58 protein-coding genes, 1 pseudogene and 1 other annotated feature (2 of these 60 only partly in view) are annotated in these 57671 nt (G+C 43.6%); of the genes and pseudogenes, 3 read left to right on the forward strand and 56 right to left on the reverse strand.

From position 1 onward, the window contains the following. The 10 genes from smc to H7J92_RS06715 form a co-directional block, all read right to left on the reverse strand. A protein-coding gene (gene smc, locus H7J92_RS06670) for a chromosome segregation protein SMC (protein WP_221836132.1) crosses the window boundary here: on the reverse strand, positions 1-224 show its 5' portion. 3337 nt of this gene lie to the left of the window's left edge; the window shows 224 of its 3561 coding nt (coding positions 1-224); the start codon lies at positions 222-224; its stop codon lies off the left edge, out of view. 2 nt (positions 225-226) lie between these two features. Further along, positions 227-994 carry a ribonuclease III gene (gene rnc / locus H7J92_RS06675; protein WP_009765541.1) on the reverse strand — a complete coding sequence of 256 codons (768 nt, stop codon included), beginning with the start codon at positions 992-994 and terminating at the stop codon, positions 227-229. A gap of 329 nt (positions 995-1323) precedes the next feature. Further along, positions 1324-1563 carry an acyl carrier protein gene (locus H7J92_RS06680; RefSeq protein ID WP_040758847.1) on the reverse strand — a complete coding sequence of 80 codons (240 nt, stop codon included), beginning with the start codon at positions 1561-1563 and terminating at the stop codon, positions 1324-1326. A 114-nt stretch (positions 1564-1677) separates the two neighbouring features. Continuing rightward, a complete protein-coding gene (gene fabG, locus H7J92_RS06685) occupies positions 1678-2424 on the reverse strand; it encodes a 3-oxoacyl-[acyl-carrier-protein] reductase (RefSeq protein ID WP_078817771.1) in 747 nt (248 codons plus the stop codon). Continuing rightward, the gene (fabD, locus tag H7J92_RS06690; RefSeq protein ID WP_221836136.1) at positions 2424-3368 is read right to left on the reverse strand and encodes an ACP S-malonyltransferase; all 945 of its coding nucleotides are present in this window, start codon (positions 3366-3368) and stop codon (positions 2424-2426) included. The genes fabG and fabD overlap by 1 nt, the downstream gene beginning before the upstream one ends. Then, entirely contained in the window at positions 3365-4357 is a 993-nt protein-coding gene (gene plsX, locus H7J92_RS06695) for a phosphate acyltransferase PlsX (protein ID WP_009765545.1), read from the reverse strand. The genes fabD and plsX overlap by 4 nt, the downstream gene beginning before the upstream one ends. Before the next feature lies 1 nt (position 4358). Then, entirely contained in the window at positions 4359-4934 is a 576-nt protein-coding gene (fapR, locus tag H7J92_RS06700; protein ID WP_009765546.1) for a transcription factor FapR, read from the reverse strand. 632 nt (positions 4935-5566) lie between these two features. Then, complete coding sequence (gene recG / locus H7J92_RS06705; protein WP_221836215.1) at positions 5567-7630, reverse strand: ATP-dependent DNA helicase RecG; 2064 nt, start codon at positions 7628-7630, stop codon at positions 5567-5569. A gap of 91 nt (positions 7631-7721) precedes the next feature. Further along, positions 7722-9380, reverse strand: a complete 1659-nt coding sequence (locus H7J92_RS06710) for a DAK2 domain-containing protein (RefSeq protein ID WP_078817775.1) — start codon at positions 9378-9380, stop codon at positions 7722-7724. Between the two features lie 18 nt (positions 9381-9398). After that, the gene (locus H7J92_RS06715; RefSeq protein ID WP_078817776.1) at positions 9399-9761 is read right to left on the reverse strand and encodes an Asp23/Gls24 family envelope stress response protein; all 363 of its coding nucleotides are present in this window, start codon (positions 9759-9761) and stop codon (positions 9399-9401) included. 213 nt (positions 9762-9974) lie between these two features. Here H7J92_RS06715 and rpmB point away from each other — a divergent pair, with 213 nt between their 5' ends. Continuing rightward, a complete protein-coding gene (rpmB, locus tag H7J92_RS06720; protein ID WP_078817777.1) occupies positions 9975-10163 on the forward strand; it encodes a 50S ribosomal protein L28 in 189 nt (62 codons plus the stop codon). Positions 10164-10263: 100 nt separating this feature from the next. On the opposite strand, the gene spoVM is transcribed toward rpmB, so the two are convergent. From spoVM to gmk, 13 genes are all read right to left on the reverse strand, one after another. Then, positions 10264-10422, reverse strand: coding sequence for a stage V sporulation protein SpoVM (spoVM, locus tag H7J92_RS06725; protein ID WP_221836137.1), 159 nt, complete (start codon positions 10420-10422; stop codon positions 10264-10266). Between the two features lie 13 nt (positions 10423-10435). Then, positions 10436-11089: a thiamine diphosphokinase gene (locus tag H7J92_RS06730; protein WP_221836138.1), complete on the reverse strand. Its 654-nt coding sequence runs from the start codon at positions 11087-11089 to the stop codon at positions 10436-10438. Then, the gene (gene rpe / locus H7J92_RS06735) at positions 11086-11754 is read right to left on the reverse strand and encodes a ribulose-phosphate 3-epimerase (RefSeq protein WP_078817779.1); all 669 of its coding nucleotides are present in this window, start codon (positions 11752-11754) and stop codon (positions 11086-11088) included. Before rpe ends, H7J92_RS06730 begins: the two co-directional genes overlap by 4 nt. Before the next feature lie 2 nt (positions 11755-11756). Next, positions 11757-12638, reverse strand: a complete 882-nt coding sequence (gene rsgA, locus H7J92_RS06740) for a ribosome small subunit-dependent GTPase A (protein WP_078817780.1) — start codon at positions 12636-12638, stop codon at positions 11757-11759. A gap of 12 nt (positions 12639-12650) precedes the next feature. After that, positions 12651-14621 carry a Stk1 family PASTA domain-containing Ser/Thr kinase gene (gene pknB, locus H7J92_RS06745; RefSeq protein ID WP_221836152.1) on the reverse strand — a complete coding sequence of 657 codons (1971 nt, stop codon included), beginning with the start codon at positions 14619-14621 and terminating at the stop codon, positions 12651-12653. After that, the gene (locus H7J92_RS06750) at positions 14618-15376 is read right to left on the reverse strand and encodes a Stp1/IreP family PP2C-type Ser/Thr phosphatase (protein ID WP_078817782.1); all 759 of its coding nucleotides are present in this window, start codon (positions 15374-15376) and stop codon (positions 14618-14620) included. The genes pknB and H7J92_RS06750 overlap by 4 nt, the downstream gene beginning before the upstream one ends. A gap of 29 nt (positions 15377-15405) precedes the next feature. After that, a complete protein-coding gene (gene rsmB / locus H7J92_RS06755) occupies positions 15406-16746 on the reverse strand; it encodes a 16S rRNA (cytosine(967)-C(5))-methyltransferase RsmB (protein WP_078817783.1) in 1341 nt (446 codons plus the stop codon). Beyond that, positions 16743-17681, reverse strand: coding sequence for a methionyl-tRNA formyltransferase (gene fmt / locus H7J92_RS06760; RefSeq protein WP_221836154.1), 939 nt, complete (start codon positions 17679-17681; stop codon positions 16743-16745). Before fmt ends, rsmB begins: the two co-directional genes overlap by 4 nt. Next, positions 17678-18169, reverse strand: coding sequence for a peptide deformylase (gene def, locus H7J92_RS06765; protein WP_078817785.1), 492 nt, complete (start codon positions 18167-18169; stop codon positions 17678-17680). Before def ends, fmt begins: the two co-directional genes overlap by 4 nt. A gap of 192 nt (positions 18170-18361) precedes the next feature. Next, positions 18362-20770 (reverse strand): primosomal protein N', encoded by a 2409-nt coding sequence (priA, locus tag H7J92_RS06770; protein WP_221836157.1) that lies wholly within the window; start codon positions 20768-20770, stop codon positions 18362-18364. After that, positions 20760-21977, reverse strand: a complete 1218-nt coding sequence (gene coaBC / locus H7J92_RS06775; protein ID WP_078817787.1) for a bifunctional phosphopantothenoylcysteine decarboxylase/phosphopantothenate--cysteine ligase CoaBC — start codon at positions 21975-21977, stop codon at positions 20760-20762. The genes priA and coaBC overlap by 11 nt, the downstream gene beginning before the upstream one ends. 332 nt (positions 21978-22309) lie before the next feature. After that, complete coding sequence (gene rpoZ / locus H7J92_RS06780) at positions 22310-22534, reverse strand: DNA-directed RNA polymerase subunit omega (protein WP_078817788.1); 225 nt, start codon at positions 22532-22534, stop codon at positions 22310-22312. Positions 22535-22537: 3 nt separating this feature from the next. Further along, complete coding sequence (gene gmk / locus H7J92_RS06785; protein ID WP_009765562.1) at positions 22538-23155, reverse strand: guanylate kinase; 618 nt, start codon at positions 23153-23155, stop codon at positions 22538-22540. Between the two features lie 404 nt (positions 23156-23559). Between gmk and H7J92_RS06790 the strand changes: the two genes are divergently transcribed. Next, the gene (locus H7J92_RS06790) at positions 23560-25248 is read left to right on the forward strand and encodes an Rqc2 family fibronectin-binding protein (protein ID WP_221836161.1); all 1689 of its coding nucleotides are present in this window, start codon (positions 23560-23562) and stop codon (positions 25246-25248) included. Positions 25249-25364: 116 nt separating this feature from the next. Beyond that, a complete protein-coding gene (locus H7J92_RS17840; protein WP_281250661.1) occupies positions 25365-25496 on the forward strand; it encodes a hypothetical protein in 132 nt (43 codons plus the stop codon). A gap of 90 nt (positions 25497-25586) precedes the next feature. Here the strand turns inward: H7J92_RS17840 and H7J92_RS06795 are convergent, their stop codons facing one another. From H7J92_RS06795 to ftsW, 33 genes and pseudogenes are all read right to left on the reverse strand, one after another. Beyond that, on the reverse strand, positions 25587-26246 hold the full coding sequence (locus H7J92_RS06795) for a DNA-3-methyladenine glycosylase family protein (protein ID WP_221836165.1): 660 nt from the start codon (positions 26244-26246) through the stop codon (positions 25587-25589). Positions 26247-26605: 359 nt separating this feature from the next. Further along, on the reverse strand, positions 26606-27115 hold the full coding sequence (locus H7J92_RS06800; protein ID WP_078817791.1) for a MepB family protein: 510 nt from the start codon (positions 27113-27115) through the stop codon (positions 26606-26608). Between the two features lie 329 nt (positions 27116-27444). Continuing rightward, positions 27445-27528: pseudogene (locus H7J92_RS17845) on the reverse strand (PspC domain-containing protein); the annotation flags it as partial. Between the two features lie 114 nt (positions 27529-27642). Further along, a complete protein-coding gene (locus tag H7J92_RS06810) occupies positions 27643-27843 on the reverse strand; it encodes a hypothetical protein (protein WP_078817793.1) in 201 nt (66 codons plus the stop codon). A 303-nt stretch (positions 27844-28146) separates the two neighbouring features. Next, entirely contained in the window at positions 28147-28776 is a 630-nt protein-coding gene (gene pyrE / locus H7J92_RS06815) for an orotate phosphoribosyltransferase (protein WP_078817794.1), read from the reverse strand. Then, positions 28773-29486 carry an orotidine-5'-phosphate decarboxylase gene (pyrF, locus tag H7J92_RS06820; RefSeq protein WP_078817795.1) on the reverse strand — a complete coding sequence of 238 codons (714 nt, stop codon included), beginning with the start codon at positions 29484-29486 and terminating at the stop codon, positions 28773-28775. The genes pyrE and pyrF overlap by 4 nt, the downstream gene beginning before the upstream one ends. Beyond that, positions 29483-30397: a dihydroorotate dehydrogenase gene (locus tag H7J92_RS06825; protein WP_009765567.1), complete on the reverse strand. Its 915-nt coding sequence runs from the start codon at positions 30395-30397 to the stop codon at positions 29483-29485. Before H7J92_RS06825 ends, pyrF begins: the two co-directional genes overlap by 4 nt. Continuing rightward, positions 30394-31173, reverse strand: coding sequence for a dihydroorotate dehydrogenase electron transfer subunit (locus H7J92_RS06830; RefSeq protein WP_009765568.1), 780 nt, complete (start codon positions 31171-31173; stop codon positions 30394-30396). Before H7J92_RS06830 ends, H7J92_RS06825 begins: the two co-directional genes overlap by 4 nt. Further along, positions 31170-34364: a carbamoyl-phosphate synthase large subunit gene (carB, locus tag H7J92_RS06835; RefSeq protein WP_078817796.1), complete on the reverse strand. Its 3195-nt coding sequence runs from the start codon at positions 34362-34364 to the stop codon at positions 31170-31172. Before carB ends, H7J92_RS06830 begins: the two co-directional genes overlap by 4 nt. Further along, a complete protein-coding gene (locus tag H7J92_RS06840) occupies positions 34357-35457 on the reverse strand; it encodes a carbamoyl phosphate synthase small subunit (protein WP_040758848.1) in 1101 nt (366 codons plus the stop codon). Before H7J92_RS06840 ends, carB begins: the two co-directional genes overlap by 8 nt. Continuing rightward, positions 35457-36734 (reverse strand): dihydroorotase, encoded by a 1278-nt coding sequence (locus tag H7J92_RS06845; protein WP_078817797.1) that lies wholly within the window; start codon positions 36732-36734, stop codon positions 35457-35459. The genes H7J92_RS06840 and H7J92_RS06845 overlap by 1 nt, the downstream gene beginning before the upstream one ends. A gap of 1 nt (position 36735) precedes the next feature. Then, on the reverse strand, positions 36736-37614 hold the full coding sequence (locus H7J92_RS06850) for an aspartate carbamoyltransferase catalytic subunit (protein WP_040758257.1): 879 nt from the start codon (positions 37612-37614) through the stop codon (positions 36736-36738). Between the two features lie 60 nt (positions 37615-37674). Beyond that, complete coding sequence (locus tag H7J92_RS06855; RefSeq protein WP_221836167.1) at positions 37675-38955, reverse strand: uracil-xanthine permease family protein; 1281 nt, start codon at positions 38953-38955, stop codon at positions 37675-37677. A gap of 20 nt (positions 38956-38975) precedes the next feature. Beyond that, complete coding sequence (gene pyrR / locus H7J92_RS06860; protein ID WP_009765574.1) at positions 38976-39524, reverse strand: bifunctional pyr operon transcriptional regulator/uracil phosphoribosyltransferase PyrR; 549 nt, start codon at positions 39522-39524, stop codon at positions 38976-38978. Between the two features lie 224 nt (positions 39525-39748). Next, on the reverse strand, positions 39749-40657 hold the full coding sequence (locus tag H7J92_RS06865; protein ID WP_078817800.1) for an RluA family pseudouridine synthase: 909 nt from the start codon (positions 40655-40657) through the stop codon (positions 39749-39751). Further along, on the reverse strand, positions 40657-41136 hold the full coding sequence (gene lspA, locus H7J92_RS06870; RefSeq protein ID WP_009765576.1) for a signal peptidase II: 480 nt from the start codon (positions 41134-41136) through the stop codon (positions 40657-40659). The genes H7J92_RS06865 and lspA overlap by 1 nt, the downstream gene beginning before the upstream one ends. Positions 41137-41277: 141 nt before the next feature. Continuing rightward, a complete protein-coding gene (ileS, locus tag H7J92_RS06875) occupies positions 41278-44037 on the reverse strand; it encodes an isoleucine--tRNA ligase (RefSeq protein ID WP_221836170.1) in 2760 nt (919 codons plus the stop codon). Positions 44038-44112: 75 nt separating this feature from the next. Next, positions 44113-44329: a binding site (T-box leader), on the reverse strand. A gap of 54 nt (positions 44330-44383) precedes the next feature. Then, positions 44384-44890 carry a DivIVA domain-containing protein gene (locus tag H7J92_RS06880; RefSeq protein ID WP_040758260.1) on the reverse strand — a complete coding sequence of 169 codons (507 nt, stop codon included), beginning with the start codon at positions 44888-44890 and terminating at the stop codon, positions 44384-44386. A gap of 103 nt (positions 44891-44993) precedes the next feature. Beyond that, positions 44994-45770, reverse strand: a complete 777-nt coding sequence (locus tag H7J92_RS06885) for a YlmH family RNA-binding protein (RefSeq protein ID WP_221836172.1) — start codon at positions 45768-45770, stop codon at positions 44994-44996. Positions 45771-45843: 73 nt separating this feature from the next. Next, positions 45844-46131, reverse strand: coding sequence for a YggT family protein (locus H7J92_RS06890; protein WP_009765580.1), 288 nt, complete (start codon positions 46129-46131; stop codon positions 45844-45846). Between the two features lie 81 nt (positions 46132-46212). Next, complete coding sequence (locus H7J92_RS06895; RefSeq protein ID WP_221836174.1) at positions 46213-46662, reverse strand: cell division protein SepF; 450 nt, start codon at positions 46660-46662, stop codon at positions 46213-46215. After that, positions 46659-47351, reverse strand: coding sequence for a YggS family pyridoxal phosphate-dependent enzyme (locus H7J92_RS06900; RefSeq protein WP_009765583.1), 693 nt, complete (start codon positions 47349-47351; stop codon positions 46659-46661). The genes H7J92_RS06895 and H7J92_RS06900 overlap by 4 nt, the downstream gene beginning before the upstream one ends. Positions 47352-47420: 69 nt before the next feature. After that, a complete protein-coding gene (locus H7J92_RS06905) occupies positions 47421-47663 on the reverse strand; it encodes a PRC-barrel domain-containing protein (RefSeq protein ID WP_009765584.1) in 243 nt (80 codons plus the stop codon). 156 nt (positions 47664-47819) lie between these two features. Then, positions 47820-48608, reverse strand: a complete 789-nt coding sequence (gene sigG, locus H7J92_RS06910; protein WP_009765585.1) for an RNA polymerase sporulation sigma factor SigG — start codon at positions 48606-48608, stop codon at positions 47820-47822. 104 nt (positions 48609-48712) lie between these two features. Continuing rightward, the gene (gene sigE, locus H7J92_RS06915) at positions 48713-49423 is read right to left on the reverse strand and encodes an RNA polymerase sporulation sigma factor SigE (RefSeq protein WP_009765586.1); all 711 of its coding nucleotides are present in this window, start codon (positions 49421-49423) and stop codon (positions 48713-48715) included. Beyond that, positions 49417-50265: a sigma-E processing peptidase SpoIIGA gene (locus tag H7J92_RS06920; RefSeq protein ID WP_009765587.1), complete on the reverse strand. Its 849-nt coding sequence runs from the start codon at positions 50263-50265 to the stop codon at positions 49417-49419. The genes sigE and H7J92_RS06920 overlap by 7 nt, the downstream gene beginning before the upstream one ends. 1129 nt (positions 50266-51394) lie before the next feature. Beyond that, positions 51395-52561, reverse strand: coding sequence for a cell division protein FtsZ (gene ftsZ / locus H7J92_RS06925; protein ID WP_009765590.1), 1167 nt, complete (start codon positions 52559-52561; stop codon positions 51395-51397). A 47-nt stretch (positions 52562-52608) separates the two neighbouring features. Continuing rightward, a complete protein-coding gene (gene ftsA, locus H7J92_RS06930; protein WP_078817809.1) occupies positions 52609-53895 on the reverse strand; it encodes a cell division protein FtsA in 1287 nt (428 codons plus the stop codon). Positions 53896-53995: 100 nt separating this feature from the next. Further along, a complete protein-coding gene (locus H7J92_RS06935) occupies positions 53996-54361 on the reverse strand; it encodes a small basic family protein (RefSeq protein ID WP_078817810.1) in 366 nt (121 codons plus the stop codon). A gap of 4 nt (positions 54362-54365) precedes the next feature. Next, complete coding sequence (locus H7J92_RS17660; protein ID WP_078817811.1) at positions 54366-55085, reverse strand: DUF881 domain-containing protein; 720 nt, start codon at positions 55083-55085, stop codon at positions 54366-54368. 121 nt (positions 55086-55206) lie between these two features. Beyond that, positions 55207-55932, reverse strand: a complete 726-nt coding sequence (locus H7J92_RS06945) for a DUF881 domain-containing protein (RefSeq protein ID WP_009765594.1) — start codon at positions 55930-55932, stop codon at positions 55207-55209. Further along, complete coding sequence (locus H7J92_RS06950) at positions 55904-56689, reverse strand: cell division protein FtsQ/DivIB (RefSeq protein ID WP_078817812.1); 786 nt, start codon at positions 56687-56689, stop codon at positions 55904-55906. Before H7J92_RS06950 ends, H7J92_RS06945 begins: the two co-directional genes overlap by 29 nt. 14 nt (positions 56690-56703) lie before the next feature. Further along, positions 56704-57671, reverse strand: the 3' portion of a protein-coding gene (gene ftsW, locus H7J92_RS06955; RefSeq protein ID WP_009765596.1) for a putative lipid II flippase FtsW. The gene runs 121 nt beyond the window's last position; 968 of the gene's 1089 nt are visible here — the last part of the coding sequence; its start codon lies off the right edge, out of view; its stop codon occupies positions 56704-56706.

Genomic DNA, 57671 nt, shown 5'->3' on the forward strand with positions numbered 1-57671 from the left:
ACGCCTCTTCTAGAATCGCTTCCTGCAAAAATGACGTCCTCCATTTTACTGCCACGCAAAGATTTCACTGACTGTTCGCCAAGCACCCATCGAATGGCATCAATAATATTACTTTTCCCACTGCCGTTTGGGCCGACAATGGCTGTGACTCCAGGAACAAAGTCAATATGGATCTTCTCTGCAAAAGACTTGAATCCTGTAATCTCTAATTTCTTCAAAAACACGATCAGTTCTCTCCTTCGTCTATCTGCGACTGTAATTGTTCGATCGCTCGACGGGCAGCTTCCTGTTCGGCTTCTTTTTTAGACTTTCCAATTCCTTTACCAAGTTGTTGGTCATCAAGATTGACTACGGTAACAAACTTTTTCGCATGTGCAGGACCTTTTTCCTCAACCACTTCATATTGAAGAGGTCCATGATTCTTTTGCTGCACCAATTCTTGCAAACGACTCTTATAATCTGTCACATGCGAAAAAGCTCCGACACTGATTTTCGGAAAAACGATTCGTTTTAGAAATTCTTCAACCACTTCCATGCCCTGATCCAAGTACAACGCGCCAATATATGCTTCAAATACGTCTGCCAGCAACGCGGGACGCATTCTTCCCCCTGTCAGCTCTTCACCTTTGCCAAGCAAAATATAGTCACCAAAATGGAGCTCATTGGAAAACTTAACGAGTGATGGCTCACATACAATAGCGGCTCGCAGCTTCGTCAGCTCACCTTCACTTTTTGTCGGTTCTGTACGAAACAGAAATTTAGAGACGCCCAGTTCCAATACGGCATCACCTAAAAACTCCAATCTCTCGTTGTCGGAAAACTTTTTGCGGCGGTGTTCATTAACGTAAGAAGAGTGCGTAAACGCGTTAAACAGTAAATTTTCATCCTTGAATTGTACACCTAATTGCTGTTGAAGCGCTTTGAATTTCTCTCGAACAGCTTGCGGCAATGAAGGATGGGATGATGCTTCTTTATAATGTCTTTTATTTTTCATAAGCTACTCTGCCTCTCATCTGTAATCTGTGTTGACTTTTTGTGTTCCTTTTGTAATAAAAATCAGCAACTGCTAGCCGTCTCCGCTTTTGTATCATCTAGCTGCAACGGCTAGCCCCTCGGGTCGTTTCAGACTGGCAGTAAAGGCAAAAGGCGCCTTTATTGCCAGTCTTCCAACGCCTGTCGGGGCTAAACAGCCGTCTCCGCTTTTGCATCATCTAGTTTCAGACGCCAGCCTCTCGGGGCTAAACGGCGTCTTACGCTTTTGCATGAGAAAAGAGACGCTTTCGACCTCCCAGATGAAAGGTCGAAAGTGTCTCACCGAAAAGGTCATTCGCCAACTTTTTCTTTAATGTACGATACTGCATCTCCGACAGTTGCAATTTTCTCTGCATCGTCATCAGAAATTTCTGTTTCAAACTCATCTTCAAATTCCATAACAAGCTCTACTACATCTAGTGAATCAGCCCCTAAGTCCTCCCGGAAAGAAGCTTCAGGTTTTACTTCGCTTTCATCGACGCCTAGACGGTCGACAACTACTTTTGTTACTCGCTCAAGTACTGTTGACAACATAGTCACCTCCTCTCAAAGGCCAAGTGTCCGCCTCATAACTTCTATTGAATTATAGAGGTTTCTCTCCTCAAAGTGCAACCATAGATTGAAGCATCCGAAGAACTAATTCGTTTACATCACCATGCCGCCATCGACATTGATCGTTTGGCCCGTAATATACTTCGCTTCATCGGAAAGCAAAAACGCCACTGTGCCTGCAACATCCTCAGCACTGCCCAGCTTACCTAAAGGAATAGTCGACAGTAACTGTTCTTTCATCTCTTCGCCCAGTTCGTCTGTCATATCCGTTGTAATAAATCCAGGCGCTACCGCATTTACTAGAATATTGCGGGCTGCCAATTCTTTCGCCGTTGTTTTCGTCAGGCCAATAACACCAGCTTTTGCAGCAACATAGTTTGCTTGTCCAGCGTTTCCAACGACACCAACGACTGAAGCTAAATTGACGATTCTTCCTGCACGCTGACGCATCATTTGCCGAGTGACAGCTTTCGTACAAAGGAAGACACCTTTCAAATTAATAGCCAGTACATCATCCCACTCATCCTCTTTCATGCGCATCAATAAATTATCACGCGTAATGCCTGCATTATTGACGAGGAAATCGATGGAACCAAATTGCTTGATAGCTTCATCCATCATTTCTTTCACTTGATCGGCATCGGAGACATTCGCCTGGAATGCAAATGCTTCTCCTCCTGCTGAACGTATCTCTTCCACAACAGCTTCTGCTTTTTCTTGACTGCCGCTATAATTCACGACAACTTTAGCGCCTTCTGATGCCAAACGTAACGCAACAGTGCGTCCGATCCCTCTGGAAGCACCTGTGACGACCGCTGTTTTCTCATCGAATCTTCCCATTACGCCCACCCTTTCGCTTCTTCTAGTACTTTTTGCAATGACGCTTCATCATACACCGGATACACTGTTGCTGTCCGGTCGATCTTTCGGATCAATCCACTGAGTACTTTTCCTGGTCCGCATTCAATGAAACGAGTTACGCCAAGTTCAAGAAGTCTTTCTACTGATTCTTCCCAGCGAACTGGTGAATACAATTGCTCAACCAATAAGCGCTTAATTTCTGCCTGCTCGGTCACAACATCTGCTGTAACATTGGCAACTACAGGAATTTCTGCATCTTTCATCACGATACCAGCTAATGTTTTTTGCAACTCATCCGCAGCCGGCTGCATCAACACCGAATGGAACGGTCCGCTGACATTCAAAGGCAATGCACGTTTTGCACCAGCTTCTTTGAGTGCTACACATGCTTTGTCTACACCTTTTTTTGCACCGGATATAACAATTTGACCTTGGCAATTAAGATTAGCGGGCTGAACAGGATCCCCTGATTCTGTAATATTGCGGGTGATTGACTCCAACACATCCCGGTCCATGCCTAGAATCGCCGCCATTGTTCCTTCTCCAGCCGGAACTGCTTCATTCATGAATTTTCCTCGTTTATGCACTGCTACTACCGCATCTTCAAATGAAAGTACTTTTGATTCGACAAGTGCCGTGTATTCTCCAAGGCTATGGCCTGCTGAATAATCAGGTGTGATGCCAGCTCTCTCTAATTTCGCTGCAATCATCGCACCGACTGTCAAAAGTGCAGGCTGTGCATTATAGGTCAGCGTCAGATCATCTGCTGGTCCTTCGAGGATCAGTTTACTCAACTCAAAGCCCAGTGCAGCATCAGCCTGTTGCAAGAACTGTTTACACGCCTCATCCTTCTCCGCAAATTCCTTACCCATCCCCACGGCTTGAGAGCCTTGTCCCGGGAAAACAAATGCCAGTTTACTCAAGATTCCTCTTCCTCCCCAAGTGTTTCTCTAATTGTTTCACATACACGATATTGTACCATCGTGCGTGCTTGGCGTACTGCATTGAATAATGCATTGGCGTTTGAAGATCCATGTGCTTTGATCACAGGATGATTCAAGCCGAATAGACCCGCCCCGCCATACTCGGAATAATCCATTTTTTGTTTAAGACTTTTCATGTCATCTTTTACTAATCCTGCAGCAAGCTTTGTCTTGAAAGAGGACAAGAATACTTCCTTCAACATAGAGAACACGTTAGATGCCGTGCCTTCAATCGTCTTCAGAACCATATTCCCCGTAAACCCATCCGTCACGACAACATCTGCTGCCCCATTCAGCAAATCCCGAGATTCTACGTTGCCGATAAAATGAATCGGTGCATTTTGCAGTTCTTCAAATGCATGTTTCGTCAAGTCATTTCCTTTACCTGGTTCTGTTCCGATATTTAATAACCCAACACGCGGCTTTTCAATGCCACGTACTCTTTCGGCATACACACTGCCCATAACTGCAAATTGAACCAAATGTGCAGGTTTACTATCAGAATTCGCTCCTACATCCAACAGTACGAAACCTTTGCCGTCAAGGGTCGGCAATGTTGGCGCAAGTGCCGGCCTTTGGATTCCTTCCAATCGACCGACAATGAATAACCCTGCCGACATGAGCGCCCCTGTGTTTCCGGCAGAGACACATGCCTGCGCTTCTCCATCTTTCACCGCTTGAGCCATGCGAACCATCGAAGCGTCCTTCTTCTTCCGAATCGCACGCACCGGTTCATCGTCAGGTTCAATCACTTCTGAACAATGAACTACTTGTAAGCGGGGATGCTCCTCTAAGAAGGGTGCCATTTTCTCTTCATCACCGAATATATGTATTGAAATATCATCAAATGCATGCAGGCTTTGTAATACTCCTTTAATAATCTCTCCAGGAGCATGATCTCCGCCCATTGCGTCCACTGCTATAATCATGTCACTTACCTGCCTTTTTTGTAGTACGGTACATCAAAAACTCTCCAGAAAAAACAGGTTCACTTTCCACTGTAGAAATGACATCAACAACCGTACTCTTATTTTTTAATGTCTCTTGGCGCACAACTGCCCGAGCTACGACTCGGTCTCCTGCCTTTACGGGTTTCGCAAAATGTAAAGAAGAACGAACAGTCAAAGCCAAATCGTCATCCAAAACAGCTACTGCGAGCGAATTGGCCTGGGCGAATAAATGATGTCCTCTAGCAATCCCGTTGCGTTTAAAGACATGGTCGTCCGTGACATCAAAGATTGAGAGCGCTTTATCATCCAATTCCACGTCTATGATTTCTCCGAATATTTCTTCGGTCTGCAAAGACTTCACTGTTTCCTTCATATGCTGCGAAGCAACGGACTTCAGACGTTCTCTTAGTTCAGGAATGCCGCACTCAAGACGATCCAGCCGAACTGTTTGAACACTCACCGAAAAATGCCCGGCGATATCTTCATCCGTTAAAAAAGGATCTTCGTCAAGCAAGCTCCTTAATAAGTGTTGCCTCTCCTTCTTAGGAACTTTCAATTGCTACACCCCTTCAGATTAGCACTTGGTATTAATACTAAGTATATAAAGAGGTTTAACAGATTGCAAGAGGTTAACGAATTTGTTTGCTGTTTTGGAAAAAGAACGAAATAGTGTGGGAAAAGGTGTATTCCTCGGGATTTGCCCTCCAGTCGGGGACGCGTTCTGGAGGGCGCGCGGTGATCCTCCCAGAGTCGCCCCGCCTTCCAGGCAAATCCTCGACTTCTTGTTGGATAGCGTAAGGGTTTTTGTCTTGTAAGTAGCGAGTTAAATAGTGGTCGCTCTTAAGGAGAAGACCAAAATAAAAGCAATATTATTTAGTTTTTCCTAATTTCAAATGAAAGTCGAATTGCCTAGTCTACACAAAGTAGGGATTGAAGTGTAAGACGGTCGATTCCTGGGGGATCAGCGTGCGCATTGAGACCCCACAGGAAGCGCAGCGGACAGGGAGGCTCAAGGCCACGCCCCCGGAAAGCATACCGTCTGGAACGGAAATCCCCATGCATACACCCGTGCCACACTCACTTGGCCAAAAGAACTCGCCGACTGCATTCTTTTAATTTTTGTTGCATTTATAATGCAATTTGCAGGAAAATGTTAAAAATCAGTCAATCAACACGCCTGACATTCCCTTAATCAATTCTTTTTTCCGTTAACGCCCCGGACTGTTCAAGCTGGTTTCGCAATGCTGCAAACTCATCGTCACACCAAAACTCCGGCGAATTCAATAACCGTTCTGCATCTTGCCTAGCAGTCGACAGCGCTTTAAAATCATGGACCAAATCGGCTACTTTGAATTCCGGCATACCGCTTTGCTTTTTCCCAAAAATGTCACCAGCGCCACGCAGTTCTAAATCCTTTTCCGCCAAAACGAATCCATCATTTGTCTCTGTCATAGACTGCATACGCATTTTTCCTTCTTCCGATGTAGGATTGGCAAGCAAGACACAATACGACTGATCAGACCCACGGCCAACACGTCCTCTTAACTGATGCAGTTGCGCTAATCCAAATCTGGTCGCATCATAGATCAGCATAAACGTCGCGTTCGGTACATTTACTCCGACTTCTACAACAGTGGTAGAGACTAAAATATTGAGTTCTCCTTCACTAAAAGAGCGCATTACTTGATCTTTTTCAACAGAAGGTAAGCGGCCATGCATTAAGCCGACATTGTAACGGCCAGCAAAATAATTGCTTAGTTCAGCATGGACTTCCACCGCGTTTTGGACATCCAGTTTATCGGATTCCTCAATAAGCGGGCAAATAACATATGCCTGGCGACCCGCCCGCAGTTCCTTCTCCATCTTCTGCAAGACCGGAAGCAAAGACTCCTCTTTCAGCCAATGTGTCTCAATTTCTTTTCGTCCTGCCGGCAATTCATCGAGTATGGAGACGTCCATTTCACCAAAGACTGTAATCGCAAGTGTCCGGGGTATCGGAGTCGCTGTCATGAACAAGACATCAGGATTCAATCCTTTATCCCGCAATACACGCCGTTGCTCTACACCAAAACGGTGCTGTTCATCCGTCACGACAAATCCCAGCCGACAAAATTGAACCTCAGGCTGTATAAGAGCATGTGTGCCGATCAGCAAATCAATATCTCCTGCTTCTAACTTCTCAAGCAATTCCCGTCGAGCTTTCGCTTTTGTAGAACCGGCCAAAAACGCCACGGTGACGCCAAACGGTTCAAACCAATCCGCCAGCAACTCCGCATGCTGCTCAGCCAAAATCTCTGTCGGGGCCATGAGCGCCCCTTGAAAACCTGCTGTAATCGTTGCATATAAAGCGATAGCCGCTACTGCTGTCTTCCCTGAACCAACATCCCCTTGCAACAAACGATTCATACGGAGCGGTGCCTTTAATTCGGCACACAACTCATTGACGACTCTTTTTTGTGCGTTGGTTAACTCAAAAGGGAGTGATTTGATGAATTTCTTCAGTAAATCTAAGTCATATTGGATAATAAGCCCTTGTTCCTGCTCTTTTCGCAGTTTCTTCATTCCTTCAATTTTCAACTGAAAAAGCAATAATTCCTCATAAACAAATCTTCTGCGTGCTTGCTTGACGTCTTCCAGCTTTGTCGGGAAATGAATCATTTCGAGCGCCTCCGCCAATGTAGGAAGACGGTATTCTTCTATGATAGAAGCAGGCAACGTCTCGATAAGGTCCCCTGCAGCAACATCCAGAGTATTTCGCATATATCGCCTGAATGTTTTTTGATGCATGACGCCTTTCAAGCTATAAACCGGCTCAAAGTCGATTTGCTCTCCTGTATGCAAACGGTTAACTGTGATAGATTGGCGACCTCTGTCCCAAGTACCTGTCACATTGATTTTCATCCCAGTCGAAAGACGTTCCTTTAAATAATGTTGATTAAAAAAAATGGCCTTCACTAAATGATGACCAACCAATAGACGGATTTGAAGGCGTGAACGATTCTTTCCAGAATAAAAAACGGTGGGTTCTGACTCCACTCTTCCTTCAACGGTTACCCGCTCGTTATGCGGAGTTTCCGTCAAGTCGGTCATTCTGAAATCTTCATGCCTGTAAGGAAATGTGTACAGTAAATCTACAATCGTCACAATACCCAGCTTTTGAAATTGTTCAGTAGTGGTCTTTCCGATACCTTTCACTGTGCCGACACTATTTTGCAGTATATTTTCCACCCGAAACTCCTCCTTTCTACGCAGGTTAGAAAACGGATGTTCTTCTTTTTTAGTTTACCACGAAAAAGCTGGAAAATAAAAACGTTGCCCTTGTAAAAAAGGGCAACGCATCATTTTATTCAACTGATAAAATATACGGATAGAGCGGTTGTTTTCCTGCATACAATTCCACATCTACGAAATCAAATTGCTCTTCGATATATGCAGCAATCTTTTCCGCTTCGTCTGATGCAACGTCTTCTCCATAAATAATCGTGACGATTTCATCGTCCTCATCAATCAATGAGGCTGCCAGGCTTTTTGTCACGTCATCCAATGAAGGAGCTGAACTTGTGATTTTACCTTGAGCAATTCCTATGAAATCATCTTTTTGAATCGTCACTCCGTCAATAGAAGTATCCCGTACCGCATATGTGACCTGTCCTGTCTTAACAGAAGAAGCAGCTTCCTTCATAGTCTGCGCATTCTTTTCAACTGTCGCTTCCGGATTGAATGCTAAAATTGCCGCCAATCCTTCAGGTACAGATTTAGTAGGCACGACCGCTGCTTCAATAGACAAAACGTCCGCTGCCTGCTCAGCTGCCATAATAATATTTTTATTATTCGGCAGGATCAATACCTTTTCTGCACCAATCTCTTCTATTGCTTTAATAATATCTTCAGTAGAAGGATTCATCGTCTGTCCGCCTTCAATGACAGCGGATGCACCGATGCTCTTTAGAAGCTCAGCGATGCCTGAACCCATCGAAACTGTGACGATAGCATACTTGTGTTGCTGTTTAGGAGTAGCTGTCGGAATGCTGTCACGCTCCATAATATCACTGTGCTGTTCGCGCATATTCTCTATTTTCATCTTTGTCAATGATCCGTATTTCTGCCCATAAGACAAAGCATCTCCCGGCTCTTCTGTATGAATATGTACTTTCACCACTTCATCGTCGGATATAACAAGCAATGAATCACCCAACTCACTCAGATCTTGGCGGAAAGTATCTTCATCAAATGGTTTCTCATGCAGCTTGTCCGCATCCAATTTCACCATAAACTCCGTACAATAACCAAACTCAATATCTTCGGTGTTCATGAAACTTTGCACACTGCGATGATGTTCTGTCTTGACTAAGTCTTCCATGGAATGGACAACGGTCTTTGCAGGCAAGTCTTCACCTTTTAAACAAGCCAAAAAGCCTTCATACACATACACAAGGCCTTGTCCACCACTGTCCACTACCCCTACTTCCTTCAATACTGGCAATAGATCAGGCGTTCTTTTTAAAGAAGCCTTCGCTTCTTCGACAATGATTTCCATTAATTCGGTTAGATCTGCCGCTTGTTCTTTATGAGAAACTGCTGCATTCGCGGCATCTTTTGCTACTGTCAAAATTGTTCCTTCTACCGGCTTCATGACTGCTTTATAGGCAGTTTCAACACCGTATTGAAGGGCTTCTGCAAATTGCTCTACATTAACTTCCGATTCGCTTTCAATCTGTTTGCTGAATCCGCGGAATAGTTGAGATAAAATCACACCTGAGTTTCCGCGAGCACCCATCAACAGACCTTTAGAGAAAGCTTGGGCAGTCATGCCGATATGTTCCTGTGCGTTCAAGCCTGTTTCTTTCGCACCTGAAGTCATGGATAAATTCATATTCGTCCCTGTATCACCGTCTGGTACAGGGAATACGTTTAAAGAATCCACATAATCCGCATTCTGGTGAAGGTGATGTGCACCCATTTCCACCATCTTCGCAAATTGCAATCCATTTATTGAACTCATTAACTCAAAGGCCTCCTTCTACAGGTTCGTTACCCGAACTCCTTGAACAAAAATATTTACTGAACTTACTGTGAGACCTAACACTTTCTTAACTGTATATTGTACTTTCGATTGTACTTGATAGGCCACTTCAGTAATTTTCGTACCATAGCTCATGATGACATACATATCGATATGAAAAGCATTCCCTTCGTTACGTACAATCACCCCGCGAGCAAAGTTTTCTTTTCGGAGAATTTCTGTAAGTCCGTCACGAATTTGGTGTTGTGAAGCCATTCCCACAATTCCGTAACACTCGATCGCAGCCTCACCGACGACTTGGGCAATTACGTCATTCGTAATATCGATAGTTCCATGTTCATTTTTCAGTTCGATTGACATCCTCTTCTCCTCCCAACTCTTTTCACGCATATACGTACATTATACGGTAATTTATCAAGAAAGAAAGCATTGTTGTCGCTGAATTATAGTGTAAAGGAAAAAAGCTTGAAGGTCTCCTAAAAAAATGTTGCATCGATCTCCCGCTTATGATAAAGTACTATGGTATGCGAATTGTAACGTGAATCGCTAAATAATTCACGAGGAGGTACTAAAATGGCTAAACAATGTGTTATCACTGGACGTAAAGCACGTTCTGGAAACTCTCGTTCACACGCTCTGAACTCAAGCAAACGCACTTGGGGAGCAAACCTTCAAAAAGTTAGAATCTTAGTAGACGGCAAACCTAAACGTGTTTGGGTATCTGCAAGAGCTCTAAAATCAGGCAAAGTACAACGAGTATAATAATCAAATGCTGAAAGCGCCGGGTAGCCTCGACAGACGTTGGAGGGATTACCTGGCGCTTTTTGCTTTCGGCAAAAAGAAAAAACACAAGGCACCTAAATTAGGCGCCTTGTGTTTTTTCTTTTTTACGTCTCTTTTTGCTGACTTTACTATTCGTTGCAACTGTTGATTTCGCACGGCCGTCCTTCTGGAACGCGACTGCGCACTTTCTGACAATATTGCTAACGAATTTCGGTAGCGTAAATGTATATACTCGCAAATCCCCACTCCTTTCAGGAATCTGAACTCCTTACCATTAAGCATATGCCGTCTCGGAAAGAGATAGTACAAACATCCGCCACCGTTTCATTACTTGTGAATCGAGTCGTGCCGATTTCCAACCGTTCATTCACTGTTTCGTATTTAAACCCAGTCAACGTCAACCCTGTCACCACAGGCCCGAACGAGAAAAAAGAAGTGTATGGGTAACGCTCATCTTTTTTTACACGTCGTACACCCGGTAACATAACACGGATATCATTGGTTGTGTTGTGAATTTTAAATTTCACTCTGAAATGCTCTGATTGCACCCTATATAATAAATGTAAGGCAGATTGCAGGTGATCCAATCTGCCGCCCGTCACGCCAGTCAATACGATATAATCCGGATCATACGTCAGGGCTCGCTGTACAGCCAATTCCGTATCCGTCTCATCTTTTTCTTCGTTGACACGATGCACGATTTCCACCGCTGAAGTGATTTTTTCAAATTGCTCTTTTGACACGGAGTCAAAGTCTCCCACTGCTTCATGCGGTTGAATTCCTTTTTCCAATAAATAAAGAGCACCACGGTCCACACCAATATAGACCGTGTCCTGCTGATCATATTCTGCCAAATCTACGACTTCCTCAATGGGACCTGCCGCACAAATAATGGCATATTTCATTTTTGCATCACACTCTCACCAGCAGATTTTATTGCTTGCAATGCCTTTGCACGATCTTTTTGATTGTAGATTGCAGAGCCTGCAACGAAAATGGTTGCTCCAGCTTCCACACATGGCTTGATAGTCTCTTCATTGATACCGCCATCGATCTCAATTTCAATAGAAAGACCGCGTGCTGAAATAATTTCTGACAGTTGCTTTACTTTTGGCACGACAGATTCAATAAATGACTGTCCGCCAAACCCTGGATTGACTGTCATGAACAATACCATATCCACATCTTCCAAAACATGCATGATCTGATCAACAGGCGTATGCGGATTCAACACAACGCCAGGTTTAGCGCCTGTTGATTTAATCAATTGCAATGTTCTGTGCAAGTGACGGCAAGCCTCTACATGAACCGTAATATAATCTGCACCTGCTTTAGCAAAACTTTCGATATACGCATCTGGATTCTCGATCATCAAATGAACATCCAATGGTAATTTTGTTAAAGGGCGCAACGCTTCGACAACTATAGGACCCATTGTAATATTTGGTACAAAGTGACCGTCCATCACATCGATATGAATGAGCTCCGCACCCGCTTTTTCTACTTCCTTTACTTCTTCTCCCAGCTTTGAAAAATCAGCTGCTAAAATAGATGGCGCAATTTTTACCATGATCAATACCTCGGCTTTCGATCTATAATTTCTTGTAAGAACAGTAAGTAATTCTTGTAACGCGCTTCAGAGATCGTTCCTTCTTCCACTTGTGCTTTCACAGCGCAACCAGGCTCCTTGACATGAAGGCAGCCCCGAAATTTACATCCTTCACCGGCTTCCGATATCTCTACAAAACAATCTCGTAATTCTTCTTTCTTAATATGTTCGAAGCCCAATGAACTAAAGCCAGGTGTATCCGCAACTAATCCATCCGCAATTTCGAGCAGTTCTACGTGGCGCGTCGTATGCTTACCACGCCCGAGTGCGTCTGAGATGACTCCTGTCTTCAACTCCAACTCGGGGAGAATCGTATTGAGCAACGTCGATTTTCCAACCCCTGACTGACCTGCAAGCACGGTTGTTTTGCCATTTAAATAGGGGCGCAGTACTTCAATCAACTGCTCTTCGTTGCCCACATTACGCAATACGGTATAACCAATACGCCGATAATAGGCTAAATTCCCTTCATTTTCCGCTATTGTCTGCTGGTTCGCTAAATCTTCCTTGGAAACATAAATAATTGGTTCTAGACGGTGCGATTCAATAACAGAGAGAAAACGATCCAACAAACGAAGGCTCATATCTGGCTCTACAACGGAAAATACTAGTAGTACCTGGTCCACATTCGCTATGGGTGGTCTAACAAGTTCACTTTTCCTTGGATGAACATCTGTGATGGTCGCGTCATTCTCACCATCTGGTGTATAGGTGACCATATCGCCAACAAGTGGGTTAATTCCTTTTAACCGAAAAACTCCCCGACTCTTACACTGAATTAATTCACCATTATGTTCAACATAATAGAAGCCGCTGATCGCTTTTCGAATTTGGCCTTCCGCCATCGAACTCCTCCTTTAATTCAACTCTTTATAGTCAAATTTATCTTCTTCTATCACGGTCTGGTTGCGCAACACTTTATAACCGCCCCGTTCACCTTCCTCAAGCTCGATGGTGATCTTACGGGAAGTATCTTCAGTAATTTCAAATTCTTCTACAGGATCGTTCATTGTATGTTTGCGATCTTGTATATAAATTTGAATTTTCTGAGGCTCTCGTTCGTCTCCCTCTTCCCATTCATCCTCATCTTCAGGATTTTCATATGGAATCGTAATAGTTTTCACTAACAGTTTGACGGGTTTCGATGGAGCCCCTTTTGACATGACGACATCGACACGTTCATGTTTATCCATCTTCGTTCCTTTGGGAGGTTTTTGAGAGATCACACGACCTTTTTCAACCGTCTCCGAATATTCCCCGCTGACAATATGAATAGTAAGCACTGCACTTTTTGCGTAGCTCTCTAATTGTTTTTCTGTCATACCGCTTAAATCATTCAACGAATGCAGCTCTTTTCCTTTACTGACCGTAAAAATGATTTCCGTATCTTCAGGAACGACTTCTTGATCGGCTTCTGGCTGCTGTCCAATAATGGTCCCTATGGGCTCGTCAGAATACTCTTCAACTGGAGTAATCTTCTCGAACCCATAATTTTCTAGAAATTGCACGGTCGCTTCGTAACTGCGGCCGACATAGTTGAGCAGTTTCATTTTATCTTTACCTATACTGACAAACAGTTTAACGCCGTCTCCCTCTTTTCGCTTCTTGCCGGCTTCCGGTATCGTTTTGATGACCTGACCTGCGTTGAATTCATCAGACGTTTCTTCCAATCGTTCATCTATGACAAAACCTTCTTTTTCTAGCAGCTCCGTTGCGGCTAGTTCTTCCTCACCTATTACTTCAGGAACGATAATTTCTTTAGGTTTCAGCCACATCGTCAGCACCACTGCAAGTAAGGCAATGACCAGAAGGCTTGCTCCCACAATAAGTGGCCATTTCTTCTTTTTCTTTTTCTTTTTCTTCTCATCCGGCGGAACCGGTTCCACTGCTGGCGGTGTGTGTTTTACGGTATTTTCCACATTATCGAATTTCGCAGTGTCTTTCACGATTGGAATCGCTACTGTTCGATCATCATCAAAAGGCAATGTGAATTTCTTGTCATTCGCACGTTCCGGTGAAAAGACCGTTAATAGGTCATCGTACATTTCATCGGCTGTGGCGTATCGATAGTTGGCATCCTTCGCGGTCGCTTTCAAAATGACATTCTCCACAGTTTGCGGAATTTCAGGAAGCTGCTCCCGTACAGAAGGCGTCTCTTCCTGCAAATGCTTCAGCGCAATAGCAACAGCCGTCTCCGCAGAAAAAGGAAGCTTTCCTGTCAATAATTCATAAAAAACGATCCCTAACGAATAAATATCCGAGCGCTTTGTAGCCATGCCTCCCCGCGCCTGCTCAGGAGATAAATAATGAACGGTACCAATAACTGAATTCGTTTTCGTATGTGCTGTGGAGTTCAGCGCCATCGCGATACCAAAGTCCGTAATCTTGACGTCGTCTTCACCATTCATCAGGACATTTTGCGGTTTAATGTCACGATGGACGATGCCATTATGATGGGCATGAGAGATCGCTGACACCAGTTGCTGCATAATGGATACAGCATGGTCAGCTGATAATGCTCCGTGTGTGTGTATATACTCTTTTAACGTCCGGCCTGGTATGTATTCCATTACCAAGTAATGAAGCTCATCTTCTTGGCCGACATCAAAAATATTGACGATATGAGGATGGGTCAAACTTGTCGCTGAAAGTGCTTCTCTTTGAAATCGCTTTTTCAATTCTTCTTCATTCGCAAAATCATAGTGCAATACTTTGATTGCCACGTCCCGATCAAGAATCATATCATGTGCCAGATAAACCCTTGACATTCCTCCATCACCGATCACACGGATAATTTCATATCGTTTACCAATCCGTTTACCGATCATGTGGAAATCACCTCGGTTTCAGGTATTTCCAGTAAGATCGCCGTAATATTATCTTCGCCGCCACGTTCATTTGCCAACTCCACGAACGTATCCACTTTGTCAGCCAATGAAACGTCACGCAATATAATATCAAGCATCAGTTCCTTTTCGACTTTATTGCTTAACCCATCTGTGCACAGCAACAAGTACGATTGAGATGGCACTGGAATGGTATACAAATCTGGTACAATCGACTTTTCAGAGCCCACCGCTTTCATAATCCAGTTTCTCTGCGGATGCACTTCTGCTTCCTGTTCCGTAATCTCTCCGCTTTCGATCAGTATATTGACGAACGAATGATCCTTCGTAATTTGCCGTATAGCCTTGCCTGTCACTTGGTAAATCCTGCTGTCTCCTACATGGAAAACAAGGCATTGATCCCCTAAAATCAACGCAAGGTCAAGCGTCGTTCCCATACCTTTAAAACTTTCATCCTGCTGGGCTTTTGTATATAAAAACAGATTGATATCCACGACCGTATCGTACAATAAATCATACCAGTCCTGTTCCGTCTCCACATCGTCACTTGCCGACATGAATTGCTCGCCAATCATTCGTACGGCAGTAGAGCTGGCAAAGTCGCCGCCTTTATGCCCCCCCATTCCATCTGCAATGACGGCTAGCACTGTATTGTTTTTAGGATGAACGAACACAGCCGCCTCATCTTCATTTACTGTCCGCTTGCGTCCAGTATCTGAGCGAATCTCATATTCCATAAGCTAACCCCCATTCCCTTTCCATCAGATCAGTTCTTTCTTTGCAGAGCTGCCACAAAGAAGCCGTCACTTTCGTATTGATGCGGCAAGATCTGTAAATAGCTGCTATCAGTCGGTTGATCGATGATGTGTAAAGGAACAAGTTCAAAATCCGGCTGCTCCCGTAAAAACCATTCGACGATTGCCTGGTTTTCTGTTTTATCAATCGTACAGGTGCTGTAAACCAAGCGACCGCCTTTTTTCACTAATTGGCTGGCAACTTGGAGCAGATCTTTTTGAATAACCGATAGATTTTCAATATCTTGCACTGTTTTTTTGTATTTAATTTCTGGTTTCCTTCGAATGACTCCTAAACCGCTGCAAGGCGCATCAACCAGTACACGATCAAATGATTGCGGTTCATAGGTTGAGAGTAATTCTCTGCTGTCCCCGCTATTTGTGTGAATGGAAGTCAAGCCAAGCCGCTCAGCATTTTGCTCGATTAAACGTAATTTATGCGGATGAAGATCATGAGCTTGCACTTCCCCCTCATCTTTCATACGCTCGGCAATATGCGTTGTTTTACCGCCAGGCGCCGCACACATATCGAGAACTTTCATACCCGGTTCTACTTGTAAAGCTAACGCTGGCAGCATGGAGCTTTCATCTTGAACCGTCAGCAGTCCTTGTTGAAATGCTTCCGTAGAGGCTAAATTTCCTGACTCTACTTGAATACTGCTGTCAGTCAAGTTACCCGGCGATGCAAGTACGCCTTCCTTCTTGAGTAACCCTATGACTTCTCCTCTGTTCGTTTTCGTTGAATTAATTCGCGCTGTCGTAACAGGCGGCAAATTATTGACAACTGCAATAGCCGTTGCTTCTTCCATGCCGTACTGTTCAATCCAACGTCGGATCAACCATTCTGGGTGACTCGTCTCAATCGACAGCCGGGCTACCGGATCTTCAATTTCATCCAAAGAAGGAACACCTTCTCGTAAAATCGAACGTAAAATCCCGTTTACCATAGAGGAGACGCCCTTATGCCCTCGCTTGTTTGCAATTTTCACTGCTTCATTGACAACGGCGTGCGGAGGGATTTTGGATAAATAGATAATTTGATAAACGGACATCCGCAATAATTGGCGAACCCACGGTTGCAATTTCCCGCGAATATAAGGTGCCAAATAATAATCCAATGTCATTTGCTGTTGCAATGTCCCATATGTCAATTCCGTCAACAAAGCCCGATCCTTTTGGGGAAGATCGTATAACTCAATTGTCTTGTGAAGCAATAAGTTACTGAAAGCTTGCTCGTTTTCGATATCCATCAAGATCGACAGGGCGGCGTCACGTACATTGCCACGCCAAATTTTCTTCTTATAATTTGTCATTCAAACTGGTCTCCCACTTGCCACTTGGATCCGATTCCATTTAAGAAAACGGCGGCAGTCATTCGTTTTTTCCCCGCAGGCTGCAAGTCGGTAATGGCAAACGCACCATCACCTGTCTGGACGATAATCCGGTCTTTTTCCAACGCTATAATTTCACCCGGCACCGCATCAGACGTCCGTTCTTCAACACGTCCCCACCAAATCTTCACTTGGTCATCCGCAAATTTCGAATAAGCTACAGGCCATGGATGTAAACCTCTCACTTGGTTAAAAACGGAACGAGCAGAACGTTTCCAGTCAATTCGTTCCTGTTCCCTCGAAATATTTTTCGCAAACGTCACCTGCGTTTCATCTTGAACTGTACGTTCATTCGTACCATTTACGATCGAAGGCAAAGTGTTCTTCAATAAAGTTGTTCCCACAGCAGAAAGCTTCGTGAATAGACTGCCTGTATCGTCATCTTCTTCGATCGGCAGAGCAGTCTGTGAAATGATATCTCCTGCATCCAATTTTTCCGCCATATACATGATCGTTACGCCTGTTTCAGTTTCACCGTCCAGCACCGCTTGATGAATCGGTGCACCTCCACGGTATTTCGGCAATAATGATGCATGGACATTGATACAGCCAAGTTTTGGTGCATCTAATAACTCTTTAGGAAGCAATTGACCAAATGCTGCTGTTATAATCAACTCTGGCTGCAAACCGATGATTTCCTGAAGCTCAGCGGATCCTTTTAGCTTTTCCGGCTGAATGACAGGTAACCCAAGGCGTAACGCTTCTTCTTTTACAGGCGGCGGAGTCAATACTCTCTTCCGGCCAACCGGGCGATCGGGTTGGGTTACTACTGCTAATATATCGTAGCCTTCATCGTGAAGCATCGTCAGGACGGGCACAGAAAATTGAGGTGTTCCCATGAAAATAATTTTCGTCATTCGTCGCCCTCCTCATCCTCTTCAAACTCGGAAGGGTCTACAATCCGCTGTATTTTCTTATCGAATAAAATGCCGTTCAAATGATCGATCTCATGCAAAATCGCACGCGCTTCATAACCTTCCGCCTCTAGTTCATACAGTCTGCCGTCGCGTTCCTGCGCTTCTATACGGACATGGAAAGGTCTCTCTACTTCACCAAATAATCCAGGAAAACTTAAGCAGCCTTCCACATCCACTTCAGCTCCTCCTGTTGCAGTCACTACCGGATTGATCATTTCGATGATATCTTGTTCTTCATCAAAGTCCACAATTGCCACGCGAATCGATTTTCCGATTTGCGGTGCCGCTAAACCTACACCATCATTTTCTATCATCGTTTCATGCATATCATCCAGTAACGTACCCAGCTCTTCATCAAAGACTGTGACTTCCTCACATGGTGCCGTCAAAATCGGAGACGGGTGTTTTACGATTTCTAATATAGCCAAAATTATTCCTCATTTCTGTAGTTACGTTCAGTGCCTGTCGAAGCTAAACGGCGCTTTGAACTTTTGATTCGTCTAGTTCCAAGCGCCAGCCTCTCGGGTCGTTTCGGTCTTTTCGAAAAGTTGCAAAGAACTCAACTTTGTCGATAAGCCCTCCAACGCCTGTCGAGGCTAAACGGCGCTTTGAACTTTTGTTTAAAAAATAGCTGTCGGCTCACGGTTTATGGACATAACCAATCCGTCTTTTGCCCAGCTGGTTTTGTAATGTTTTAATAACTTTTGTAAAACCGGTACGAGCGCAGGTTCCTGTTTGTATTTTACCAAACATTGATAACGATATCTATTGTTGAGGCGACTGATTGCTGCAGCGGTCGGTCCAATAATCACGGACTCGGAAGACAGCTGTTCCATTAGGAAACTCGTGCCTTTATGTGCATAATCAGCCGCCTTCAGTACATCCTCATGGCTGAACTGCACAACCGTCACAAAATAATAGGGCGGATAGCCCAGCTGTCTTCTTCTATCCATTTCCAATTCATAAAACGGCACGTACTCTTGAGTTTTCGATAATTCAATCGCATAGTGCTCTGGATCGTATGTCTGAATCACTACTTCTCCCGGCAGCTGATCCCGTCCGGCCCTGCCGCTCACTTGTGTCAGCAACTGAAACGTCTTTTCCGCAGCCCTAAAATCAGCTAAATGAAGTGATGTATCGGCAGCCAATACGCCAACAAGTGTAATACGCGGGAAATCCAGTCCCTTGGCAATCATCTGTGTACCCAGCAGAATATCTGCTTTTCCTTCACCGAAATCATGCAACAACCTCTCATGGGCGCCTTTCGTACTGGTCGTGTCTACATCCATTCGAATTACGCGCGCTTCAGGTACTAGCTTATACAACTCTTCCTGTGCTTTTTGCGTACCTGTGCCGAAAAACCGGATATGCTCACTTGCACACTCCGGGCATTCGATCGGCACAGGCTGCTCATGACCGCAATAGTGGCACTTCAAACTTTCACTTGAACGATGATAGGTCAATGAAATATCACAATTCGGGCATTCCACTACCGTACCGCAGTCACGGCATAGTACGAAACTCGAGAAGCCGCGTTTATTCAGCAGCAACACGATTTGTTCTTTACGTTCCAACCGTTGCCGAATACCATCCGCCAGTGCGACAGAAAACATCGAACGATTTCCTGTCTTCAGTTCTTCTCTCATATCGACGACCTGAACTTCTGGTAATGCCTGTAGTTTTGCACGTTTTGTTAGGGTCAATAATGTATAAACATCTTTAGTTGCGCGTGCATACGATTCCAACGACGGCGTAGCGCTTCCGAGTATGACTGGACAGCGATGATAATCAGCTCGCCAAATCGCTACATCTCTCGCATGATATCTCGGGGACTCTTCTTGTTTATAGGTTGATTCATGTTCTTCATCCAAAATGAGCAGACCTAAATTCGTAAAAGGTGCAAAAACAGCTGAACGGGCTCCGATTGCCACTTTTACTTCGCCTCGATGGATCCGGCGCCATTCATCATATTTCTCGCCAGACGATAATCCACTATGCAGCACTGCGACCAACTCACCGAATCGCCCTTTAAATCGAGCGGTCATTTGTGGTGTCAGAGAAATCTCAGGAACTAGCACAATTGCTTCCTTGCCTTTTTTCAACACATGGTCAATCGCTTGCAAATAGACTTCTGTTTTCCCGCTGCCTGTGATTCCATGCAATAGGAACGTTTCTTGCTTCTTCTTATCGCTGGCTTGTTCAATCGCTGACAATGCGGACTGTTGCTCATCTGTCAGCTGCTCAGGCTTCCCGCTGTCCCGCATTTTGGGTGCATCCAATTCACGGTAAACTTCCACTTGGGATTGTTCGATGACTTGTTTATCGAGCAGTGCTTTCAAGACGTTTGCTTTAACGCCTGATTTATTCATGATTTCGCTGGCTTCCATCGATTTCGACGGATGTAGAAGCAACCACTGCAATAATTCCACTTGTTTTTTAGCGTTTGAATGTGTCTCTTCCAAAGCGGATTCCAAGTGTGCTGTGTCCGGAATATGAATCATCCGAACTTTTTTCATCTTGGTTTTCTGCTGGATCGCCGTATCGATCTGAACAATTCCTTGTTCACTATACTTCTTCACTTCATTCAATAAATGAGCATCCTGAAAAGCCTTCAACGATACTTGCTCTCGATTTCCTAAAAACTCTCGGAATGAATCGTCGAGCAATTCTGGCTTGACTACACGCATGATTTTCTCATATTTCGCACGCATCGCTGCCGGCAGCATCACTTGGAGCGCATCGATTTCATAGGCAATCGTTTCAGCTGCCATCCATTTTGACAATGCCAGCAGTTCCGTGGATAGGACCGGCTCTAAATCTATTATCTCCAACACTGGTTTAATCTTGCCAGAATCCAGTTCACTATGCATTTTGATTGCTGTGACATATCCGACGACTTTTCGAGGGCCGAATGGCACTTTCACTCTCAGGCCCGGCTCCATGACGCTCTCCCACTCTGCCGGGACAGCATAATCAAACGGACGATCGATCGGATAAGCCGCTACATCGACAATGACTTCAGCGATCATCTAACTTGCCGCCTTCTTGCTGAAGTATCGTTTCAAATAAACGTACCGCCAATTGATCTTTTGGCATGGCAGTAAACGGAGTGGCTTCTCCTTCTCTGGAAAGCAGTGTGACAACATTCGTATCACTGCCAAAGCCGCCACCCGGATCGGTCACATCATTGACGATGATATAATCCAGATTTTTAGACTCCAATTTTTTTTGACCATATGCGATGACATCCGTCGTTTCAGCTGCAAAGCCTATCAATAGCTGATGTTCTTTCCGATCTCCGAGCGATTTCAATATATCTGTCGTACGCTCCAATTCGAGCACGTCGTCGCCTGCTTTTTTCTTCATTTTCTGAGTATGTACCGATTTTGGACGGTAATCTGCAACTGCCGCGGATTTCACGACAATAGAAGCATCGTCAAATTGACTGAGCACTGCATCGTACATATCGGCAGCACTCTCGACATGGATTATTTGGACGCCTGAAGGAACAGTCAATTCAACTGGACCTGAAATGAGAACGGTTTCCGCGCCAAGCTTTTGCGCTGCTGCCGCCATCGCATAACCCATTTTACCGCTGGAGAAATTCGAAACATAGCGAACCGGATCAATTCGTTCACGTGTCGGCCCCGCAGTAATCACGACTTTTTTCCCTTTTAGCGGTTGATAATGGCCTTGCGTAAAATGCTGGCTTACCAGTTCCGTAATACGTTCTGGTTCTTCCAAACGCCCCTTCCCCACATAACCGCAGGCCAAAAAACCTTCCGAAGGCTCAATAAAGCGGTAGCCGTCCGAATGGAGTTGCCCAATATTCCTTACAACAGCGGGATGGGCGTACATATGTACATTCATTGCGGGTGCAATCCAAACATCCGCTTCAGTAGCAAGTAAAATTGTAGTGACCATATCATCCGCGATCCCGTTTGCCAGTTTGCCGATGACATTCGCCGTAGCAGGCGCCACTAATACCAAATCCGCCCAATCCGCAAGATCTATATGTGCAATCACACGAGAGTCTTTTTCATCAAATGTATCGAAATACACATCGTTTTTTGACATCACTTGGAATGATAATGGCTGCACAAATTCTTTCGCTGAATCCGTCATTACGACTTTAACGTTTGCGCCTGCCTGAGATAGCTTGCTGACAAGTGCGACTGCTTTATAGACTGCAATTCCACCCGTCACACAAAGCAAGACATTTTTATTATTTATCATAATTAGGTGCCCCCTGTTCCTTTCAAAAAATAACAAACTCCCTGAGAACGGTTGAATTCCAAGGGAGTAGTTTTATCTTTATTCAGCAAAAACTCTCACCTCAATAGGTGGTGAGATGAATGTGGAAATATCCTGTTCAGTGGGATTTCAAACGCCCGCTGACCAATAGGAGAACGCAGGCTAGAAACGCCACATCCTGTGGCAATGCCTGCATAACCTACATCCTGTAGGCCTATGCCTCCGGCGGATGTCACAGATTTTGAAAGGATTTAATCGAGCACGCTCGATTCAAAATCTGGACGCAATAACGCCAAAGCGTAATTGATTTCAAATCAAACTTCGTCTTCGTAAATAATTGATTCATCCGCTTGTTGGTTGATCAAGACCCCAGCAGCCACTTCTTCTAACGCTCTGCCGACACTTTTCTCTGAACGATACTTATGTAAGAGTTCGTTCCGTTTTTCCTGTAGTTCACGCGCACGTTTCGCAGCCAGCGTGACCAATGTGTATTTAGAATCTACTTTCCCTTTTAGTGAATCAACTGATGGATATAACATAGTTTATTCTCCCTCCAACATTTGTAAGTATCTCTTTTCCACACGTTCTCTGCGGCAATGCTCTGCTGTAACAATTGCATTGACCCGATCACATGCTTTGGAGACCTCGTCGTTTTCGACTACATAATCGTACAAGTGCATCATTTCAAGTTCTTCTCTTGCCTTTAATACTCGATCGGCAATGATATCGGATGCTTCTGTACCTCTTCCGATCAAACGAGTTTCCAGATCACTCAAGCTTGGAGGTGCCAAGAAGATAAATAAACCATTTGGTACTTTTTCACGAACTTGTGCAGCACCGACGACTTCTATCTCAAGAAATACATCGCGGCCTGCGTCGAGTGTTTCGTTGACGTAGTCGAGTGGCGTGCCGTAGTAGTTTCCTACATATTCGGCATACTCCAGAAGTTTCCCTTCTTGGATCATTTGTTCAAATACTTCCCGTGATCTGAAGAAGTAGTCGACGCCGTCCACTTCGCCTTCGCGCGGGTTTCTAGTGGTCATCGATATGGAGTATTCGTAGTTGGTGTCCGGGCTTGAGAAGAGTTCTTTACGAACAGTTCCTTTACCTACGCCGGATGGACCTGAAAGGACGATTAGGAGTCCTCGATGTTTGTACATATAATCCCTCTTTGTTATGTATTCATTTACACAGCATGCCTGCTTTCAATCCAAGAACGATTCCTTGAAAGTGCTGAACCTGGTATCTGGGAGGGCATCGTTAATTTCCGCTGCAGGCGGACGCTTTCCGGAGGGCGTGGCTTGAGCCGCTTCCCTCGCTTCGCTCAGTCCAGGGTCTCAAGGCTCACGCTGATCCTCCCGGAGTCGCCGCCTTCCGCTCCAATCAACTAGATACACTTCTGAACATGGTGAGCTTCAAAAGAAAAGTAAAAAGAAAGTGATTAATATTCATCACTTCGCAAGTGTTCGACTAAACCGGCCCATGTGTGCAATCTGTTCATATTATACCATATTCATACGATGAGTGCTAAAATGGAACAAAACGAAATGAAAGAGGAATCCGTATGGCATTTGATGGTTTATTTACGAAAGCGATTGTGAGCGAGTTGCAGCAGTTGAAGTCTGGCCGGATTTCGAAGATTCATCAGCCGAATTCGCAGGAAATTATTTTTCAGATCCGAGCAAATAATAAAAATCATAAATTATTAGTTTCACTGCATCCTTCTTTTTCGAGGATGCAATTGACGAATGAAGTGTTGACGAATCCGTCCGAGCCTCCGTTGTTTTGCATGGTGTTACGGAAGCAGCTTGAGGGTGGGATGATTACGTCCATTGAGCAGCAGGAGTCAGACCGGATTGTCAGTATCCAAGTTCAGGCTCGAAATGAACTGGGCGATCAGATTGAACGAAAACTGGTTATTGAGATCATGGGCAGACACAGTAATTTAATTTTACTGGATGCTTCGCGCGATTTGATTATCGACAGTATGAAGCATCTGCCGCCTTCCGTGAACAGTTACCGGACGATTCTGCCTGGACAGCCGTATATCCCGGCACCTCCACAAGATAAACTGGATCCTTTTCAAGTCTTAGAAAATGAATTTATGGATGTCTTACCTAACCTGCAGGAGCCGAGAGATGTTGTCCAGCAATTCGCTGGCTTTTCTCCCCTGACTGCTGCCGAACTACTGTATCGGCTCCAACAAAATCAGGAGCAGCCATTTAGAGTTTGGAGATCTTTTTTAGACAGTTTCAACGCAGATTCAATGAAGCCTACTGTAGTGGAGAATGATCGAAAGACATTATTCTCCGCGGTGGAATTGACACACGCGCCCGGCACAACTCAAACGTTTTCTACATTGAGTGATTTACTCGACAAAGTCTATTTTGCCAGAGCAGAGCGAGAGAGGGTCAAGTCCCAAGCGATTGATTTGGAACGCTGGTTGTCCAATGAAATTACGAAGCTTGAAAATAAGACAAAAAAACTGCAAAAAGAACAGCAGACGGCTCAAAACTTGGATACCTTAAAACTGTACGGTGAGTTATTGACAGCGAATAATTACTTAATGCAAAAAGGCGATAAGGAAGTGACGGTAGAAAATTATTATGAGCAAGGCACTACCGTCACGATTCCGCTTGATCCGCGGAAATCACCTATTGATAATGCCCAGAATTATTTCTCCCGTTATTCGAAAGCCAAAACCGCACTCGTCCGAATTGCGGAGCAGCTAGAAAAGACGAAAGAAGATATCGAATACTTTGAGATGGTACGGCAGCAAGTATATCAAGCTTCCCCAATTGATATAGAAGAAATACGTGAAGAATTGGTCGAACTTGGATTTATGCGTGCTAGAAGAAGCAAAAAGAAGGTAAAGCCAAAGAAACCGGCACCGGAAGCATTTGTTTCCTCGACTGGAGTTCCAATTTCCGTCGGGAAGAATAATAAGCAAAATGATTATTTGACGTTCAAAATGGCTGCGCGGGATCATGTATGGCTGCATACAAAAGACATACCTGGCTCGCACGTCGTCATCCATGATACCGAGCCGGATACGAAAACAATTGAGGAAGCAGCCAGACTCTCTGCTTATTTCAGTAAGGCTCGAGAGTCGTCATCTGTACCGGTCGATTACACTGAGATAAAGCATGTGAAGAAACCTTCCGGTGCAAAACCTGGATTTGTTATTTATTTTGAACAGAAAACCGTGTTTGTTACGCCTGATGAAGATTTAGTCCGTAAACTGCGGAAGTGAGTAATATTATATAAAAAGGCTGCCCGAAAAGTCATTGCCACCTGACTTTTCGGGCTTTTTGTATGAGGGGGAGGATTTAATTAATTCGGTCGGATGATGAACAGGAAAAAGGTGCGGTGCTTGGCTATATTGGTTCGGTTGGATCGTGGATTGGTTCGGTTAAGTTACAGATTGGAGCGGTTCGAAAGGAGTTTGGTTCTGTTCAATGCTATATTGGTGCGGTTGCCGCATACTTTGGCGCGTTGTAATATTTTATTTACTGGCCGCGCAAAATTGGAATTTCACCAAAAGCAGTTTTGGACTTTCGGGACAGACCCTTTTACATTTTCACACCATATTCATTGCACCTCTAGCTCATCGACTGATTTATACTCTTTAATAAGCCCCAGATGAATTGCTTCCCATAGATAAAACGACACTACAGAACGATACGGTTTCCAAAGCGGGGATTTTTCGACCAGAATGCTCCGCCGTTCCGATTTATCCACCCCGTACAACCATTCGGCAGCACGCTGAATTCCCACATCGTCTACGGCAAGCACATCACCACGGCCAAGAGACAGAAGCAGAAACATCTCTGCTGTCCACTTTCCTATCCCCTTGACATTAATTAGCTGCTCCATAATGGATTCATCGCTATATTCCGCTATATGGTTAAGATCCAGCTCATTTGCTGCTATTTTCTCTGCCAAGTCGTTTACATACTCTGCTTTTCTCGTTGTTAAACCAACCTGCTTCAACTCCTCTTCTGACTTCGCAAGCAACCCCTCCACTGTGACACTTCCGCCAAGCAATTTCAGAAGACGCTCATAAATTGCACTGGCTGCACTGACGGAGATTTCCTGGCCAATGATGGAACGGACAATGGAGGAAAGGTAGTCGGTCCGTAAAGGGATTTCAATATCATCAATAAATGTAATCATCCTTTTCATCAATGGATCGCTGTTGGTGATGAACCGAACTGATTCATCTTGTGTACGAATATACAGTGTGCACACTTATTTCATCTCCTGTCTCCATTCAAGGCTTTACATAGAAAACGAAGACTGCCTGTAAGCAATCCACGTTTCGTTACTAGTTCACTAGAGATCATGGAACAGATTAAGGAAAATACCAAACCAACTTTTAATACAGTGAACTCCTTTAACAGAACCATGATTTTAATCTTACAACCAATATACAGCCTGAGAATCTTTGATTTCTGTTGATCCTGCAAGAAAAGCCGTAACGAAGAACGGCTTTTGCAAACAAAAGCATAGCGCTAAGAGCATATTTTTGCTTTTCACCGCCTCCCTTTCCAATCAAGTCAGACTCTGCTTAGAAGTTTTGTTAAACAATCGCGCTCGTTTACAGAGGATTAAAGGGAATACAGTTCTATTATTTTTTCTAAGGATAATTTATTTGGATTACACATATCAACAAAATAAGGTAACTGCCATTTTTGAGTTTTCATCGCTTGTTTACTACTTGGACTATCCCAGCTAGGATAAACTCTTATTGCCATTTTGCCCTTTGTTGAAGTAGACCTAAGAATGTTTTGTTTTAAAAGAATTTCTTTCGGAAAGATAAATTGTCCAAACTCATTTTCATTTTTAAAGGTAGTTATAACTAATAAATCAGGGGCTTCCTCATATGAGTAGGGTTGATTTTTATTATTTTCGTCTTTTTCCCAAAATGCAACAAACTGCCCTGCTTTGGCAGGTGTAATATTCGCAACTCTGAATCGAATTGTTTTAGAAGATAATTGAAATGTACCAGCACCATACTTCGAATTTTGCTTCTCTTCTTGAACTGACTTTACAGTTAAGAGATTCGACTCATAAATCATTTTATTTACATGAGTTAATGATGTAAAAAAATCATTCATTTCTTCACTCCTAAATATCAAACAACATGGCTTCGATTGCTGCAATACTGACGCTTTAAAAGCCTACGTTAATTGAGCTATTCACACTTGTTAGACGAACCTTTTCGGATCTTCTATTCTGATAGAGACAACTTCTCCGCAATTCAAGCAGAAAGTATAGATTTTATTTGATCCACTGAATGAAGATTTTTTCGATTTAATTGGCATAAAATCTGTTCCTTCTCTAAATTCGTTCCCATTGCAACTTGGACAACGCTTTTCAGTGTTCATAGGAATTTCTCCTCCTTCATGCTACTCCATTATCTCGTCTGGTCACGCTACTTTGCCGGTTAAACCAAAAAGAGAATCCTCATGCTGAGAGAAGACATCCCAAAGTATTCTGCGATGCCTCCACAAACTCCAAATATAAGTTTATCTCTTGAGCTTTCCTAAATTTATTTTGCAATCTAATTCATCCTTTTAAATAGTCTGTTACTAAATTAGTAGAGATCTTTTCATAAATGTACTCTTTAATGAAAAAGGAAAAACTAAACAGATATTCCGTCTGTCAACACTAAAAAATTTACTAAAATTAACATTACACCATTATCAAAAATTATTGCAAAAAGAGAAAGTGAACCTAAAATTATAATTACTAACGGCAAGTCCGTATTCGGGCCTCTTAGAATAAAAAACGATATAATGCTTGCAACAACCGGCAGAAAAGAAAAACCTCCCCACTTATTCATACAAGTGATTCCTCCTTATCAAGGATACGTTCCGTTAATCGAATATTAAAGGATCTTATTCTCACTCAAGCACGTCCCTTTAAGTGGAATTTCACACGCAAAAATTAGTCATTTTACTAAACATCAAATTTTTTTACCAATCTAATACCATTCTACCAAATTTCTTTAAATTCATCGGACTTCAACTAAAATAATCTCTAACTTTTCATTAATTTGCTTTCGCCGTAAAGTAATCATATAACAAAAGGACCGCCACGAGAAACCGCGAATCAATCCACGATTTCCCTGACAGTCCTTTATTTATTACAATGTACCCTGCTTCAATTTCGTATGCCATTCCGTTAATTCATTCATGGATTCCTCTTCGATTGCGCCTTCTTCTTTTGCCACTTCCGCCAAAGCCGCGAAGTTCGTCAGGCTGTGGTATGAAAGTTTAGCTTCTGCAAACTTTTCATCCGCTTTTTGAAGTTCGTATGTAAAAATAGAGACGATGCCGCATACTTCTACGCCTTCAGCCAGCAAAGCGTTCGCTGCATTCAAGCTGCTTCCGCCTGTTGAGATCAGATCTTCGATGATGACTGCCTTTGCGTTCGGCTCGATCTTGCCTTCGATTTGACGGCTCTTGCCATGCGCTTTGGCGGAAGAACGGATATAGACCATTGGCAACTTTAGAATATCTGCCACCCATGCCGCATGCGGAATCCCTGCTGTCGCTGTCCCTGCGATCACCGTTGTTTCCGGATAGTGAACTCGGATCAAAGCAGCAAGACCTTCAGCGATTTCTTTTCGTCCAACTGGATCCGCCATTGTTAAGCGGTTATCACAATAGATTGGCGATTTGATACCTGATGCCCACGTAAATGGTTCTTTCGGATTCAAGGCAACAGCCCCGACATTCAATAAAATTTGAGCTACTTCTTTTTCTCTAGTCATTGAGGGGTTCCCTCCCATAAAGTATTTACTAACTCATACGCTTCACTTGGATTTTTTGCCCCTGTGATAGCACGTCCAACGACGATATGTGTAGAGCCTTCCTGTCTCGCTTTAGCAGGGGTCGCGACACGTTTCTGATCGTGGACATCACCTTGTGCTAATCGAATCCCTGGTGTCACTTTGAAAAATTCCTTACCACAAACTTCTTCAATTATCTTCGCTTCTTGTACCGAACAAACGACGCCGTCCAAATGAGCTGATGAAGCAAGCTTCGCATAATGTTCTACGGATTGCTGAAGCGGGACGCCGATCAATTGCTCTTCTCGTACTTGGCGGTCATCTGTTGAAGTGAGCTGCGTCACGGCAATTAATGCGGGACGCTGTTTGCCTGCTGGCGTACCGATATCCAAACCTTCCAGTGCCGCTTCCATCATAGCTTTCCCGCCAGCCGCGTGAACATTGACCATATCGACTTCAAGCGAAGCCAAGACGTTCATCGCGGATTTGACGGTATTCGGGATATCGTGCAGTTTCAAGTCCAAGAAGATGGAATAGCCTTCTTCTTTCAAGCGGGCGATCATCGCAGGACCTTCTTTATAATACAATTCCATTCCAACTTTGACATTGACCGAATGATCGAATGCTTTAAGGAAATCAAATGTTTTTTCTGCTGAATTAAAATCTAGCGCGATGATGGGAGATCTATTCATAGACGATGGCTCCTTCCGATCAATTCTGAAATATGATCTATTTGCAATTCATCCAATTTCCCTGGAAGCTGTTCAATAAGAGTTGGACAAATAAATGGATCTACGAAATTCGCTGTGCCGACCGCCACTGCACTCGCTCCTGCAGATAAAAAGTCGACAACGTCTTGCACACAAGTAATCCCCCCCATTCCGATGATCGGAATATTGACGACTTGGCTTACTTCATAAACCATACGAATCGCTACAGGCTTCACGGCAGGACCTGATAAACCACCTGTTTTATTGGCAATAACCGGCTTACCTGTTTTTTCATCCAGACGCATGCCGACCAATGTATTGATCATCGTGATGCCGTCTGCTCCGCCTGCTTCCACTGCGATTGCCATAGACTTAATATCCGCTACGTTTGGTGACAATTTCACATAGACAGGCACGGAAGACACAGCTTTCACGGCTGCAGTCAGCTCTTTCGCAATTTCAGGATCCGTACCGAACGTGATGCCGCCACATTTGACATTCGGACACGATATATTCAGTTCCAACGCGTGAACATTCGGCGCTTTGGAAATTTCTTTTGCCACTTCCACGTAGTCCGCTGTTTCGGAACCCGCGACATTGGCAATGATCGGAACATCGAACTGTTCAAGCCATGGCAATTCATTTTCAAGAACACCATGCAAGCCTGGATTTTGCAAACCGATTGCATTCAACATACCAGAAGCTGTTTCCGCTACTCGAGGTGTCGCATTTCCGTAACGCGTTTCAAGTGTTGTTGCCTTAATCATGATCGCACCAAGTTGAGAAAGATCATAGAGATTGCCGTACTCTTTCCCAAAACCGAAACATCCGGAAGCCGGCATGATCGGGTTTTTTAATTCGAGTCCTGGTAATGTAATTGCTAATCTACTCATATTTGCACCACCCCTGCTGGAAATACTGGACCGTCGGAGCATACTTTGACATAGGCTTTGTCTGTCGCGTTTTCATTTGTATGGCACACACAAGCGAAACAAGCGCCGATACCGCAGCCCATGCGCTGTTCAAATGATAAGAATCCTTTTTTATGCACATATGCTTTTTGGACTGCATCGAGCATCGGCATTGGTCCGCAGCTATAGAATGTTTCAAATTCGTCAGTTAGCTCGCCCATAATATTCGTAACAAATCCTTTTGTGCCGTTACTTCCATCGACCGTCGCAATATACGTTTCGCCTAGTGTAGCAAACTGCTCTTCATAAAACACGACGTCATCTGATTGGAAGCCTAGGATATGAATGCATTTGACACCTTTTGCCGTCAGCTGCTTAGACAGTTCGTACAATGGCGGTACCCCGATGCCACCACCGATCAGCACAGCCGTTTGACCTGAAGCCGTCTCATTGACAGGAAAGCCATTTCCAAGCGGACCCAACACATTGACGATATCCCCTGCTCGCTTTTGTGAAAGCAATCCAGTGCCATGTCCTTCTGCACGATAGATAATCGTCATTTCATTTTTTTCCACATTGACTTCCGCTATCGAAATGGGACGTCGCAACAATGGTTCAAATGAATCGGATACGCGGATATGGACAAACTGGCCCGGAGAAGTAATTTCTCCGACCAGCTTTCCAGTGAGTTTCATTTCAAAGATATTTTTCGCGATTTGCTGTTGCGATCCAACTGTCATCAAATCTTGAATGATCATTGAATCACCTGCTTGGGCATCGCGGCTGTTTGAAACGTCATCGATTCGATGACAGAAAGCATTGCAGCTGCTGTATCGATGGAAGTGAAGCAAGGAACTCCATTCTCTACTGATTCACGGCGAATTCTAAAGCCGTCACGAGCAGGTTGTTTACCTTTTGTCAGTGTATTGATCACTAACTGTGCCTGTCCTTTTTGGATGACATCAATCAATGTCGGGCCTTCCGTTCCGATTTTGCCGACAGTTTTCACTTCAATGTTTGCTTGTTCAAGTGCTTTAGCTGTTCCTTCTGTAGCTAAGATGCGGTAGCCGATTTGAACAAAGCGTTCTGCGATTTCAATAATTTCTTCTTTATCTTTATCGGAAACCGTCATCAAGACCGAACCGTATTCCTTCACTTCCATGCCTGCAGCGACTAAGCCTTTATAAAGTGCTTTTTCGAGAGTGCTGTCTTTCCCCATTACTTCACCTGTCGATTTCATCTCAGGTCCGAGCGTGATATCTACACGACGCAGTTTCGCAAAGGAGAAGACTGGTACTTTTACATAGACACCCTCTGGAGCGTCTGCAAGTCCGTCTGTAAAGCCTTGTTGTGCAATTGATTTACCTAAAATTGACTGGGTAGCGACATTGGCCATTGGAATATTCGTGATTTTACTTAAGAATGGTACTGTCCGGCTGGAACGCGGGTTCACTTCAATGACATATACCTGACCTTCCGAAATGACGAACTGGATATTGAGCAACCCTCGGATATTCAACCCTAGAGCCAAACGCTTCGTGTAATCCGCAATCGTTTCGATCATTGATTGGGAAAGATTTTGCGGCGGATAGACAGCGATCGAGTCACCTGAGTGTACGCCTGCGCGTTCGATATGTTCCATAATTCCTGGAATCAATACCGTCTCGCCGTCACAGATCGCATCTACTTCAATCTCTGTACCTGTTAAATAACGGTCGATTAATACTGGGTGCTCAGGACTTGCTTTCACTGCATTTTCCATGTATTGCAGCAATTCTTGTTCATGATAGACGATTTCCATCGCACGACCACCTAATACGTAAGAAGGACGAACGAGTACTGGATAGCCGATTTCATTGGCGATCACAACTGCTTCCGGAACAGATAACGCCGTTTTTCCAAGTGGCTGGGGAACGCCGATTTCGTGAAGCGCACGTTCGAACTTGTCACGGTTTTCCGCACGGTCGATATCTTCAAGGGACGTCCCGAGAATCTTCACACCACGTGCTTCCAGTTCAGCCGCCAAGTTAATCGCCGTTTGTCCTCCAAACTGTACAATGACTCCTTCCGGCTGCTCTAAATCGATAATGTGCATGACATCTTCAATTGTCAGCGGCTCAAAATATAGCTTGTCAGAGATGGAGAAGTCAGTTGAAACAGTCTCTGGGTTGTTATTGACGATGATCGCTTCGTAGCCTGCTTCTTGGATCGCCCAGACACAGTGCACCGTTGCATAGTCAAACTCCACGCCTTGACCGATACGGATTGGGCCGGAACCAAGAACGACAACACTTTTCTTATCAGATTTTACAGATTCATTTTCATCTTCATACGTACCATAGAAGTATGGAGTGTCGGATTCGTACTCACCCGCACATGTATCTACTTTTTTATAGACAGGGATCAATTCTTGCTCTTTTCTCCAGTTATAGACTTCACGTTCTGTCGTATTCCAAAGTTGCGCCACAATCGCATCTGCAAATCCTAGACGCTTTGCTTTGTGAGCAACTTCTTGGTCAAATGGATGATCTTTCAATGTCTGTTCGTAGCGCACAATATTTTCAAATTTTCGTAAGAAGAATAAGTCGATTGCACTCCATTCGTGCAGCGTTTCAATCGTCACACCGCGGCGCAATGCTTCACCGATGAAGAATAGGCGCTCATCTCCAGCTTTACGGATTCGTTTTTCGATCCATTCATCCGACATCTCGCTGCCGCCTGGCAATGAAAGATCAAATTGACCAATTTCAAGTGAACGAACTGCTTTTAAGATGGACTCTTCAAAAGTACGGCCCATCGCCATAACTTCTCCTGTTGCTTTCATCTGAGTGCCAAGATTCCGTTTAGCAGATTCGAACTTATCGAAAGGCCAGCGCGGAATTTTCGTTACAACATAATCAAGCGTTGGCTCAAAGCAAGCATATGTGTTACCGGTAACCGGGTTCATCATTTCATCTAGCGTCAGTCCGACAGCAATTTTCGCAGCCAGTTTCGCAATTGGATAACCCGTTGCTTTAGAAGCCAGTGCAGATGAACGGCTCACTCGTGGATTCACTTCAATGATGTAATAATCAAAGCTATGTGGATCAAGTGCCAGCTGAACGTTACAGCCGCCTTCAATTTTCAAGGCACGGATAATCCGTAATGACACGTTACGCAGCATTTGATTTTCACGATCCGTCAAAGTCTGGCATGGAGCAGCAACGATGGAATCGCCTGTATGGATCCCTACAGCATCGACGTTCTCCATATTACATACGACGATGGCATTATCCGCCGAGTCGCGCATTACTTCATATTCGATCTCTTTAAAGCCTGCAATGGATTTTTCAAGTAGACATTGAGTCACTGGACTATATTTCAGGCCGCTCGCCACAATTTCTTCTAAGTCCTCATCGTTGTGACAAATACCTCCACCTGTTCCGCCAAGCGTAAATGCTGGGCGAACGATCACAGGATAGCCTATTTTTCCGACGAATGCATAAGCTTCCTCAAGGTTATGAATAATGTCACTTTCCGGAACAGGTTCGCCCATTTCATTCATTAAATTACGGAATAAGTCGCGATCTTCTGCTTTATGGATCGCATCCAGTTTTGTACCAAGAATCTCAATTTCAAGTTCATCCAAAATTCCTGATTCTTGAAGTTCGATCGCCATGTTCAAGCCTGTCTGTCCGCCTAATGTAGGCAGCAGTGCATCAGGACGCTCCTTGCGGATGATTCGGCTGACGAAATCTAGAGTAATCGGTTCAATGTATACTTTATCTGCAACTTCTGTATCCGTCATGATTGTAGCTGGATTCGAGTTGATTAAAATGACGCGGTAGCCCTCTTCCTTTAAGGAAAGACATGCTTGTGTACCTGCATAGTCGAATTCTGCGGCTTGGCCGATGACAATCGGACCTGAGCCGATGACGAGGATGGATTTTATATCTTGACGTTTAGGCATTGGTATTCTCCTTTCGGTTGCTTGCAGTCATTTGCTGAATGAAACGATCGAATAAATAACTTGCATCTTGTGGTCCGGGTGAAGCTTCAGGATGGAACTGTACAGAAAAAGCTTCATATTGCTCACTGCTTACACCTTCAACACAGCCATCATTCAACGCTTTATGTGTAACTATTAGGCCAGTTCCTGCTAAAGAATCTTCCAGCACTTCATAGCCATGACTTTGTGATGTCAGATCGGTACGGTTTGTCTCCAAATCTTTTACCGGATAGTTGCCGCCAATATGGCTGTTTTTCATTTTAGCTGTTTTTGCTCCGCACGCGAGTGCAAATAATTGATGGCCCAGCCCGATACCGAAGATTGGTTTCTTGCCAAGCAATTCTTTGATTGTCTCAACAGCACCTTCGACATCTTGCGGATTCCCAGGACCGTTTGATAATAAAATGCCGTCTGGGAACAGCGCTAGGATTTCTTTAGCGGATGTATCGTAAGGCACGACAATGACATCGCAATCCTTCTTATTCAGTTCACGTAAAATGCCGTGCTTGATTCCGTAATCGATGACGACTACACGTTTCCCTAAGCCCGGGCTTGGATATGGACGTTTAGTTGAAACTTTTGCCACAAGGTTCGTCGGCACTTCATAGCCTTGAACTTCTGCCAGGACCTCATCCAAATTGATGTCTTCGCCAGCAGCAGTTAGTTTTCCTTTTAATGCACCTTTATCGCGCAGTAGACGGGTCAGTTTTCTTGTATCGATTTCTTGGATTCCCGGGATACCTTTTAATGAAAGCAAATCACCTAACGTCATTCCACTGCGGAAGTTGGACGGCTCTTCCGTTAATTCTCTGACGACTAAACCATTAATCGCCAGATCAATGGATTCGTAATCATCCCGGTTGATGCCATAGTTTCCGATTAAGGGATACGTCATGACGACGATTTGTCCACAGCCTGAAGGGTTAGAGATCGTTTCCTGATAACCGGTCATTCCTGTTGCAAATACAGCTTCTCCTAATGAAGCACTATCCGCTCCAAATGCTTTCCCTTCAAAAATAGAGCCATCTTCTAAAACTAAATATCTTTTTTTCATCATTGACCATCCTTCCAAACGATGTTTCCACCGAAAATTGTCATTACAGGCCATCCAGTGCAATCCCAGCCGTCAAATGGCGTGTTTTTCCCTTTTGACACAAACGTTGTACGATCGATTTTTTGCTCTTTCTCCAAATCAATTAAAACTAAATCAGCTGTTGCTCCTACTTCAATTTTTCCATAAGGCAAACCGAATACTTCTGCCGGTTTAATCGTCATCCAGTCAAGCAATTGCTTCAGAGTCCAGTGACCCGGTTTTACGAAATGTGTGTACAATAAAGGAAATGCTGTTTCGAATCCAGTGATGCCAAATGGTGCTTTCGCGAATCCGACAGATTTTTCCTCTGCCGTATGTGGTGCATGGTCCGTAGCGATGCAATCCAATGTACCGTCTAGCAACCCTTGACGCAATGCTTCGCGGTCCTCTTCAGAGCGCAGTGGAGGATTCATCTTCCAGTCAGCATCATCCCCCGGCACATCGTTTTCCGTTAGCAACAAGTGGTGTGGACTTACTTCCCCTGTCACATGAATTCCAGCTTTTTTCGCATCACGAATCGTCCGTACGGATTCTTTCGTGCTGACGTGGCAAACATGGTAGTGCGCGCCTGCTGCTTCTGCTAATAAAATATCTCTCGCAATATGTACTGACTCTGCGATGGATGGGATACCCGGCAACCCAAGCTCTTTATTGCGCATCCCTTCGTGCATCGCGCCGCCATAGATCAATGTATTGTCTTCACAGTGCGCTACAATCGGCATATTGATAGCCGCAGCATCTTGCATTGCTTCGTACATCATTCCTGCTTCTTGAACGCCCACTCCGTCATCTGTGAAAGCAAATGCGCCATGTTCTTTTAATTCCGCAAGATTGGTCCGCTCTTTTCCAGCTTCTCGAATGGTGATAGATGCGTATGGCAACACGCGAATTTTCGCATTATCTTCAATCAATTTATTAATTTTTTCGATATTTTCAATCGTGTCCGGCACTGGCCGTGTATTAGGCATCGAACAAATCGTTGTATACCCGCCTTTTGCTGCAGCTGCCGTTCCAGTTGCGATCGTTTCCTTATGCTCCCCACCCGGCTCTCTCAAGTGGACATGTACGTCAATCAGACCTGGAGATAGCAACAACCCTTGTCCTTCAATGATTTCACAATCAGCTGTCGGTAACTGGCTGCCGATTTCTGTAATCTTTCCTTCTGAGATTTTCACATCTGTTACTACGATCTGGCCTTCTTCGCTTACCATTTGGACATTTTGAATTAAAGTGTTCATGTTATTTCCGCCCCTTCAAAATTAATTCTAGAACAGCTGCTCGAATATAGACGCCGTTTTCGACTTGTTTAAAAATACGTGATTGAGGACTTTCAATTAAGCAATCCGCGATCTCCACATCTCGATTGACAGGTGCCGGATGCATGATGATTGCTTCGCTTTTCATTCTGCCTGCGCGTTCTACTGTCAAACCGTACTGTTCATGATAAGCCGCTTTCGTATAGGCCATTTCTGTATTATGGCGTTCATGCTGTACACGGAGAAGCATGACAACATCGCTCGTTTCAATTACTTCATCCCAGTTATCCACACTTTCAAATTCTCCTGCCCATTCTGGCGGACAGAGGAATGTGACCTCGGCACCTAGTTTCTGCAGAGCTTCTGCGTTGGACCGCGCCACACGGCTATGTGAGATATCTCCTGCAATCAGCACCTTCAGACCCTCGAAACTTCCGAACTCCTCCTGGATTGTGAAAAGGTCCAATAAAGATTGTGTCGGATGTTGACCTGAACCGTCACCCGCATTGATGATCGCTACATTCGTTCGATCAATCAATTCTTCATAAAAGCCATCGGACGGATGCCGGATAACAAGTGCGTCCAAGCCGATTGCCTCCAACGTTCGGATCGTGTCATATAACGTTTCTCCCTTTAATGTACTGGAGAAACTAGTCTCAAATGGGATGATTTGCGCTCCAACTTTTCGTTCCGCCATTTCAAAGCTCGTTTTTGTTCTTGTGCTCGGCTCGAAAAACAGATTGCACACAGTGTAGGTTCCTGGCAGTTCACGGAAGCCCAGGCGTTTAAAAATCGCCGCTCGATCAAGTATCAACATGATTTCTTCCACTGTCAGGTCTTTCATTGAAACTAAATGTTCCATCGGATGTTCCTCCCTCATGAAGTGCAGGCATTTATTGCAATTCATTCTATCTAATTTCTTTTATTCATCCATTAACGTATCGTCTTTTCTACCTGGCAACACCAAGTTGAGTACTACCCCAACAATCGCCGCTAACGCCATCCCGCCTACTTCAAAAGTCGGGCTGAATTTGATTGTAGCTCCGCCGATTCCAATTACTAGAATAATCGATCCGATGACCAAATTCCGTTGATTGTCAAAATCGATTTTGTGATCAATCAGCATACGCATTCCAGAAGAAGCGATGATACCAAACAGCAGAATGGAAATTCCGCCTAACACTGCTTGAGGTATCGTGGCGATCAAGGCCATTACTTTTCCTAAGAAAGAGAAGAAAATCGCAAATACTGCAGCTCCGACAATTACGTAAACACTATATACACGAGTGATCGCCAGCACACCAATATTTTCTCCATAAGTAGTTTTTGGCGGACCTCCGACCATTCCACTGATCAATGTGCCAATCCCATCGCCGAGCAATGATCTATGCAAACCTGGATTATCGATGTAATTTCTTTCCACCACTTTACCTAGTACAAGCTGGTGTCCGATATGTTCTGCAATCGTCACGATCGCAATCGGTACCATAATAATCAGTAAGGTCGGCGTCACTACAAACGAATAATCCACACCGGGAATCAGCATGTCCGGCACTGCAAACCACTTCGCCTCGACAACTTGGCTGAAGTCCAAGATCCCAATCGCTGCTGAATAAATATACCCGACTACAATTCCGATCAACACGGGCATTAAACTGATAATACCTTTAAAGAACATTAAGCAGAAAACCGCTGAAGCAAGTGTTACCAAGGCTGCTGAAAAATGCAAGCCGCTGTATACATCCTGACCATCCACTTGAATCATACTGGCCATGTTGATTGCCGTTGGTGCAATTGCCAATCCGATGACCATGATGACAGGTCCGACAACAATCGGCGGTAAAATTTTCATGATCCAGCGATAGCCCGTCTTCCATATCACAAGAGAGACAATCGCGTAGACCAATGCGACGAACATACTCCCGATCATCGCACTGCCGATTCCGCCAGTTGTGGTAGCAATCTGAATTGGGATGATAAAGGCGAAGGAAGAACCTAAGTATGCCGGCACTTGAAACTTCGTCACTGCGATAAATACGAGTGTGGCTATACCGCTTGTCAGTAAAGCAATTGCCGGGCTTAATCCCACAAGCTGAGGCACTAAAATTGTTGCGCCGAACATCGCAAACATGTGCTGCAAACTCAATGCCAGCCATCTCACCGGTTGCGGTTTTTCATTTACATCTAATACTTTTTCACTCATTTATCCTGTCCTCCAGCCGCTTATAATGTGCGTGTATGAATCGTTACTCCGTCTGTTCCGTCCGTTTCGGTCATACTTACGACCACTCGTTCTTCACTCGATGTCGGAATGTTCTTCCCTACAAAATCCGGCCGAATCGGCAATTCCCTGTGTCCTCTATCCACGAGTACAGCCAATTGGATTGATGAAGGTCTTCCAAGATCCATAATTGCATCGAGTGCTGCTCGAACCGTCCGTCCTGTATACAGCACATCATCAACTAAAATTACTTTTTGATCTGAAACATCGTGCGCTATATTTACTTGCTGCACTAATGCTTCCGCCTGTTCATGTTTCAACTGAAGATCATCACGATATAGGGTGATATCGAGTTCTCCCGTCTTGATCGGCTTGCCTTCGATTTGCTCAATCTTTTCGGCTAAACGTTTAGCTAAAATTGCACCTCTCGTTTTGATGCCGACCACTATACAATCATCAATCCCTCTATTTTTCTCAATGACCTCATGTGCAATCCTTGTTACCGCTCGTGTGATCGCTTGATCATCTAGTATCGTTGCTTTCTCTGCCATTTTTTAGTTCCCCTTTCCGTTATGTGTATTTATCCATAAGAAAAACCCTCCAGTCAGAGTAGACAGGAGGGCAGACGTGCAGAAAAAAGCATACAGTGATTCTTACCGCAGTAAGTCTCATGTATTTCCGTGCAACCTTCCCAGCCTCACAGGACTGACTTTAAAGGTATCGCTATTCAATTGCTTTATCGAGTATACAGCTAGCCGTTTGTATTTGTCAACGCTTAATGTGCACGTAATTCATTTAGCAACTGTTGATAATTTTCAGGCAACGGAGCCGTAAACTCCATGTACTCACCTGTAGAAGGATGTTGGAAACCAACCGTTCCAGCATGTAAGACTTGTCCGCCATAATCAATTGTTTTCCTCGGACCGTATTTGGGATCGCCAACTAACGGATAACCGATGTATTTCATATGGACACGAATTTGATGCGTTCTCCCTGTTTCTAATCTGCATTCAACCAATGTATAATCGCCAAAACGCTCTAATACTTTAAAATGGGTCACTGCGTTTTTTCCGTTATCCACTACCGCCATTTTTTGACGATCTCGCGGATCTCTTCCGATCGGAGCGTCGATCGTTCCATTATCGTGAGGAATATGGCCGTGAACAAGAGCCGTATAGACACGGTTGACGGATTTTTCCACGAGTTGATCAACTAACGATACATGTGCTTTATCATTTTTTGCGACCATCAACAATCCAGATGTGTCTTTATCGATCCGGTGTACAATACCCGGTCTCATCACACCGTTGATCCCCGACAGATCCGTACACTGATGCATCAATCCATTGACCAGCGTTCCCGATAGATGTCCAGGGGAAGGATGTACGACCATTCCGACTGGCTTATTGACCACAAGGACGTCTTGATCCTCATAAACGATTTCGAGATTTAAGTCTTCTGCTTCAATATCATATGCCTCAGGTTCTGGCTGTTCTACAGAGACAACATCTCCAGTTTTCACTTTATAATTCGATTTTATGAAGCTGCCATTCACTTGGATGCGTTCATCTTTCACCCATTGCTGGATCTGTGTCCGAGACCAATCAGGCTGTAGTAAAGCGAGTGCTTTGTCAATTCGATTGCCAGCTGTTTCTTCTGTAATTTCATATTCAAATCTTTCCATTAAGAGACACCTTTTTTCTTTTTCTTTTTCTCATCGAGTATTACGTGTAATAAGATTAATACGACGGCAATTGTCAGGGCAGCGTCTGCCACATTGAAAATCGGAAAGTCGTAGCGGATGACAGGAATCAGTACATCTACGAAATCAACGACTTCACCTCTCCATAATCGGTCGATGAAATTTCCGATCGCTCCGCCAAGCAATAACATCAAGCTGACACCAAGAAGCCGATCTTTTTTCCCTTCTGTATGAAAAAAATAAATAATAGCTACGACAACGACAATGGTTACGATATAAAATAGCCACATTTTCCCTTCCAGCATCCCCCACGCTGCACCTCGGTTACGGTGCGAAAGGAAGCCAAAATAAGGATCCCATATAGATATTTGTTCGCCGAGCTCCATATTCTTCACTACTAGCCACTTCGTCAATTGGTCCAATCCTATGACCAGGGCAGCGATTGCATAATAAACGATCACTTCGTCTACCTCCGTCCAGCAAATGTCTTATTCATTTTACCACAAAACCTGCTTAATTTACTCTTATCAATTTTCATTGATCAAAAGCAAAAGCCATCGTCATCCTTGAGTAGATGATGATGGCTTTTGCATCAAGATTGCTTACGCATAGTTCTCTTTCACAACGGATGCGCATCGTGCACATAATGCCGGGTGAGTTGTATCTTCTCCTACAGTTGTAGAGATGGTCCAGCAACGTTCACATTTCTCGCCTTCCGCCGGTTCGACTAGTACAGTTGCACGGTCTAGTTTCAGGGCATTCGGAAGCTCAGTATTTTTGCTTTCTTCAAAAGTGGAGACAATAAAGAACTGAGCGAAGTCAATATCGCTTGCTTGAAGAAGACCTTGTTGATCTTCTGGAAGTACGACGGTGACTTTTGCTTCGAGTGATTTACCGATGACTTTTGCATTTCGCGCTTCTTCCAACGCTTTCAATACATCATCACGGATAGCCATCAAATGATCAAAGCGCTCGCGCAGTTTATCTGCTACCTCGCCTTTTTCATCTGCTTCTGGCATATCTGTCAATTGTACACTGTCCGCTTCCTTCACATTCAAGTAGTTCCACATTTCATCTGCTGTATGCGGTAAGATCGGCGTGATTAGTTTGACTAATGTGATCAACGTATCATACATAACCGTTTGCATAGCGCGGCGATGCGGGTGGTTGACTCCTTCGATATACACGACATCTTTTGCGATATCCAAGTAGAAAGAACTTAAGACGCCTGTGCAGAAATTATTAACCGCATGATAAACACCTGCAAATTCATAGTGATCATATGCAGTACGTACCTCTTTGATCAAGTCTTGAAGCTTCACATAGACATACTGATCAACTGGGAGCATTTCTTCAAATGATACACGGTCTGCTGACGGATCAAAATCGGCTACGTTACCATGCAAGAAACGAATTGTATTACGAATCTTACGGTATACTTCCGAAACTTGCTTAAAGTTGGAATCAGATACTCGAACGTCCGCCGTATAGTCAACAGATGAAACCCATAGACGCACAATGTCAGCGCCCAATTGGTTGATGACTTTCGCCGGCACAATGACATTGCCAAGAGACTTACTCATTTTACGGCCATCTTTATCCAGCGTGAAACCGTGGCTTAAAAGGCCTTTATATGGTGCGATACCATTAATCGCAACGCTTGTTGTCAATGACGAGTTGAACCATCCGCGATACTGGTCAGAACCTTCCAGATACAGATCAGCTGGATAGACAAGGTCGTCACGCTCTTCTAGCACGCCTTGATGCGTCGTCCCAGAATCAAACCAAACGTCCATGATATCCGTTTCTTTTGTAAACTCACCGTTTGGACTTCCTTCATGAGTGAAGCCTTCAGGCAATAATTCTTTTGCTGTACGTTCAAACCAAACATTGGAACCGTGCTCCCGGAATAATTTAGCCACATGGCTGATCGTTTCGTCCGTTAAAATGGCATCTCCATTTTCCGCATAAAACACAGGAATCGGAACCCCCCACACACGTTGACGAGAAATACACCAATCTCCACGGTCACGAACCATGTTAAATAGACGCGTTTCACCCCAAGATGGAGTAAACTTCGTATTTCGGATCGCTTCCAGCAAGTCACTTCTAAACAATTCGATCGAAGCAAACCATTGAGCTGTTGCACGGAAAATAACCGGCTTTTTCGTCCGCCAGTCATGCGGATACGAGTGTGTGATAAAGGAAAGCTTTTTAAGCGCGCCTACTTCTTCCAACTTCTCTGTTACAGCTTTATTCGCATCCTCATAGAACATACCTGCAAAATAAGGTGCTTCTTCTGTCATCACACCGCGGTCATTAATTGGAGATAACGCGTCGATGCCATAAGATTTGGACACATAGAAGTCGTCTTCCCCGTGACCAGGCGCTGTGTGGACACAGCCTGTTCCTGCATCTGCTGTTACGTGCTCCCCAAGCATGATAAGTGAGTCGCGATCATAGAATGGATGCTTCGCAACGATACGATCAAGATCCGCACCTGGCAATTCTTGCTCTATTGAGTAGTTTTCCCACTCTAACTCTTTCGCCAAAAACTCCACTAGCTCTTTCGCCACAACGAGTTTTTCACCATTAACATTCACTACTGCATAAGTGAATGCTGGATGAACCGAAATACCAAGGTTTGCTGGAATCGTCCAAGGCGTTGTCGTCCAGATTAGGAATTTTACATCTTCTGCAAGTACACCTTTGCCGTCACGGACTGGGAAGCTGACGTAAATAGATGGTGATTTCTTATCCTTATATTCGATTTCGGCTTCCGCTAGAGCAGATTCACTTGAAGGGGACCAATAAACAGGTTTTAACCCTTTATAGATATACCCTTTTTTCGCCATTTCACCGAATACTTGAATTTGACGAGATTCAAATTCAGGTTTTAACGTAATATATGGATTTTCCCAATCACCACGTACACCTAAACGCTTAAATTGTGTGCGTTGATTATTGATTTGCTCATACGCATAGTCTTCACACATTTTACGGAATTCCGCAACGCTCATTTTTTTACGGTCCACGCCTTTGTTGACAAGGGCCTGCTCAATCGGCAAGCCATGTGTATCCCAGCCTGGTACATATGGAGCATGGAATCCTGACATCGACTTATATCGAACGATAATATCTTTTAAAACTTTATTGAGGGCATGCCCCATGTGTAGATCTCCATTCGCATACGGCGGTCCGTCATGCAGAACAAAAAACGGTCTGCCCGCTGTACGTTCCTGGACTTTTTGATAAATATTCTCTTCATCCCACTTCTCTTGCATTTTCGGTTCGTTATTCGGTAAATTTCCACGCATCGGAAACTCCGTTTTCGGCATAAGCAATGTATCTTTGTATTCCATTCCGATTCCTCCTCCATAAAATTACGTCCAAAGTATCATTAATTGCTTTCGGAAATTAAAAAAATCCCCATCCCAAAAAGGGACGAGGATATTCTCGCGGTACCACCCTACTTGCAATCGTACAATACAATTGCCGCTTAGACACTTAGTAACGGCAGTGTGACCGGGATCATGTACATATCCATAATCCAGCTCAAGAGTGATTTTCTTCTCAGCTTCTCCACCAGGCTTCCACCACCCCCGGCTCGCTATCGGCAAAGTCTGAAAGTACTCTCTCTTTCATCGCTTCTTCTTTAACTAATTAGTGTAAGTATAGGAATGTCGATTTGAATTGTCAAGCTTCTTATTATTCCTCGTCAGAAGCACTTTCCAGGCTCGATGTATCTAGTTCATACTTAAGCAATTGATCCCAATCATCCATCTGAATCAAATCAAGCTGCGCTTCCACCATCATTTTAAAACGGCTTCTGAAGACTTTCGACTGTTTTTTCAAGTCTTCCACTTCCATTGCAATCTTTCTTGCTCGCGCCAATGCGTCATTAACAATGCGATCTGCATTTCTTTCTGATTCTTTAATAATTAATTTTGATTCCTGTATCGCATTTCTACGCACGTCCTCAGCTGCTTCTTGAGCTGTTAATATGGACTTTTGCAAAGTTTCTTCAATTGTATTGAAATGGGCAATTTTTGCTTCATTATTTATGATAACTTGTTGCAGCTCTTCATTTTTCTTCAAAACGTTCTCATAGTCTTTCATAATTTGCTCTAAAAACTCGTTGACCTCATCTTCATCAAAGCCACGAAATTTCGTACTGAATGCTTTGTTATGTATATCCGTAGGGGTTAAAGCCATGAAATGCTTTCTCCTTTCCGTCTGATCCATCTCGCTTTGATTCTTATAATTCTGTACTACTTGATTAAACACTATATTTCTGATTTTATCAAGGTTTTCTCTATCAGACTAATGCACCAATCACAACGCGGATCTTGTCTTTCCTCGTTCTTCCTTCTATACCGATTATTTTATAGCGTCCGAAGCCCCTGACAGACAGGATATCCTGTTCCTCTACTTCAAAAGCTTGCTGATCGATTATCGCCCAGTTCACTTTGACTTTCTCTCCTTTGATGAGAGAAGAGGCTTTGGCTCTTGAACATTTCGCCAATGAAGCAACCACTGTATCTAAACGGAGAGAACTGATAATGTGCATCTCTTCTGTCCACTCTTCCTGAACATCTATCACATCGTCTGCATTCAAAACAGGCTGTACGGAAACCTTCACCTTGCCGACTTGCGTGAAATTGACGTGGATGTATTCGGAAACCTCTGCTGTTACCGCAAATTGTACGGCTTCTTCCGTAATCCGTATATCGCCAAATCTGGAACGATCAATACCGAGAGATAATAATGAACCGAGAAGTTGTGAATGCTTCATGCTGACAAATTTCTGTGGATATTGAACTTGATACAAACTAATTTGAAAGTCATCCCCTGATGGCGTGTAGTAATCAGGATAAATCAAGACACGTTTGCGCTCGGCATCAGGAAAACCTCCTTCTGAAGCGATTACAAGATCAGAATTTCGGACAATGGATTCCGTAATAAATCGTTGCCGGGGATCCAAGAACTCCGTCAATTTAGGCGCATACGTATCCTCAACCTCTTTCACCCAGCTATTCACTTTTTCAATGAATGGTTGTTCTTCTTTTCGAAAATGCTGGAAAAATGATTCCATAGCAAACATTCTCCTTATGCAAAAAAATCCTCACCCCTGTGAGGATTTCCGTTGTGAAATTAAAACTCTTAGTTCAGACGAGTGCTCTGAAAAGTATTAAATAAATCTGCCCGATACCCCGGCCGATTAACTGTAATGCAAAAATTGCTGCGATTGGAGAAATATCAATCATTCCAAGTGGCGGAATGAACTTTCGGAAAAATCCTAGATAAGGTTCTGTGAGCTTACCTAAAATTTGACCAAATTTGGTTTCTCGCGTCGATGGTACCCAAGACATCAAAATATAAATCACCAATAGGATGGAATATACTTGGAGTGCTCCTGAGATTAGTAAATACGCATTGTTCAATAATACGATCATAATGACATGTACACCTCATTCAAAATTGTTCAAGCTTAATTTCCACAGAAGTTGTAGTCCTGGCAGATAGCAGAATCACAGTTACTCTGATATAAATTCTGTAATTGAGCCAGCTACTTCCACGTTCTCAGGTGCACAGAGAAATATATCCGTCCCTACCCGTTGAATATCTCCCCCAAGCGCATATACGGTACCGCTCAGAAAATCGATAATGCGGAAACCCTGATCTCGCTCAATTCGTTGCAAATTCACTACTACCGAACGCTTGTTTTTCAGATGCTCTGCGATATCCTGTGCTTCCGCATAAGCACGCGGCTCCACTAAAATCACTTTTGAAGACTTTTGGACACTTTGCAAACTGATAACCGGTGTAGTTGGAGTTGGTTCTATTGCTTGTTTTTTCACATTGTTTTTTTTCATTTCTTTACGGGCAGGCGGTTGATTGACCATTGGCTGTTTACTTTGAGGTTCATTAACAGTTTCCTCTTCTTCCAACCAAAACAATTTTTCAAATCGTTTCTTGAGGCTCATTCATCTTCCTCGCTTTCTGATCCGACTAATGCTGTGCCGATGCGTATGTGTGTTGCACCTTCTTCAATCGCGATTGTGAAGTCATTTGACATTCCCATCGATAACTTTGTACACGGAGCATAAGATAATTGTTTCGCGGCAATTTTATCACGCAATTCACGTAAAGAGCTAAACACATTGCGTATGGCGCATTCGTCATCAGTATTCGGAGCCATTGTCATCAAGCCGATCACATGTATGTTTTCAAAGGCTGCCAATTGTTCAATAAATGCTTCAACTTCCTCTGGTTCAATACCTGATTTAGACTCTTCGCCAGACACATTGACTTGTACAAAACAGTCCATGGGCTGTTCAGCCCGTTTATTCACTTCTTTCGCAAGGCTCATACGATCTACAGAATGCAGACAGTGAATAGTATGAATCAGCTCTTTAACTTTGCGAGTTTGTAAGTTCCCAATAAAATGCCAGTTCACTGGGTTTTGAATATTCTTTTGCTTTTCCAGCAGCCCTTCCAATCGGTTTTCACCTAAATCCTCCACTCCGATATCCACTAAGGCCTGCGCTCTTTTGGACGATACCGATTTGGTAACCGCGATTAAGGTGATATCCTCTGGATTTCGCTTTGCTTTCTCACATGCTTCGTTAATTTGCTGCTGTATAGTTGCTAACCTTTGTTCTACTAGTTTCACAATATCACTACTTTTCTTCTTCTTTACTTCATTGTATCAAGCGAGGCGTTGGATATCAACGATTAGTCATCAATTTGGGTGTTTCTTCTGGACAAGGATAATATCTTTGCCGATCGTCATGACGTCTTCATAGCCAACCTTCTGTACGCCTTTTGATTTGGCGTCTGAGAAAAATGAACGCTGTAATTCGCCGATGTGCAGTTTGGCGATTTTTCCACTTTCAATGTCGATGGTGGCGTCTTGTACGAATCCAAGAAAGGATCCTTTTTTCAGTTCGATGACTTCTTTCTTTTGTAAACTAGAAAAACGCATAACTCCGCCTCCTTATTTCATACTATGCTTAGTGTGTTTTATCGAGAACGTAAAAAGCTGTCACAATACCCGTTGGCATTGTGACAGCTGATATATTTCTTATGCTTCGTTGTATTCCCAACTTCAAAAATGCTTTTAAGATGTTCAATAAACCTTTTAGCTGTTTTTTTGTTCAATCCCCAGACGGATTTTATCCATTGCATGTTTTTCAATACGCGAGATTTGCGCCTGTGATATTCCAAGTTCTTTGGCTATTTCGGTTTGCGTCTGGCCTAAATAGAATCTCTTTGAAACAATAAGTTGTTGGCGTTCATTTAGCTCTTCTACACTTTCTTTTATGGAGACATAGGTCATCCAGCGTTCTTCTGAGACACGTTGATCTTGCAGCTGGTCCATCATGTAGATTGGATCTCCGCCATCGCTGTTCATCGGTTCGTGTAAAGACATCGGGTCTTGAATAGCATCAAGTGCGAAAAGAATATCTTCTTCCGGGATGCCCGTAATTTTTTCTAAATCTGAGATACGTGGTTCATGTTGGTGTTCATTAATATACTCTTCTTTTGCTTTTATGGCTTTATAGGCGATGTCACGCAAGGACCTGGATACACGAACAGCATGATGATCCCTTAGGTGCCGCTTGATTTCCCCGATGATCATCGGCACGGCATAAGTGGAAAATCGAACATTGTGCTTTAAATCAAAATTGTCAATGGCTTTCAACAAACCAATACAGCCTACTTGGAATAAATCGTCAGCCTGTTCACCACGATAGTTAAAACGCTGAACAAGACTAAGTACGAGCCGCAAATTCGCAAACACCAATTCATCTCTGGCAAATTCGTCGCCGCTTTGCAAACGAATGAATGTTTCTTTCATCACATCGCTTGTTAATAATGGCAGCTCGGACGTATTGATTCCACAAATTTCTACTCTTGTACGTACCATTGGCTTTTCCTCCGCATTCTATAGGTGAGTGTACAAAGTAGTTTGTCCTCAACACTTTAGAATATGCGGTTTAGAGAATCGCCAATTTCTACCGATACGTCCAATTAAGAAATGGGCTGGTTGAGCCGATCACGAAGCTCGGAAATGATTTTCTTCTCCAATCTTGAAATATAGGACTGTGAGATCCCTAATAAATCAGCCACTTCCTTCTGTGTCATTTCCATTGTGCCCATCAGTCCAAAGCGCTGTTCCATAATATATCGCTCTCTCTCATCAAGGCATTGAATCGCATCAATCATATATTGCCGTTCCAATTTCTTTTCAACATCATCCGTAATAATATCTTCATCTGTGCCCAGAATATCTGATAGCAGCAATTCATTCCCATCTGCGTCTGAATTCAATGGTTCATCGAATGATATCTCTGAGCGCATTCGGCTTGTCTTGCGTAAATGCATCAAAATTTCATTTTCAATACAGCGCGATGCGTACGTAGCGAGCTTAATATTTTTATCAGCTTTAAAAGTTTCGATTGCTTTTATAAGGCCAATTGTTCCAATGCTGATCAAATCTTCAATATTTGTATTGGTATTATCAAAACGTCTCGCAATATACACGACTAACCTTAAATTTTTCTCAATTAAAGTATCACGTGCGGCCGGATCGCCATTCATTAATGCTTGTATTGTTTTGGCTTCCTGTTCTTTGTCCAGTGGCTTAGGGAGGGATTCATGTCCTCCGATATAAAATGTCCCATTCTTTTTTCTAAAAAAGCCTGCGATAAAGGAAACCCATTTTTTCACTTCAATTAACATGTATCCGTTCTCCTTTCTTCTTTCATTACTTCCATTGCGCTGACTTGCAAAATTGCCGATGCGCCTTGTGGATATTGACGTTGCTCTTTCGTCAGAACAATATATCCTGAAGGTAATGGCTGTTCATCCACCAACCAGCTTTTGAATTTAATGCCAACAGTCCAAGATGCACCCTGTACAGTTTGCAGGCGGATAAGTCGTAGATCTTTTTGATACACAGAAGGAAATCCAGATAGATCAGGCGAATTGTCTGGTTTCCATTTTTCCAAAGCATTTGAAAAATCGGCAGGTAGCTGTTCTTTTACTGCCTGATATCCAATAAAATGTACAGGAGCTCCCGAAATCGGCTCAATACAATGATTGCCGGTGTCAATAAACACTTTTAACGGAATAGATTGTCCCCATAGTTGCACAACGGAATCCAGTGTATAACGAATTAAACTTGTGTTCTTACGTGTATCTAGCCATTTGATTTTCACAATATAAAGTGAGAGATAAGTTAGTCCGATTGCAATTAACAATAAGCTGTTGTTCTGCATGGTTGGGACGTTTGCATAGACGAGTGTCAGAAGTCCACCTGCAAAAAACGCAGCGATTAGGACCGCGAGGACGGAGCTTTTCCAACTGCTGAGCGTTTGTCCAAAGGCGATATATGTCATGCCCAAAAAAGTTACAATGATCGCTAGCACGGAGTATGGAAACAACGTAATAAAGAAGGCTCCGATAAACGAGGCACTCCATAGCCTCCTTCTGCTCGTCTGATGGTTTCCTACTTTATTCGTGAATGACAGGATGGCGTAGTTAAAGAGCATGTTGATTCCTATCATTAGTTCCCCATACATATGCCGGCCTCCTTAGGAATAGATTATCATGGACCTCCTAAAAAAAATGTCAGGACGCGGACGCTTTCCGGCAAAGCCTTCGACAAAGTTTGAAAGAGTTTGCTTGTGGGGTTAAATGCAAGACAGGACCAGGAACAGAGTAATTTCATCGAACACACTTCAGCGCTGGCGGATGGCTCCCGCGATGAGCCAGTCAGGAAGACCGCCTGTCTGTCTCGTCGCTACGCCTACCGCTTGTAAGGCGCCTTCGTTTAGCAAATGGAAGAAAAGGAAGCTCATTTTCTGCACAAGCTAGCACTAACAACAAAGTGGTTATTAGATTAAACACCCCACACATTATTTTAACCACACTAGCGAAGCCGCAACTGCGGGGTCGGCCGTTGCCGTGAGACGACTAGCGCTCTTTGCTAGTTGGCTCTTGGCAGAAGGCAATCCCCCAGCGGCGAAGCGATGACAATGTACAACCCTATATCCTTGCCTGAATCCACTGTAAGTCGAGCTACGAGACAACGTAATAGTACTTTTTTAAATACTATACTCAAGCACTTTACGCACTCTAGCGTAGCCGCAACTGCGGGGTAGGCCGTTGCCGTGAGACAACTAGCGCTCTTTGCTAGTTGGCTCATGGCAGAAGGCAATCCCCCAGCGGCGAAGCGGTGATAATGTACAAACCTGTATTTATTTCGGATATTCTAAAAAATCGAGCAACGTAACAACAAAAAGAGTAACTTCACTGAACCCACTTCGGCGCTTGCGGATGGCTCCCGCGTTTAGCATGTAGAAAAAAAGAAGTTCATTCTCTGCACAAGCTAGCACTAACAACAAAGAGGATATTAGATTAAACACCACACACATTATTTTAACCACACTAGCGTAGCCGCAACTGCGGGGTCGGCCGTTGCCAAGAGCCAACTAGCGCCCTTTGCTAGTTGGCTCTTGGCGGGAGGCAATCCCCCAGCGGCGAAGCGGTGTCAATGTACACCCCCACCTCTTGCCAGAACCCACTATCAGTCGAGCCACGGGACAAAACAAGCTTCTAAAATTGAATACATCGGATACAGGAGCATGCAAAATAAAAAAGCTTCCCACTAGAGAGCTTAGTCTCATGTGGAAAGCTTTGGTTTATAAATTATTTACGTCGTTGACGGTTGCGTAAGAACGTTGGGATGTCCAGTTGTTCTTCGTGTTGGTTCGTTTGTGGCTGTCTTGGCTCAGGTTGCTCGTAACGAGGCTCTTCACGTCTAGTTGGTGTAGGTGCCTGTTGTTGAACCGGCTTGCTTTCGCGTTGACGAATGCCGCTGCCAACTCCTGGGCCTCTGCCTGGACGTGGTGCTGTCAGGTGTTCTTCGTTAAAACCGGTTGCGATGACTGTGACGATGATTTCGTCCTTTAGGTTATCGTTGATGACGGAACCGAAGATCATGTTAACATCTTCATCGGATGCTGTCGCTACGATGTCTGCCGCTTCTTGTACTTCAAATAAACTTAGGTTAGAGCCGCCTGTAATATTCATCAGGACGCCTTTTGCACCATCGATGGACGTTTCAAGCAATGGACTGGAAATCGCTTTTTTGGCTGCTTCCGCTGCTCTGTTTTCTCCAGTGGACATGCCGATCCCCATCAAGGCAGAACCTTTATTTGACATGATCGTTTTGACATCTGCAAAGTCCAAGTTAATAAGTCCAGGAACCGCGATAAGATCGGAAATACCTTGAACCCCTTGACGCAATACATTGTCGGCTTCTCTGAACGCTTCAAGCATTGGTGTATTTTTATCGACGATTTCAAGCAATTTATCATTTGGAATAACGATTAATGTATCGACAGCTTCCTTCATGCCGGTAATTCCACCGATGGCTTGTGTCGATCTCTTTCTTCCTTCAAACGTGAATGGACGTGTCACGACACCGACCGTCAATGCACCTAGATCTTTAGCAATTTGAGCGATGACAGGTGCTGCACCCGTACCCGTACCTCCACCCATTCCCGCTGTAACAAATACCATATCTGCTCCGCGTAATGCTTCTTCAATTTGTTCTTTGCTTTCTTCTGCTGCCTTTTTCCCTACTTCAGGATTCGCACCAGCACCTAGACCCCTAGTCAATTTCTCCCCAATTTGCAACTTCACTTCAGCCGAAGAAAGTTTCAATGCTTGGGCGTCTGTGTTAACTGCAATAAATTCAACGCCTTGCACCCCGTGTTCAATCATTCGATTCACTGCGTTGTTCCCGCCGCCACCTACTCCAATAACTTTTATTACTGCTAATGCATCTACATTCGTCTCAAATTCAAGCATTGGTACTCCTCCTCTTCTTTATCTGCAATTCCCGTCTACACTATTTCTTATTCAAAGAAATTATCAAACATCTTCTTGGCTTTTTTCATGAAGCCTTCGCCTTTTTCTTTTTTCGGTCTGACCAATTTGGTGTTTTGTTCAGCTGGCTCATAAACCGCTTCATCCGCTTGAGACAGACTAGCCTGTCCTTCTTCATGACCAAAGAAAACATCTTCCATGTATGCATAGCGGATTAAGCCAACTGCAGTGGAATACATCGGTTCTCTTACACCTATATATTCTGGCGTATACAGACGAACTCTTGTCTTGAAAATTTCACGCGCTAATTGTAAAACACCATCCAATTTAGCCGTGCCGCCGGTAATGACGATTCCGCCAGGCAAGTCATGTATTCCAGCTTCATATAAATCTTCTAATATCAAATCAAATAATTCTTCTAAACGTGAACCGATGATTTCAGAAATATAACGCTGGCTGTACTGATCCTTGGAGTCTGCCCCAATTACCGGCACTTCAAATAATTCATCATCTGAAGCATCATCATAAAAGGCATGTCCGTGTTGATGCTTAATCATTCTGGCTTGTTCAGTCGGTGTCTTTAAAACAATCGACAAATCTTTCGTAATATGATCTCCGCCGATCGGCAACACAGACGTTTTGACCAAACGATTTTCTGCAAATACGGATATCGTAGTGGAACCGCCGCCAATATCGATAAAGGCTGTTCCATGATTCATTTCGTCTTCCGACAATGCGAAGGTACCTGCTGCTAAAGGTTGCAAATAAATCTCACGTATTTGCAATCCCGCCCGTTCCACACATCGTAAAATGTTATGTACTAGAGTTTTGGACGTCGTAATTAACGTTGCGTCCATTTCCAATCTAACCCCCATCATACCACGAGGATCAGTAATTTCATCATAATCGTCTACAATAAATTGTTTAGGGACAAGATTGACGATCTCTCTTTCAGGCGGCACATTCATCACTTGAGAAGATTTCATGACGCGTTCTAAATCATCATCAGTGATTTCACGGTTCTCTGAATTGACTGCCACTACTCCCTTGACATCTTGAAGTTGCACGCCATTTGCCGGGATTCCGAGAACAACGTCTTCTATTTTCAAGCCCGTCATGCGCTCCGCCTGTTCAATTGCTTTTCGAATTGATTGAACCGTTGCATCGATATCAATAATTGTACCTTTTCGAATGCCTGCTGATTGAACATTTCCCACACCGATTACATGCAGGGAGTTATGATCCATTTCTCCGATCAACACTTTAATAGTGGATGATCCTATATCAAGTGATACATAATTATATGATTGACTCAATTATTGACACCTCCTAAAGGCAACTATTAACTTACATTCTATTGTATTTTGACTACTTTGTCTAAATATTTTCAGCACCCTCTTCTGTAAATGTTTTACGTCAGACATTCGTACTGGAATTTTGTTTCCTCGATGTCCACTTTGCCAGCAAAATTCTACGGATTACAGCTATGTTTTGGAACAACCTAACACCAAAGGCAAAGACTGCTGCAAGATAAAGGTCTAAGCCTAAATGCACGCCAATAAATGCCAAAGCTGCTGCAAGGAGAATATTAAAGAAGAACCCCGAAACGAATACTCTGTCGTCATATACTTGCTGAAGATGAGCGCGAATTCCGCCAAACAGTGTATCAAATGCGGCCAAAATCGCGATGGATAAATAATTATTATAGACTTGCGGGATTTGAATATCCGAGAGCAAACCAAGTGAAACGCCAAGGAGCAGCCCAAGCAGTGGTAGCCACATATTGTCATTCCTCCTTCGTTTGTTCTTTTAAAAATTGATTTTCGAAACCACCCGTCCAGCTTTGTAACGTTATATGATCTACCGGCTTACTGATGGTGAGGATAAGGTTATCCAAATAAAATTCGTCTTGTATCGCAGAAGAAAGCAAATGATTGTAGAGTTTCTTACTATCCTCAATTGTCGGCGATACGACTTTGATTTTGAATGGCGGTGTAGAAACATTTTCCCCATTAACGGTTAACTTTCCATTAATATCTCGGATCCAACTAAGTGTTGTGAAACGTTTCTCATCAATTTCCAATTCATTACCTTTATATTGATTCACCACATTGATAAACCGGGTTAGAAGCTCAGATGATAAAGGCTCCACTTCATAACCGAACGCGATACTTTCAGGAGATGGTGCTACTTCTATTACAAAGCCTGGACCCGTGGTCGGCATAAAACCCGCTTGTTTGTACAATTTATCCAATGTATTCTGCAAAGCTTCAGCTGTTTTTTCATTCGTTAATTCTGTATAGGAAGCAAGCGTTTGATCCACTTCCCGTATCTCACCTAATAACTCGGAATGAATTTTCTTTTCTTTGGCCAATTCATTACGGATGGCCCACATATCTCTTGTATCTCGGGTAGATGGTGTGTTCATGGAATTGTATTGCAAAGCTAGCATGAAGCCGACAATGCATAAAATTAATGTGAACTTCCAGTTTACTTTCCCACTCACTCTAACCCCCCTCTACCTCTTGATCTTTGTTCAGCTGGCGTTTGAACACCCTCTGAACAGGAAATAAAACCGCATTCATTCCACAACCTAAGAGAAGTGAGAGTCTTCTACTGCATAAAGATTAGGCTTTATCACGGATTGCTGGTAGTTGAATTTCTTTTATTTCCTCTGTTGTGACAACGATATTATCTCTCAGCAGTCCGTCTATTACCCCTCCTTTCAAATGCAAAGCAGGAGACAGCACTTTCGGGTCGCCAATTGCTTCGATTGTAAAGGGGGCTGGAAATGTCCGGCCATCAATCATAATAACAGGGCCTGTACATTTTATGTACGAATTGGAATTGACTCGCTGCCCGTTAATTGCCACGCCTTGAGCACCCGCTATCTTCAGCTCGTTGACCACACGTAATACGTGGCTTTCATGGACAATATAGTCGTTCGGATTTTGTATAGATGGATCATAATCCGAATCTTCCATTGTTACCTTGATGCCTGTACCTTTGGCAGGAATCACACCTAATAGTAAACGTAAATCTTGCGCTTTATCCACCAGCACTGCATGATCTTTCTGCTTGCTGGAAAAATCTTGTTCGAATTCATGCACTTTTTTTTGCTTACTTAATAATTCGTCGGTTAATTCTTTATTTCGTTCTTGCTGCCCAATTAACTCTTCTCTATATTGCTCTTCCTGCAAAAAAAGTTCGGATTGTACTTCATCCAACTCTTTATGATTGCTGCCGATCGTTCGATAGGAGAAAGCAAGAATGAAGCCGAGCACAAGGAAGACGACAGAGTATAGCAACTGCTTTCCTCTTTTTTTACTCGATTGTTTCGGTTTCTTCTCCATCTTCCTCCCCCTGTCCCAGTTCGGCATAATAGTCAGTAAACGTTTTAAAGAACACACCGATTTCTATGTCCAGTACACCTTTTTCTTCTTTAGGCAACTGTGCAATAATTTCAGGATAATAGGACATTTTTTCAGCAAAGCTCATGATCGCCGCGTGCACCTCATATCCATCGTTCATGAATACCCGGATTTTATCTTCCTCAATATATTGAAGTTCTGAAATCAACTCAAAGACAGAGTTGTCCATCTTCTGAAGCTGCTGAATCGTCTGTTCAATCACATCCGGCTCAGTGAACCCCGAAAGAATAGGTGCATGCAAGAGCGAATCTGCCTCATTCGCTTCAATGCGATCCCCATTCACCAGCAATAAATCATACCGTGCTTTATCTTCTATATACGCTATCGGTTCCCATTCAGTAATCGTAATCTTGACGTTGTTGAGGAACTTTCTGGACACCGTGACTTCTTTTACACCTGTGATTTTCAATAATCTCTTTTCGATGTCCTCTGTATGGAACCCCCACAATGATTGACCGGTAAACAACCCGCTCTGATTTTTGTAGAAAGCCCCATCAGATAACTTCGTATCATTGATGGTTATATCTTTAACATCACTTAATGGAGATTGAAAATACAGCAATGAAAGGAGAACAATTAAGAATAAAGAAACGAGTAGAATAAATTTTTTATTCGTCTTCCTCCTGCGCTTCTTACGCATTGATGGGATTCGTTCTTCAATATCGATTACTTTATCCATACGCTGTTCTCCTTTCAGCCCATCCTTTTGCCTTTTGAAAAGTGTAATATCGTTCCAACCGCCAGCCAGGTTGTCAATAGCGATGAACCGCCATAACTAATGAAAGGTAATGTAACCCCTGTAACGGGCAGTAACCCCGAAACGACACCCATATTTAAAAATGTTTGGAAGATAATCATGGACACCATACCGGATACGACCAAAAACGAATTCCAATCACGCAGCCGAATGGCGATACCAAATGTCGATGCCAACAATAATATAAAAAGCAAAATGATAGATGCTGCGCCGATAAAACCGATTTCTTCCGCAATGATCGAAAAGATGAAGTCATTTTGAGGTTCTGGTAAGTATAAGAACTTCTGACGACTATTTCCAAGTCCATGTCCGAACAATCCGCCTGGTGCTATGGCAAACAAGGATTGAATTCCTTGAAAACCTGTTCCTAACGGGTCATTCCATGGATCGATATACGATTTTATTCGATCTAATCGGTAAGGTGCCGCTAAAATCAGCCCGATAAATGCAGTCACTCCCGAAACAAAAAGAAAAATAAAGAAAGAGAGTGGGTAGCCCGCTAAGAAAAGAATCACAAAAGCAGAAACGATCATTATGACGGCAGAACCTAAATCAGGTTGCATCATAATTAAAGTAGCCGGCAATAAAATGAGTGCGAAATCTTGCCATTGCCAAGATTTCTTCTTATTCCGCTTCATACTGCTGGCCAATTTTCCAAGCAAGGCAACCTTCACAAACTCGGCGGGCTGCAAACTGATCGGTCCGAGTGCTATCCAACTTTGAGAGCCGTTTCGCACAACTCCAATGCCAGGAATTAAAACTGCTACTAACATCAAGATCGAACCCACATAAAAATATGTCCAAAATTTTGGATGTGAAGTCAATGGGCTTCTATATAATGCATAGGCGATACTTAAAGAAACAGCCATATAAATCGCTTGCTTGACGATGAATGGAGAGGAAT

It is taken from the genome of Sporosarcina aquimarina, assembly GCF_019748715.1.
GTDB lineage: Bacteria > Bacillota > Bacilli > Bacillales_A > Planococcaceae > Sporosarcina > Sporosarcina newyorkensis.

Coding starts and splice junctions, on each gene's coding strand:
- rnc (WP_009765541.1), bottom strand. CDS start 994: ATGAAAAATAAAAGACATTATAAAGAAGCATCATCCCATCCTTCATTG.
- fabG (WP_078817771.1), bottom strand. CDS start 2,424: ATGGGAAGATTCGATGAGAAAACAGCGGTCGTCACAGGTGCTTCCAGA.
- plsX (WP_009765545.1), bottom strand. CDS start 4,357: ATGATTATAGCAGTGGACGCAATGGGCGGAGATCATGCTCCTGGAGAG.
- H7J92_RS06710 (WP_078817775.1), bottom strand. CDS start 9,380: ATGAGTTCAATAAATGGATTGCAATTTGCGAAGATGGTGGAAATGGGT.
- H7J92_RS06715 (WP_078817776.1), bottom strand. CDS start 9,761: ATGTCAATCGAACTGAAAAATGAACATGGAACTATCGATATTACGAAT.
- rpmB (WP_078817777.1), top strand. CDS start 9,975: ATGGCTAAACAATGTGTTATCACTGGACGTAAAGCACGTTCTGGAAAC.
- H7J92_RS06730 (WP_221836138.1), bottom strand. CDS start 11,089: ATGAAATATGCCATTATTTGTGCGGCAGGTCCCATTGAGGAAGTCGTA.
- rpe (WP_078817779.1), bottom strand. CDS start 11,754: ATGGTAAAAATTGCGCCATCTATTTTAGCAGCTGATTTTTCAAAGCTG.
- rsgA (WP_078817780.1), bottom strand. CDS start 12,638: ATGGCGGAAGGCCAAATTCGAAAAGCGATCAGCGGCTTCTATTATGTT.
- pknB (WP_221836152.1), bottom strand. CDS start 14,621: ATGATCGGTAAACGGATTGGTAAACGATATGAAATTATCCGTGTGATC.
- H7J92_RS06750 (WP_078817782.1), bottom strand. CDS start 15,376: ATGGAATATGAGATTCGCTCAGATACTGGACGCAAGCGGACAGTAAAT.
- rsmB (WP_078817783.1), bottom strand. CDS start 16,746: ATGACAAATTATAAGAAGAAAATTTGGCGTGGCAATGTACGTGACGCC.
- fmt (WP_221836154.1), bottom strand. CDS start 17,681: ATGACGAAAATTATTTTCATGGGAACACCTCAATTTTCTGTGCCCGTC.
- priA (WP_221836157.1), bottom strand. CDS start 20,770: ATGATCGCTGAAGTCATTGTCGATGTAGCGGCTTATCCGATCGATCGT.
- coaBC (WP_078817787.1), bottom strand. CDS start 21,977: ATGATAAATAATAAAAATGTCTTGCTTTGTGTGACGGGTGGAATTGCA.
- rpoZ (WP_078817788.1), bottom strand. CDS start 22,534: ATGTTATATCCATCAGTTGATTCACTAAAAGGGAAAGTAGATTCTAAA.
- gmk (WP_009765562.1), bottom strand. CDS start 23,155: ATGTACAAACATCGAGGACTCCTAATCGTCCTTTCAGGTCCATCCGGC.
- H7J92_RS06790 (WP_221836161.1), top strand. CDS start 23,560: ATGGCATTTGATGGTTTATTTACGAAAGCGATTGTGAGCGAGTTGCAG.
- H7J92_RS06800 (WP_078817791.1), bottom strand. CDS start 27,115: ATGAATGATTTTTTTACATCATTAACTCATGTAAATAAAATGATTTAT.
- H7J92_RS06810 (WP_078817793.1), bottom strand. CDS start 27,843: ATGAATAAGTGGGGAGGTTTTTCTTTTCTGCCGGTTGTTGCAAGCATT.
- pyrE (WP_078817794.1), bottom strand. CDS start 28,776: ATGACTAGAGAAAAAGAAGTAGCTCAAATTTTATTGAATGTCGGGGCT.
- pyrF (WP_078817795.1), bottom strand. CDS start 29,486: ATGAATAGATCTCCCATCATCGCGCTAGATTTTAATTCAGCAGAAAAA.
- H7J92_RS06825 (WP_009765567.1), bottom strand. CDS start 30,397: ATGAGTAGATTAGCAATTACATTACCAGGACTCGAATTAAAAAACCCG.
- H7J92_RS06830 (WP_009765568.1), bottom strand. CDS start 31,173: ATGATCATTCAAGATTTGATGACAGTTGGATCGCAACAGCAAATCGCG.
- carB (WP_078817796.1), bottom strand. CDS start 34,364: ATGCCTAAACGTCAAGATATAAAATCCATCCTCGTCATCGGCTCAGGT.
- H7J92_RS06840 (WP_040758848.1), bottom strand. CDS start 35,457: ATGAAAAAAAGATATTTAGTTTTAGAAGATGGCTCTATTTTTGAAGGG.
- H7J92_RS06845 (WP_078817797.1), bottom strand. CDS start 36,734: ATGAACACTTTAATTCAAAATGTCCAAATGGTAAGCGAAGAAGGCCAG.
- H7J92_RS06850 (WP_040758257.1), bottom strand. CDS start 37,614: ATGGAACATTTAGTTTCAATGAAAGACCTGACAGTGGAAGAAATCATG.
- H7J92_RS06855 (WP_221836167.1), bottom strand. CDS start 38,955: ATGAGTGAAAAAGTATTAGATGTAAATGAAAAACCGCAACCGGTGAGA.
- pyrR (WP_009765574.1), bottom strand. CDS start 39,524: ATGGCAGAGAAAGCAACGATACTAGATGATCAAGCGATCACACGAGCG.
- H7J92_RS06865 (WP_078817800.1), bottom strand. CDS start 40,657: ATGGAAAGATTTGAATATGAAATTACAGAAGAAACAGCTGGCAATCGA.
- ileS (WP_221836170.1), bottom strand. CDS start 44,037: ATGGAATACAAAGATACATTGCTTATGCCGAAAACGGAGTTTCCGATG.
- H7J92_RS06880 (WP_040758260.1), bottom strand. CDS start 44,890: ATGGCTTTAACCCCTACGGATATACATAACAAAGCATTCAGTACGAAA.
- H7J92_RS06885 (WP_221836172.1), bottom strand. CDS start 45,770: ATGGAATCATTTTTCCAGCATTTTCGAAAAGAAGAACAACCATTCATT.
- H7J92_RS06890 (WP_009765580.1), bottom strand. CDS start 46,131: ATGATCGTATTATTGAACAATGCGTATTTACTAATCTCAGGAGCACTC.
- H7J92_RS06895 (WP_221836174.1), bottom strand. CDS start 46,662: ATGAGCCTCAAGAAACGATTTGAAAAATTGTTTTGGTTGGAAGAAGAG.
- H7J92_RS06905 (WP_009765584.1), bottom strand. CDS start 47,663: ATGCGTTTTTCTAGTTTACAAAAGAAAGAAGTCATCGAACTGAAAAAA.
- sigG (WP_009765585.1), bottom strand. CDS start 48,608: ATGGTACGTACAAGAGTAGAAATTTGTGGAATCAATACGTCCGAGCTG.
- sigE (WP_009765586.1), bottom strand. CDS start 49,423: ATGTTAATTGAAGTGAAAAAATGGGTTTCCTTTATCGCAGGCTTTTTT.
- H7J92_RS06920 (WP_009765587.1), bottom strand. CDS start 50,265: ATGTATGGGGAACTAATGATAGGAATCAACATGCTCTTTAACTACGCC.
- ftsZ (WP_009765590.1), bottom strand. CDS start 52,561: ATGCTTGAATTTGAGACGAATGTAGATGCATTAGCAGTAATAAAAGTT.
- H7J92_RS06935 (WP_078817810.1), bottom strand. CDS start 54,361: ATGTGGCTACCACTGCTTGGGCTGCTCCTTGGCGTTTCACTTGGTTTG.
- H7J92_RS06945 (WP_009765594.1), bottom strand. CDS start 55,932: ATGGAGAAGAAACCGAAACAATCGAGTAAAAAAAGAGGAAAGCAGTTG.
- H7J92_RS06950 (WP_078817812.1), bottom strand. CDS start 56,689: ATGGATAAAGTAATCGATATTGAAGAACGAATCCCATCAATGCGTAAG.